The sequence below is a fragment of the Variovorax sp. GW821-FHT06D12 genome (assembly GCF_059419205.1).
The window spans coordinates 588,893-646,184 of the sequence record NZ_JBWKRI010000002.1 but is presented as its reverse complement, the minus strand read 5'-3'; the positions used below and the strand labels follow the sequence as shown (position 1 = coordinate 646,184).

The window sequence follows — 57,292 nt, the reverse complement described above, 5'->3', positions numbered from 1 at the left end:
GGTGAAGCGACCGGGCCGCTGCACGGCGTGCCCGTCACCATCAAGGTCAATGTGGACCAGCGCGGCCACGCCACCACCAACGGCGTGGAGGCTTACCGCAGCGTCGTGGCGAAGGACGACAGCCCCGTGGTGGCGAACCTGCAGCGCGCCGGCGCGATCATGGTCGGCCGCACCAACACGCCCGCGTTCTCGATGCGCTGGTTCACCGACAACGCAGCGCACGGGCGCACGCTGAATCCACACGACGCTGCGGTCACGCCGGGCGGTTCGAGCGGTGGCGCGGCGGCGGCGGTCGCGGTCGGCATCGGCGCCATCGCGCACGGCAACGACCAGGGCGGATCGATCCGCTACCCGGCCTACGCCTGCGGCGTGTACGGCCTGCGCCCGAGCTTCGGGCGCGTGCCGGCCTTCAATCCGTCAGGTGCGGGCGAGCGGCCGATGGTGGTCCAGCTCACATCGGTGCAAGGGCCGCTGGCGCGCAGCGTGCGCGACCTGCGGCTGGCCTTCGCCGCGATGGCGCAGCGCGATGTGCGCGACCCGTGGTGGGCGCCCGCGCCGCTGGAATCGGCCACGTCGGGCAGCCCCGTCAGCGTGGCGCTGTGCACCGAGCTGCCCGGCTACGCCTGCGACCCCGAGGTGGCCGATGCGTTGCAGCGCGCCGCGCGCCGGCTGGAGCGCGCCGGCTACCGCGTCGAGCCCGCGCAGCCGCCGCGCCTGCGCGAGACGGCCGACCTCTGGTTGTCATTGACGATGGCTGACAGCCGGCTGCTGGTGGAAGAGGCGCTGATGCGCGATGGCGACGACACCATCCGCCAGGCCTACCGCGCCATGGATGCGCACGCGCCGCAGTTCGACACAGCAAGCTATATGCGCGCCCTGGCTGCGCGCACGGGCCTGATGCGTGAATGGGCGCTGTTCCTTCAACGACATCCGCTGCTGCTGATGCCCGTGTCGTGGCGCCATCCGTTCCCGGTCGACGCCGACCAGCGCGGCAGCGCCGCGATGCGGGAGATCCTGGATGCGCAGAGCCCGCTGCTGTCCACCGCGATCCTGGGCTTGCCGGGGCTGTCGGTGCCGATGGGGCTGCGCCACGGGCTGCCCACGGGCGTGCAGCTCGTGAGCGACCGCTTCCGCGAAGACCTGTGCCTGGCCGCGGCCGAGGTGCTCGAAGCCGAGGCCGGGCCGGTGGCGGCGGTCGACCCCGCCTGAGCGGGGAAGGCGCGCGTCAGCGCTTACTGAAGATGTCGCGCGCCGCGGCGATGGTGGCCGTGATGTCGTCCTCGCTGTGCGCGGCGCTCACGAAGCCGGCTTCGTAGAGTGCCGGCGCGATGTACACGCCGCGATCGAGCAGGCCGTGGAACAGCGCATTGAACTGGGCGTTGTCGGTGGTCATCACCGTCGCGTAGTTCTGCGGCAGTTCGTTCATCAGGAAGAAGCCGAACATGCCGCCTTCGCTGTCGGCGTTGAAGGGCTGGCCTTCGGCGGCCGCGGCGGCCTTCAGGCCGTCGACCAGCGTGCGCGTCTTCTGGGCCAGCGCTTCGTAGAAGCCGGGCTTCGAGATTTCCTTCAGCGTGGCCAGGCCGCAGGCGGTGGCCACCGGGTTGCCCGACAGCGTGCCGGCCTGGTAGACCGGGCCCAGCGGCGCGAGCTGTTCCATGATGGCGCGCGGGCCGCCGAAGGCCGCCAGCGGCATGCCGCCGCCGATCACCTTGCCGAGCACCGTGAGGTCGGGCGTGATGCCCAGCACGCCTTGCGCGCCGTGCAGGCCGACACGGAAGCCCGTCATCACCTCGTCGAAGATCAGCAGCGCGCCGTGCTGCGTGCACAGCTCGCGGCAGCGCTTGGCGAATTCGGGCGTGGCGCGCACGAAGTTCATGTTGCCGGCGATCGCCTCGATCATCAGGCAGGCGATGTCCTTGCCGTGCAGCGCGAAGGCTTCCTCGAGCTGCCGCAGGTTGTTGTACTCGAGCACCAGCGTGTGCTGCACCACCTCGGGCGGCACGCCGGCCGAGGTCGGGTTGCCGAAGGTGGCGAGGCCGGAACCGGCCTTCACCAGCAGCGCGTCGGCATGGCCGTGGTAGCAGCCTTCGAACTTGACGATGGTCTTGCGGCCGGTGGCGCCGCGCGCCAGGCGCAGCGCGCTCATGGCGGCTTCGGTGCCCGAGCTCACGAGGCGCACCATCTCCATCGACGGCACCAGGGCCAGGATGGCTTCGGCCAACTCGATCTCGCGCTCGGTCGGCGCGCCGTACGAGAAGCCTTCGAGCACGGCCTTCTGTACCGCTTCGACCACGGCGGGGTGGCCGTGGCCCAGGATCATCGGACCCCAGGAGCCGATGTAGTCGATGTAGCGCTTGTCGTTGGCGTCCCAGAAATAGGCGCCTTGCGCGCGCTGGATGAAGCGGGGCGTGCCGCCGACGGCCTTGAAGGCGCGCACGGGCGAGTTCACGCCGCCGGGGATCACGGCGCGGGCGCGCTCGAAAAGAATGTCGTTCTGGTCAGTCATCAGTGTCGCGTGTCGTGCGGGGGTAAAGCGAAATCGGGAGGGGTGTCGGGCGCGTCGTCATCGTCTTCGTCGTCCTCGGGCTCGGCCCAGAACAGGCGGTCGGGCAGCACGTGGCCCATGCCGGGGCGAAAGCCCGCGTCGAGGCAGCGGTCCATGTAAGCGAGCGCTTCGGTCGTGGCGGCGACCAGGTCGGTGCCGCTGGCCAGCAGGGCGGCGAGCGCGGCCGAGAGCGTGTCGCCCGCGCCGGCGAAGACGGCTTCGAGCCGTTCGTACTTCTCGCTGGCCAGCACCGACTGCGGCGAGGCCAGCACGTTGTCGATGAACTGGTCGGGCAAGACCATGCCGGTGACCAGGGTGTAGGGCACGCCGAACTCGCCGGCGGCCTTGGCGATGTCGCGCGCGCCGGGCGGGCGCTCGCCACTCCAGTCGGGCAGCAGCCAGCGCCACAGGGTGCTGTGGTTTCCAACCAACACCGTGGTCTGGGGCAGCACGAGGTCGCGGAAAGCGTCGAGATAGGCCTCGATGAGGTTCTCGTCCCACCACGACAGGTTGGGCATGTAGGCCACCACGGGCACGTCCGGGTAGTCGGCGGCGGTCTCGGCGATGGTGCTCAGCGCCTCGGGGGTGCCGGCAAAGCCGACCTTGATCAGCTGGACCTCGACGTCTTCCAGGATGGCGCGCGCCTGCTCGGCCACGGCCTCTTCCTCGAAGGCGAAGTGGTCGAAGATCTCGGCCGTGTCGCGCGCATAGGCGCCCGTCACCACCGGCAGGATGTGAGCGCCCACCGATCCCATGGCCAACGCGTCCGCGCCCAGGCCGCCCGCGCCGCTCGGATCGCTGGCATTGAACACCAGCACGCAGGGGGGATTCAGGTCGCGTTCGCTCAGCGCCTCGTCGTCCTGCGGGGGGTCGTTAAGATTGCCCGGGTTACGGGCGTTCTCGTCTGGATGTAAGTAGATGGTCATACGCCTAGCGAAATCCCCTGGATGGTGGCATAGGCGCGACGTTTACGGTCTGCCAGTGAGATACGCATAGATACACTCGTTGCATTTAATGAACAAGGACTTTAAGCTCCGATGAACACGAAAACTTGGATGTGCCTGATTTGTGGGTGGATCTATGACGAAGCGGTTGGTGTACCGGAAGACGGCATCGCGGCAGGCACGGCCTGGGCCGATGTGCCGATGAACTGGACCTGTCCTGAGTGCGGTGCGCGCAAGGAAGACTTCGAAATGGTTGAGATCTGACAAGCATGGCATAGGGCTACGCGATCTGCGTCGATGTTCGGCGCGGCGGGCATCCAAGTCTCATGAGCAGGAGCGTTTGCAATGGGCCCGAATGGATCTGGTTACAAGGTGCTGGTCATCGATGACAGCAACACCATCCGGCGCAGTGCCGAGATTTTTCTGAAGCAGGGTGGGCACGAGGTTCTTCTCGCGGAAGACGGCTTCGACGCGCTCTCCAAGGTTAACGACCACAAGCCTCACCTGATTTTCTGCGACATCCTGATGCCTCGCCTCGACGGCTATCAGACCTGCGCCATCATCAAGCGCAACGCGCATTTCTCCAATGTCCCGGTCGTCATGCTGTCTTCGAAAGATGGCGTATTCGACAAGGCCCGCGGCCGCATGGTCGGGTCCCAGGACTATCTCACCAAGCCATTCACCAAAGACCAGCTGCTGCAGGCCGTGCAGCAGTTTGGCATTGTTCAACAGGAAGTGCAGTAATGCCCATTCGAAAAATCCTCGTCGTCGACGACTCCAAGACGGAACTGGTGTTCCTGACCGACCTCCTCCAGAAGAACGGTTTCTCCGTGAAGACGGCCGAAAACGCCGACGACGCGATGCGCCGTCTCGAGGAAGACCACCCCGACCTGATCCTCATGGACGTGGTCATGCCCGGCCAGAACGGCTTCCAGCTCACGCGCGCCATCGCCCGCGACCCGAAGTACGCCGCCATTCCGATCATCCTGTGCACCAGCAAGAACCAGGAAACCGATCGTGTCTGGGGCATGCGCCAGGGCGCACGCGACTACATCGTGAAGCCGGTCAACGCGGCCGATCTGATGTCCAAGATCAGCGCGCTCGCCTGAGCGGCAACCTGCGCACTCCATGGCGAATCGCGACGCGCTGCGCGCCTTCCAGTCCCGGCTTGCGAGCCGCCTCCAGGCCGCGCGCACCACGGGCGTGGCCGCGAGCTGGCTGGCGGTCGAGGCGGGTGAGGGCAAGTACCTCTTTCCGCTGGCGCACGCCGGCGAAATCTTTCCCTGGACGCCGCCCCAGCCCGTGCCCTACACGGAGCCCTGGTTCCTCGGCGTCGCCAACCTGCGCGGCGGCCTGTACGGCGTCGTGCAGTTGTCGGCGTTTGCGTCCGGTGCGCCGGGCGCCCCCGCCGCCACCGAGGCGGCACGCATCCAATCGCGGCTCGTGGCATTCAACGAGCTGCTCGAAGTCAACTGCGCTTTGCTGGTCGATCGACTGGCGGGGTTGCGGGGTGCGGAGGCCTTCACGGCCGCCGACGCTCCGGGCGCAGAGGCCCCGGCCTGGCACGGGCATCTGTACACCGACGCAGCAGGAGAGCGCTGGCAGGAAGTCAACCTGCAGGCGCTTTCGCAGCAACCCCAGTTTTTGAGTATTGGTGCGTAGTGCTTCGGCACATGGCACTGGCAACCACCTGAAGGACCGACCGTGAGCTCGATCGCCGACAAGTTCAAGAAATTACTCCCCGCGACCAACGGGAACGACAAGGCCCGCGTCGACGGCTCCGGTTCGATATCGCTCGACGATGTCGACACGGTTCAGGTTCCGGACGAAAAAACGATCCGCCTCGCCAAGAAGGGCGAGGGTGCATCCGCCGCCACAGCCGACACCGGCTTCGGCGGCATCGACGCGCTGGGCGACCCGGCGTCCGTCGAAGCCGCCAACGCGGCCACGCTCGAAGCGGTGCCGCTGGCTCCCGCCGCGGGCGGCGGCATGGGGGCCAACCCCGCCAAGCAGCAGCGCGTGCTGGCGATCATGCTGGCCATCGTGGTGCTGGCGCTGTTGCTGGTGGCCGGCTCCGCCATCCTTCGCGCGGAACGCCTCGCGCAGCAGGTGGCGGCCACCGGCCAGTCGCTGATGCAGTCGCAGCGCCTGGCCAAGTCGATCTCGCAGGCCCTCGTCGGCAGCGCCTCGGCGTTCGTCGAAGTGAAGGACAGCGCCGACGACCTCTCGCGCCGCGTGCAGGGCCTGACCAACGGCGACGACGCCTTGCGCCTGGAAGCCGTCGGCAACCAGTACGACGAGGAGATGAACAAGATCAACCCGCTGGTCGCCCGCGCCGACACCAGTGCCAAGGCCGTGCTGGCCCAGCGCCAGATCCTGACGCAGGTGGGCGCCGCCTTGCGCGACATCAATCAGCAGTCGTCCACGCTGCTCGAAATGACGGAAACCGTCGCGTCGCTGAAGATGCAGCAGAACGCCACGCTGCCCGAGATCTCGGCCGCCGGCCAGCTCGTGATGCTGACGCAGCGCATCGGCAAGTCGACCAACGAGTTCTTCACGGTCGAAGGCGTGAACCCCGACGCCGTGTTCCTGCTGGGCAAGGACCTGAACACCTTCCAGGAAACCACCCGCGGCCTGCTCGACGGCAACGCACAGCAGCGCTTCCCCGGCTCGAAAGACCCGCAGACGCGCCAGCAGCTCGAAGCCATCCTGAAGACCTACGAGCAGATGCGCACGCAGGCCTCGGCCATTCTGGGCAACCTGCAAGGCCTGGTGGCCGCGCGCGAAGCACAGGCGTCCATCCTGACCGACAGCGAGCCGCTGCGTAAGTCGCTGGGCGAACTGCAAGAGAAGCTCTCGGCACGCACCGGCCTGGGCGCCGGCACCATCGTGCTGCTGTTCGTGCTGTCGCTGGCCGCCCTGGCGCTCGCCGGCGCCATCGGTTTCGTGCAGGTGCGCGAAGGCCGCGAACGTGCCGCCGTCGCCGAACGCGAGCGTCTGGCTGCCGAGCAAGCGTCCGAAGAAGCCGGCCGCGTGAACAACGCCAACCAGGCCGCCATTCTTCGCCTGATGAACGAACTGCAAACGGTGGCCGAAGGCGACCTGACGCAGGAAGCGACCGTGACCGAGGACATCACCGGCGCCATCGCCGACTCGGTGAACTACACGGTGGAAGAACTGCGTTTGCTGGTGGGCAACGTGCAGAACACGGCGACCCGCGTGGCGCAGACGACGTCGCAGGTGGAAAACACCTCGACCGAACTGCTCGCCGCCTCAACCGAGCAGCTGCGCGAAATTCGCGAAACCGGCCAGTCGGTGCTGACCATGGCCGAGCGAATCAACGGCGTGTCCTCGCAAGCGCAAGAGTCCGCCACGGTGGCGCGCCAGTCGCTGCAAGCCGCATCGTCGGGCCTGCAGGCCGTGCAGAACGCCATCGGCGGTATGAACTCCATCCGCGACCAGATCCAGGAAACCTCCAAGCGGATCAAGCGCCTGGGCGAATCGTCGCAAGAGATTGGCGAAATCACCGAGCTGATCTCGGACATTACCGAACAGACGAACGTGCTGGCCCTGAACGCCGCCATTCAGGCGGCATCCGCCGGTGAAGCCGGCCGGGGCTTCTCGGTGGTGGCGGAAGAAGTTCAGCGACTGGCCGAACGCTCCGCAGACGCCACGCGCCAGATCTCGGCGCTGGTGAAGGCGATTCAGACCGACACGCAGGATGCGGTGGGCGCCATGGAGCGTTCCACGCAGGGTGTGGTCGAAGGGGCCAAGCTGTCCGACAACGCGGGTACCGCGCTGTCCGAGATCGACCGCGTGTCGCGCCGACTCGCTGACCTCATCGAGCAGATTTCGCAGTCCGCCTCCCGCGAGGCCGATTCGGCCAACGTGGTGGCCGCCAACATCCAGCACATTTTTGCGGTGACGGAACAGACCGGAGAAGGCACGCGGACCACGGCCCAGCAGGTGCGCGAGCTCTCGCAGATGGCCGAAGAACTGCGTCGCTCGGTGGCTCGTTTCAAGATCGCGTGATGAAGCTCTCCCCCAGCCTTCGCGCACTTCGTGTCGCTTCGGCAACCCCCTTCCGGGGGCGACACCAGCGGCCCGGCAAAGCCGGTTCCGCGGTGTCCCTTGAAGTGACCGCGATGGTTGGATGCATTGAGGGCGCGTGGCGCCCAGTGAAAAACTGACAGATAAAGAACGGCGAGCAATCAACGTGTCGATTCAAACCCCTGCCACGGCCCCCCTTGCCGGCAACATGCCGGCCACCGAAGACCTCGGGCCGCTGGCCTGGGTGCTGGGAGAAATCCAGAAGTCCCTCGACGGTGTCGGCAAGTCGCTGCGGCGTTTCGTGCGCGACGTGGGCAGTGCCACGGAGCCCGAGAGCGGTCCGCTGCAGATGGCCCGCCAGCAACTGCACCAGGCCGTCGGCGCGCTGCAGATGGTGGGCCACAGCTCGCCTGCGCTGGTGCTGGGCACCATCGAATTCGCGGTGCAGGGCTTCATCGCCGAACCGCAGCGCTGCACCGAGAGTGCCGTGCACAAGATCGAGCGTGCCGGCTTTGCCGTCACCGATTTCCTCAGCGCACTGCTGGCCGGCAAGGCCGTGTCGTCGGTGGCGCTGTTTCCGCAGTACCGCGACGTGCTGGAGCTGGGCGGCAATGAGCGCGTCCATCCGGCGGACCTGTGGAGCACCGCGTGGCGCTGGGTCGAGGTCAAGCCGGCCCTCACGCAGGCGGCCCTGGCCTACGACCCGGCCGTGCGTTCGCGGCTCGACCGCGAGGTGCTGCAGCTGGTCAAGAGCGGCGACGCGCAGGCCGCGCGACGACTGCATGCGCTGTGCCTGGGACTCGGGCGCGGTGCGCTGCTGCCGCGCGTCGCGAGCTTCTGGACGCTGGCCGCGGGCTTCTTCGAAGCCCTCGCACTGGGCCTGATTCCCGCCGACACCTACGTCAAGCGCGCCGCCTCGCGCGTGCTGCTGCAGTACGCCACGCTGGCGCGCGGCGACAGCGTGGTGTCCGACCGCCTCGGCCAGGACCTGCTCTTCTTCTGCGCCCAGGCCGTGCCCGGCGCGCAGGACGACGCCGCCACGCTGCGCACCGTGCGCAGCGCCTGGGGCGTGACGCAGGAGCCGCGCGTCGACTACACCGTGGTGCAGTTCGGCCGCTTCGACCCGCTGGTACTCTCGCAGGCGCGCAAGCGCATCGAGACCGCCAAGGAAATGTGGTCGGCGCTCTCAGGCGGCGACATCACGCGCACGCGGCAGGTGGCCGACACCTTCGCGCAGCTCGGCGAATCGCTGCTGAAGCTGCACCCGCCGAGCCAGCCGATGGTGCAGGCGCTGACCCATGCCGTGGACGCCTCGGTGCGTTCCGGCCAGCCGCCCGACACCGAACTGGCGATGGAAGTCGCCACCTCGGTGCTGTACCTCGAAGCCGCGCTCGAAGACCTCGACCCCAGCGACCCGCAGCTCACGGCCCGCACGCTGCAGCTGGCCGGCCGCATCGAACGCGTGCGCGACGGCGGCCGTTCCGAGCCGCTCGAGCCGTGGATGGAGGACCTGTACCGCCGCGTCAGCGACCGCCAGACCATGGGCACCGTGGTCGACGAACTGCGCAGCCACCTGAGCGAACTCGAGAAGTCGCTCGACCAGTATTTCCGCCGCCCGGCCGAAAAGCCGCTGCTGCGCACCGTGCCCACCCAGCTCATGCAGATGCGCGGCGTGTTCTCGGTGCTGGGGCTCGAGCAGGCCGCGCACACCGTGCAACGCATGCGCGACGACGTCGAGCAGATGCTGCAGGTCAACCGCTCGCCCGTCGAGGAAATGGCCACCTTCGACGCGCTCGGCAACAACCTGGGCGCGCTCGGTTTCCTCATCGACATGCTGGGCTACCAGCCCGCACTGGCCAAGCGCCTGTTCGTGTTCGACGCCGAGGCCGGCGAACTCAAGCCGCTGATGGGCCGCCAGGCCATCGATGCCGCGGCCCCGGCCGAAGGCGCTGCCGCGCCGGCCGCCGAGCCCGTGCTCAGCATCGAGGAGGTCGACGCGCAGATCGCCTCCAAGCTCGCCGCGCTGGCCACGCCCAACCGCAAGACCAAGCCGTCGCCGCTGGAGGAGTTCAGCCGCAAGGCCGAGAGCTGGACCACCAAGATCACGGGCCCGTCGGCGCTGCCCGACACCGAGGTCACCGAGCTCGAAGAAGACGACCTGCAGAACATCTTCCTGGACGAAGCCCGCGAAGTGGTGGGCAACGGCCTGGCCGCCATCGCCGCGCTCGGCAACCGTCCCGGCGACACCGAAGAACTCACCATCCTGCGCCGTGCGTTCCACACGCTCAAGGGCAGCTCGCGCATGGTCGGCCTCACCGACTTCGGCGACGCCGCCTGGTCGCTCGAACAGGTGCTCAACACCTGGCTGGCCGATCAGCGCGATGCCACGCCCGAGCTGCTGTCGAGCACCGAGCGCATGCTGCGCGATTTCAGCCAGTGGGTCGAAGCCATCGCTGCCGGCGATGCAGGCACCTGGCACTCGGCACCGTTCAGCCGCGTGGCCAATGCGCTGCTGGCCGGCGAGCCCGTGCCCGCACCGGTGCGCGTGGCCGATGCCGAAGCGCTCGCGGTGGCCGCGCGCCACATCGCCGCCGAGCCGGCGCCGCTCGCAATGCCGGAGCTGCCTGAGCTCCCCGACCTTTCGCTGACGCCGCAAGATGTCGCAGCCCCTGACGCCACGTTGGACTTCTCCGATTGGCAGCAGGCGCAAGAAGCGCCACACGCACCGACCAAGCCTGTCACACCCGAGCCCGACGACGATTTCGCCTCCACCGACTTCCTCGACTTCGAAGGCAAGCAGAGCACAGCGCCCGCGCCGCTCGACGTGCTGCCCAGCGGCGACGATTTCGATTTCCTCGCGCCCCCGAAGACGCATGCACCGGCCGAGCCCGCCGTGTCGCACGCCGAGCCCGAGCCCGCCCCGGAAATCGCAGCGACGGTGCCGACCGCGTCGGGCCTGCCCGATCTCGAATGGGCGCCGGAGCCGCTGCCGCTGGCTGCTGCTGAGCCTGTCGCCGAGACGGTGGCACCTGTCGAGGTCATCGAAGCGGCCGAAGAACTGCCGGCGCTGGAAGTGTCGGTCGAAGAACTGCAGCCGGAGCCGGAGCCTGTGTCGGCGACTGTCGAAGTCGCCCCCGAAGCCCCAGCCCCCGTTGTCGTCGAAGAGCTGCCAGCAGCCGTCGTGGCCGAGCCGGAACCCGTGTCCGAGCCCGAGCCCGTGCTGGCCGAGGCGGTCCTTGAGCCCGAGTCTTCCATCGCGCCGAGCGCCGAAGACCAGGTCAAGGTGATCGGCCCGCTGCGCATCGGCATCGCGCTGTACAACGTCTACCTCAACGAAGCCGACGAGTGGTCCCGCCAGCTGGCGACCGATGTCGGCGAATGGGCGCTCGAAACCCACGAGCGCCTGCCCGACTCGACCATCGCGCTGGCGCATTCGCTGGCCGGCAGCTCGGCCACCGTCGGCTTCCACAGCCTCTCGGGCATGGCCCGCCTGCTCGAATCGGCGCTGCAGCACCTGCAGATGCAGGGCAGCGGCACGCGCGAACAGGGCGTCGTGCTGGTCGCCGCGGCCGATGAACTGCGTCGCCTGTTGCACCAGTTCGCCGTCGGCTTCCTGCGCGATCCGTCCGAAGCCACGCTGCAGGCGCTGCGCGAAATCGCCGCCGCACCGATGCCGCCGGAGATCGCCGCGGCCCGTTTCGAGACGCTGCTGCCCAAGCAGGTCGTCGCCAACGACGCCTTTGCCGACGTGGTACTGGACGACAACGAAGACGCCATCGACCTGGCCGACGCGGTGGACGTCGACCTGTTCCCGATCTTCGAGGAAGAGGCTGCCGAACTGATGCCCCAGCTGGGCGAGGCGCTGCGCCAGTGGTCGCACCACCCCGACGACGCCGCGCCGCGCGCCTCGGTGCTGCGCACGCTGCACACGCTCAAGGGCAGTGCCCGGCTGGCCGGCGCCATGCGCCTGGGCGAGCGCGCGCACCGCATGGAGTCCGAGATCGAACTGCTGGGCTCCCAGGGGGCCGAGCGGGCCGACATCGAGAAGCTGCTCACGCGCCTGGACACGCTGCAACACACCTTCGACGCCCTGCGCGCGGCCGACGACGCCGCCCAGGTCGAAGTGGCCCAGCTGATCGCCACCGCCAGCCCGACCGCACCCGCCATCCAGCGCGTGCAGGCGGCGCCCGAGGTGCGCGAGTCGGCGAACGACGACCAGGCCGAAGCGGCTTCCGCCGGATCCGCCGTTGACGCTCCGTCGTCCCTGCTGCCGCGCCCCGCGCCGGCCCTGCTCGCGCCGCTGCGCGCGGCCTCGGGCCAGGCGGTGCGCATCCGCACCCAGCTGCTCGACCGCCTGGTCGCACAGACCGGCGAGGTCATCATCACGCGTTCGCGCCTCGAGGCCGAACTCGGCCAGCTGCGCGGCTCGCTCGCCGACCTCACGGGCAACCTCGACCGCCTGCGCCAGCAGCTGCGCGACATCGAGGTGCAGGCCGAAAGCCAGATGCAGTCGCGCCTGGCACAGGCCAAGGATTCGCAGCAGAGCTTCGACCCGCTCGAGTTCGACCGCTTCACCCGCGTGCAGGAACTCACGCGCATGATGGCCGAGTCGGTGAACGACGTGGCCACCGTGCAGCGCACGCTGCAAAAGACCGTGCAGGCCACGGAAGACGACCTGAGCGTGCAGGCGCGCCAGACGCGCGAACTGCAGCGCGGCCTGTTGCGCACGCGCATGGTGGAGTTCGAAGGCATCTCCGACCGCCTGTACCGCGTGGTGCGCCAGGCCTCGAAGGACACCGGCAAGCAGGTGCGCCTGGACATCGTCGGTGGCTCCATCGAAATGGACCGCGGCGTGCTCGACCGCATGACGCCCGCCTTCGAACACCTGCTGCGCAACTGCGTGGCGCACGGCATCGAGGATGTGGTGGCGCGCGAGAAGGCCGGCAAGGACGCCAGCGGCCTCATCGTCATCGACCTGCACCACGAAGGCAACGACGTGTCGGTGAGCTTCCGCGACGACGGCGCCGGCCTCGACCAGAAGCGCATCGCCGAACGCGCCCGCGCCCTCGGCCTGCTCGGCCCCGACCAGGACCTGTCGCCCGAAGAAGCCACCGAGCTGATCTTCAAGCCCGGCTTCTCCACCGCCGGACAGGTGTCCGAACTGGCCGGCCGCGGCATCGGCATGGACGTGGTGCGCGCGCAGATCGCCGCGCTCGGCGGCCGCATCGAAACGCACAGCACGCCGGGCCAGGGCACCACCTTCAAGCTGGTGCTGCCGCTGACCACCGCCGTGACGCACGTGGTGATGCTGCGCGCCGGCGAGGTGTCGATCGGCGTGCCGTCGAACCTCGTGGAACTCGTGCAGCGCGTGAGCGGCGCCGACCTCGAGGCCGCCTACCTGAACCACAGCTTCGCCTTCGGCAGCGAGCAGGTGCCGTTCTACTGGGCCGGTGCGTTGCTGCAGCATTCCATCCGCAGCGAGCACGCCGCCACCAAGAACAACACGCTGGTGATCGTGCGAAGCGCGGCGCAGCGCGTGGCCCTGCACGTGGACGAAGTGCTGGGCAACCAGGAAGTCGTGGTGAAGAACCTCGGCCCGCAGCTCGCGCGGCTGCCCGGCCTGGCCGGCATCTCGGTGCTGGCTTCGGGCGCGGTGGCACTCATCTACAACCCGGTGGCGTTGGCCGCGGTGCACGGCGACCAGGCGCGTGCGCGCCAGACCGCCGCGCTGGCCGCGCCGACGCATGCCGCTTCGGTGGACACCGGCGCGCCGCAGACGCCGGCCGCCTTTGCCCCGGTGGTGCCGCAGATCCCGCTCGTGCTGGTGGTGGACGACTCCATCACCGTGCGCCGCGTCACGCAGCGCCTGCTGCAGCGCGAAGGCTATCGCGTGTCGCTTGCGGCCGACGGCCTGCAGGCGCTGGAGCGGCTGCAGCAGGAGCGCCCGGCCGTGGTGCTGTCGGACATCGAGATGCCGCGCATGGACGGCTTCGACCTGGCCCGCAACATCCGCGCCGACGTGGCCCTGGCCGAGCTGCCGATCATCATGATCACCTCGCGCATCGCCGAGAAGCACCGCGAGTACGCGCGCGACCTGGGCGTGAACCACTACCTGGGCAAGCCGTACTCGGAAGAGGAACTGCTGCGCCTGGTGCGTGCCTACACGAGCGAGCCGGCCGCGCTGGCGGTGGCCTGACCGGCCTCGGCAGCGCCGGCAATCGGCGCGCAAAAGAAAAAGGGCCCTTCGGGGCCCTTTTCTCTTGGGTTACGGCTTTTGCAGGGCCTTGGCCCGCGCCGCCGCATAGCGCTGCATCGTCTTCTCCCGCGCCTCGGCGTGGTCCACCACCGGCTTCGGGTAGTTCTCGCCCAGCCTGACGCCCGCTGCCTCCAGCTCGACTGGCGAGGCCATCCACGGCGCATGGATCGCCACGTTCGACAGGCCCGCGAGCTGCGGCAGGTAGCGGCGGATGAACTTGCCCTCGGGGTCGAAGCGTTCGCTCTGCGTCACCGGGTTGAAGATGCGGAAGTAGGGCTGGGCGTCGCAGCCGGTCGAGCTGGCCCATTGCCAGCCGCCGTTGTTCGAGGCCAGCTCGAAGTCGTTCAGGTGCAGCGCGAAGTAGCGCTCGCCGCGCCGCCAGTCCAGCCCCAGGTCCTTGCACAGGAAGCTCGCCACCACCATGCGCAGCCGGTTGTGCATGTAGCCGCTCTGGCGGATCTGCAGCATTGCGGCATCGACCAGCGGGTAGCCGGTGCGGCCCTCGCACCAGGCGTCGAACAGCTGGTCGGCGTGCTTGCCGTGGTGCCATTGGATCTTGTCGTACTCGGGGCGGAAACTCTTCGATTCGCCGTTCGCATGCACGTGCGGAAAGTGCGCCAGGATCTGGAAGTAGAAGTCGCGCCAGACCAGCTCGCTGAGCCAGGTCGCGGCGCCGGTGTTGCCCTGCAGCGCCAGCTGGTGCGCCACGCTGGCCAGCTGGCGGATCGACACCGTGCCGAAGCGCAGGTGCACGCCCATGTAGCTGGGGCCGCGCACGGCCGGGAAGTTGCGCGCCTCGTCGTAGCGGTCGATGCGCTCGAAGAAATCCTCGAACAGCGCGCCCGCGCCGCGCGTGCCGGTGGGGATCTCCAGCGTCTGGAGGTTGGTGCTTTCGAAGCCGATCTCGCCCAGCGTGGGCACCGGCCCGTCCAGGGCCGGGGGCGGCGGGGCGAGCGCGTCGGCGTGGCTGCGCACCGGGTACGACTTCAGGAAGAACGAATCCACCTTCGCCAGCCAGGCCCGCTTGTACGGCGTGAACACCGTGTAGGGCAGGCCGGCCTTGGTCATGACCTCGTCGCGGTCGAAGACGGTGCTGTCCTTGAAGGTGTGAAAGCTGATGCCCGTGTTGGCCAGCGCGCCGAGCACGCGGGCGTCGCGCGCCAGGGCGTCGGGCTCGTCGTCGCGGTTGGCGAACACCGCCTGCACGTCGAGCGTGTGGGCCAGCGCCGGGATCTCCTCGGCGGCCACCGCGTGCCGCACGATGAGCCCGCTGCCCAGGCCGCGCAGCTCGGCTTCGAGCTCCACCAGCGATTCGCGGATGAATTCGACCCGCCGGTCCGCGCGGGGCAGGGCGTCCAGGATCGCCCGGTCGAACACGAAAACGCACACCACCTGCCGGCAGGCCCGCAGCGCCCGGTACAGCGCCGCGTTGTCGTCTACCCGCAGGTCCCGGCGAAACCACATGAGCCCTTTGGGATAGGTCTTGTCGACGGCCAGTAAAATCGGGGGCATATGGCTGCCGATTCTGCCCCGATGAACCTGACGCATCACTTTCTGATCGCGATGCCGGGGATGGAAGACAAAACTTTCAACCGCAGCGTCGTTTACCTCTGCGAACACAGCGAGCGCGGTGCGCTCGGGCTGGTGATCAACAAACCCAGCGACATCAACCTCAAGGTGCTGTTCGAGAAGATCGAGCTGCACCTGGCCCGCCCCGAGCTGGGCGAGGCCCCCGTTTTCCAGGGCGGCCCGGTGCAGACCGAGCGCGGCTTCGTGCTGCACGAGCCGGTGTTCACCCAGGCCGAGAAGCCCGAGGAATCGGTCTACGCCTCGACCATGACCATCCCCGGCGGGCTCGAAATGACCACCTCCAAGGACGTGCTTGAGGCCCTGGCCACCGGCGCCGGCCCGCGCAAGGTGCTGGTCTCGCTGGGCTATTCGGCCTGGGGCGAGGGCCAGCTGGAGTCCGAACTGGCCGAGAACAGCTGGCTCACCGTGCTGGCCGACCCGGCGGTGATCTTCGATACGCCGGTGGAAAAGCGCTACGACAAGGCGTTGATGCTGCTGGGGCTCGAAGCGTGGACCTTGTCCCCCGACGCGGGTCACGCATGAGCGACGTCATGTCCGACGCGCCTGCATCCGCCCCTGCTTCCGTTCCCGCTCCCGCCGCCGTTCCCGCGCATTTCCAGAGCTTCCTGGCCTTCGACTTCGGCGCCAAGCGCACCGGCGTGGCCAGCGGCAACCGGCTGCTGCGCACGGCGACCCCGCAGGCCACGATCAAGGCCGAGGGCGCCGACGCCCGCTTTGCCCAGGTCGAGGCGCGCATCAAGGAATGGCAGCCCGACGCCCTGGTGGTCGGCGTGCCCTACCACCCCGACGGCGCCCCGCACGAGAACACCCGCCGCGCACAGAAGTTCGCGCGCCAGCTGCGCGGCCGTTTCAATCTCCAGGTGTTCGAGGTGGACGAGCGCTACAGCACCACCGAGGCCTTGTCGTCCGGCGCCCGCGATGCCGACGCCGCCTCTGCCTGCATCATCCTGGAACAGTTTTTGAGGAGTCTCCCGTGAGTTCAATCCCCGATGCCGAAGCGCTCTACACGACGCTGCTGTCCGGCGTGAAGGCGCTGATGCGCCCCGAGACGAAACTGGTGGGCATCACCTCCGGCGGCGCCTGGCTGGTCGAGCGCCTGCAAAAAGACCTGGGCCTGGCCGGTGCCCCCGGCGTCATCTCGTCGGCCATGCACCGCGACGACTTCGCGCGCCGCGGCCTCTCGGCCAGCGCGCAGACCGCGCTGCCCTTCGACGTGAACGGTGCCGACGTGCTGCTGCTCGACGACGTGCTCTACACCGGCCGCACCATCCGCGCCGTGCTCAACGAGCTGTTCGACTTCGGCCGCCCCGCCTGTGTGCGGCTCGCCGTGCTGGTCGACCGTGGTGGCCGCGAACTGCCCGTCGCCGCCGACTTCGCGGCAACGACGCTCAAGCTGCCCGACACCCAATTGCTAGCCCTCGCACGCGCCGACGACGGCGCCTTCAGCCTCAAGGTGGAGGACAACAAGTAATGCTCTACAAGCGAAACCCGCAGCTCAACAAGAACGGCGAGCTGATCCACCTGCTGTCGATCGAGGGCCTGCCCAAGGACATCGTCACGCACATCCTCGACACGGCCGCCAACTTCACGAGCGTGAGCGACCGCGAGGTGAAGAAGGTGCCGCTGCTGCGCGGCAAGAGCGTGTTCAACCTGTTCTTCGAGAACAGCACGCGCACGCGCACCACCTTCGAGATCGCGGCCAAGCGCCTGTCGGCCGACGTCATCAACCTGGACATCGCGCGCTCCTCGGCCACCAAGGGCGAGTCGCTGCTGGACACCATCGCCAACCTGAGCGCCATGGCCGCCGACCTGTTCGTGGTGCGCCACAGCGAGTCGGGCGCGCCCTACCTGATCGCGCAGCACGTCGCGCCGCACGTGCACGTGGTGAACGCCGGCGACGGCCGCCACGCGCACCCGACGCAGGGGCTGCTCGACATGTACACGATCCGCCACTACAAGAAAGACTTCTCGAACCTCACGGTCGCGATCGTCGGCGACGTGCTGCACTCGCGCGTGGCGCGCTCCGACATCCACGCGCTCACCACGCTGGGCTGCGCCGAAGTGCGCGTGGTCGGCCCGAAGACGCTGGTGCCCGCCGACATGGCCGGCATGGGCGTGCGCGTGTGCCACACGCTCGAAGAGGGCATCAAGGACTGCGACGTCGTCATCATGCTGCGCCTGCAGAACGAGCGCATGAGCGGCGCGCTGCTGCCATCGTCGCAGGAGTTCTTCAAGACCTTCGGCCTCACGCAGGAAAAGCTGCAGCTGGCCAAGCCCGATGCCATCGTGATGCACCCGGGCCCGATCAACCGCGGCGTGGAGATCGACTCCGCCGTGGTCGATGGCAAGCAGAGTGTGATCCTTCCGCAGGTCACTTTCGGCATCGCCGTTCGCATGGCCGTCATGAGCATCGTGGCAGGGAACGAAGCATGAACATCCTCATCACCAACGGCCGCGTGGTCGACCCCGCCTCGGGCACCGACAAGCCCACCGACATCGCCATCGCCGACGGCAAGATCGCCGGCATCGGACGCGCACCGGCGGGCTTCAAGCCCGAGCGCACCCTCGACGCCACGGGCTGCATCGTCACCCCCGGCCTGGTCGACCTCGCCGCGCGCCTGCGCGAGCCGGGCTACGAGCACGAAGGCATGCTCGAAAGCGAAATGGCCGCGGCCATCGCGGGCGGCGTGACCAGCCTCGTGTGCCCGCCCGACACCGACCCCGTGCTCGACGAGCCCGGCCTGGTCGAGATGCTCAAGTTCCGCGCCGAAAAGCTGCAGTGCGCGCGCCTGTTCCCGCTGGGTGCGCTCACGCGCAACCTCGCCGGCGGCGTGCTCACCGAGATGGCCGAGCTCACCGAGGCCGGCTGCATCGGCTTCGGCCAGGCCGACGTGCCGCTGGCCGACACCCAGGTGCTGCAGCGCGCGCTGTCGTACGCCAGCACCTTCGGCTACACCGTGTGGCTGCGCCCGCAGGACCGCGACCTGGGCAAGGGCGTGGCCGCCAGCGGCGCGCTCGCCACGCGCCTGGGCCTGGGCGGCGTGCCGGTGGCGGCCGAGACGATTGCCATCTTCACCATCATCGAGCTCATGAAGAGCACCGGCGCGCGCGTGCACCTGTGCCGCATCTCCAGCGCCCGCGGCGTGGCGCTGGTGCGCGAGGCCAAGGCGCAGGGCCTGCCGATCACGTGCGACGTCAGCATCAACTCGCTGCACCTGGCCGACACCGACATCGGCTTCTTCGACAGCCGCGCGCGCCTGAACCCGCCGCTGCGCCAGCAGGGCGACCGCGACGCGCTCTCGGCCGCGCTGGCCGACGGCACCATCGACGCGCTGGTGTCCGACCACACGCCGGTCGAGGCCGACGCCAAGACGCTGCCTTTTGCCGAAGCCGAGCCCGGCGCCACCGGCCTCGAACTGCTGCTGCCGCTCGCGCTGCAATGGGGCGAGCGCAGCGGCGCGGGCCTGTCGCGCGCCATCGAGGTGGTCACCTCGGCGCCGGCGCGCCTGCTGAACGCGGCCGACGCGGCCAGCGGCATCGGCCGCATCGCCGAGGGCGGCGTGGCCGACCTGTGCATCGCCGATCCGTCGCTCGAATGGCAGGTGGTGCCCGAGGCGCTGCGCAGCCAGGGCAAGCACACGCCGTTCTCCAGCTACCCGATGCAAGGGCGCGCGCGCCACACGCTGGTGGCCGGTCGCGTCGTGCACGGCTGAGCGACAGCCGCCCGCCACACGGCACGCCATCAAAAAGAAGAAGAGGGCCCGCGTCCAGATGCTGCACTCGTTGAAGGCCGGCTGGCGCCTGCTGCATGCGGCCTCGCATGCGCTGTCGGGCTGGTGGACGATCCGCTTCACCTTCCCCCGCCTGCCGCAGGACGAGCGCAACGCGCGCGTGCAGGCCTGGTCGGCGCGCATGCTGCAGATCATGGGCGTCACGCTGCGCGTGCAGGGCGAGCCGCCCGCGCACGGGCCGGCGCTGCTCATCTGCAACCACCTGTCGTGGCTCGACATCACCGCCATCCATGCGGCGCGCCATGTGCGCTTCGTGTCGAAGTCGGACGTCAAGCAGTGGCCGGTGATCGGCACGCTCTCCACGGGCTCGGGCACGCTCTACATCGAGCGCGAGCGCCGGCGCGACGCCATGCGCGTGGTGCACCACATGACCGAGGCGCTGCGCGGCGGCGACCTGATCGGCGTGTTCCCCGAAGGCACCACGAGCGACGGGCGCGGGCTGCTGCCGTTCCATGCCAACCTGCTGCAGGCCGCGATTTCTTCGGGCGCGCCGGTGATTCCGGCCGCGCTGCGCTTTGCCGACGCCGCCACCGGCGAGACCAGTCAGGCGCCGCGCTACATCGACGACGACAACCTGCTGGCCTCGGTGTGGAACACGCTGCGCGCGCCGCCGCTCTTGGCCATCGTGCGCTTCGGCGAGCCGCAGCCTTCGTACAGCCGCGAACGCCGCAGCTGGGCGCATTCGCTGCATGAAGACGTGCAGCAGCTGCGGCGCAATACCCACTGAGCGGCACTGACCGGATCGATCCGCAAAAAAAGCGCCCCGGGAGGGGCGCTGTAACGACGCAAGAAGCGCCGTGAGGAGGAAGCGGGATCGTTCGTCGTGGCTCGTGGCCGGTCAGAGAATGCCGAACACCTTCAGCCCGATGATCACGATCAGCGGGACGCCGCAGAGCCAAAGGATGATGCTTTTCATGACCGGTCTCCGTGAGGTAGGTAGGCCTCTACGGTGGCCGCGTCTGCGGCCCGCGCGTGCGGGATAAGGCAAACCAAGCGCGTGAGCGCCTGCCTACACGGCACGGGCCGGCGGTTCAGCCCGCTTCGTCGGTGGGCACGAAGCCCAGGCGGCGCGAGATTTCGAGTGCGCAGGCCTTCAGCGGCACGGCCACGCGGCCGTTCCAGTCGCTGTCGAAGGTGGCCTCGGGGCCCATGGCCGTGATGCCCAGCACCAGGTTGTTGGTCGAGTCGAACACCGGCGCGCAGAAGGCGTCGATGCCCGGAATCGGCTGGCCCAGCGTGCGCGAGATGCCGTGCAGCCGCGTCTCGACCAGCAGCGCCTCGATCTGCGACTTCGACAGCTCTTCGCTGGCGCCGCGCCCGTCGGCCGGACGCGTGCGCGCCAGGTCTTCGAACATCATCTTTTCCACCACCTTCGGCGGCAGGTAGGCCGCGAACAGCCGGCCCGTGGCCGTGTAGGCCAGCGACATCACGGTGCCGGTGCGCAGGTTCACGTGCAGGGGGTGGATCGGTTCTTCCAGCCGCACCACGGTCGGTCCGAAGTTGCCCCAGACCGCGACCGCGATGCTCTGCTCGGTCTCGGACGCGAGCGCCTCGATGAGGGGCGAGGCTTCCTTGATCGGGTCGAGCCGCTGCAGCTTGGCCAGGCCCAGCTGCAGGGCCAGCGGGCCCAGCTCGTAGCGGCCGGTGCCGTCCTGCACCACGAAGCCGACCTTCAGAAAACTCACCAGGTAGGGGTGCGCCTTGCCGACCGGCACGCCGGCGGCCTTGCCGAGATCGCGCAGCGCCATGGGCGCCACGTGCCGGCCGAGCGCGACCAGCAATTGCGTTCCGATTTCGACGGATTGAATGCCACGTCTTGGCTTTTCCATGGGGCGCCCGGCGTGGGGGTTGAGAGTGGGAGCGAGTATAGCCATCAGGGTTTCTACTGATATTGTCGTGTTCAATCGACGATGACTGATCATCTGATAGTAACTAAACGACTTGACCATATCAACATCGCTGCCTACACTCCGCCGCAACTTAAGTCGTACACACAACACGAGAGCGAACAGAGGCAGAGATGGAACAGAACACGTGGGAATGCGATGTCCTCGTCGTCGGCAGCGGCGCATCGGGCATGGCCACCGCCGTCACGGCGGCGTCGCAGGGTTTGAAGGTGCTGGTGGTCGAGAAAGAGCCGCGCTTCGGCGGCACCACCGCGCGCTCGGGCGGCTGGCTGTGGATTCCGGGCACGCGCCTGGCCACGGAGCAGGGCATCCATGAGCCGCCCGGCGCGGCGCTCGACTACATGAAGCACGAGACCACGACGCACTTCGACGCCGCGCGCGTGGGCGCCTTCCTCGACATGGGTCCCAAGGCCATCGACTTCTTCACGCGCCAGACCTGCGTGCAGTTCGACATGCCGGCCGTCTTCCCCGACTACCACGCCGAAGCGCCCGGCGGCCAGCCCGGCGGCCGCTCGATGGTCACGCGCCCGTTCGACGGCCGCGAGCTCGGTGCGCGCATCAAGCACCTGGCGCCGCCGCTGCCCGAGCTCACGGTGTTCGGGATGATGTTGGGCTCGGGCCCCGAGATCAAACACTTCATGCGGGCCTTCAAGTCGCCGACCTCGTTCTGGTACGTGACCAAGCGCCTGACCCGGCACTTCCTGGACGTGGTGCGCCACGGCCGCGGCATGACGCTGACCAACGGCAACGCGCTGGCCGGCCGCCTGGCCAAGGCCGCGATGGACCTGGACATTCCCGTGTGGCTCTCGTCGCCCGTGAAGAAGCTCGTGGTCGAGTACGACGGCGTCTCGGGCGCCGTGGTGCAGCACGAAGGCAAGACGGTGCGCATCACCGCCAGGCGCGGCGTGGTGCTGGCCTGTGGCGGTTTCCCCTACGACGTGGAGCGCCGCAAGCAGCTGTTCCCGCACGCACCCACCGGCAAGGAGCACTACTCGCCGTCGCCTTCCACGAACACCGGCGACGGCCTGCGCCTGGCCGAGGCCGTGGGCGGCCGCGTCGACGGCACCATCCCGCACGCCGCGGCCTGGGTGCCGGCTTCGGTCACCACGCGACCCGACGGCAGCAAGGGCGTCATGCCGCACTTCATCGACCGCGCCAAACCCGGCGTGATCGCGGTCACGCCCAAGGGCAAGCGCTTTGCCAACGAAGGCAACTCGTACCACGACTTCGTGCAGGCGATGGTCAAGGCCTGCGAGGGCGAGCCCGAGGTCACGGCCTGGCTGCTGTGCGACCACAAGGCGCTGCGCGACTACGGCCTGGGCTGCGTCGCGCCCGCGCCGCTGCCCATCGGCCGCCACCTGAAGACCGGCTATCTGAAGCGCGGCGCCACCATCGGTGAGCTGGCGAAGGAAATCGGCATCGCCCCGGCCGCGCTCGAAGCCACCGTGCAGGAGTTCAACCAGGGCGCGCGCACCGGCGACGACCCCGCCTTCGGCAAGGGCAGCAAGGCCTACAACCGCTACCAGGGCGACGCCAACGTCACGCCGAACCCCTGCGTGGCGCCGCTGGACAACGGCCCGTACTACGCGATCAAGCTGGTCATCGGCGACATCGGCACCTTCGCCGGCCTCGTCACCGACGAGAAGACGCGCGTGCTCGACGCCGACCGCCAGCCGATCAAGGGCCTGTACGCCGTCGGCAACGATGCGGCCAGCGTGATGGGCGGCAACTACCCCGGCGCGGGCATCACGCTCGGCCCGGCGCTCACCTTCGGCTATGTCGCGGGCCTGCAGGTCGCGCAGGCCGAGGCCGCCGTGCCCCTGCACGTCGAACAGCGCGAAGCTGTGGCCGTGCCGCGCGGCGCCTGACCCCGTTCCGATAGTCAACCCAAGGAGCCGACCATGCCCTTTCCTCCTCACGTCGCACCGCGCCTGCTCGAAGGCCGCCTCGCGCTGATCACCGGCGCCGGCCAGGGCAACGGCCGTGCGCTCGCGCTCGGCCTGGCCCAGGCGGGCGCGCGCGTCGTCGTCACCGACATGAACGAAGCCACCGTGGCCGAGACTGCGCAGCTGGTGCGCAGCGAAGGCGGCGAGGCCTGGTCGTTCGTGCTCGACGTCACCGCGCCCGAGGCCTGCCATGCACTGGCCGCGCGCGTGGCGCAAGAGGTCGGCCACGTCGACCTGCTGGTGAACAACGCCGGCATCATCATCCGCGAGACCACCAGCAGCCCGAACGCCGCGGCCAACTGGAAGAAGACCATCGACGTGAACGTGCACGGCACCTTCAACACCACGCTGGCCTTCATTCCCGTGCTCAAGCAGACGAAGGGCTCGATCATCAACATCGCCTCCATCGCCGCCTATGCAGGGCAGGCCGCGAGCCTGGGCTACTCGCCTTCGAAGGGCGCCATCAAGATGCTCACGCAGTCGCTGGCGCAGGAACTCGCGCCGGCCGGCGTGCGCGTGAACGCACTGGCACCCGGCGTGATCGAGACGCCCATGACCGCCGCCACGCGCGAGAACCCGCAGCGCCTCGAGTCGTTCATGACGCGCATCCCGCTGGGCCGCGTCGGCCAGACCGAAGACCTGGTGGGCCCGGTGATCTTCCTGGCGAGCGACATGTCGCGCTACGTCACCGGCATCACGCTGCCGGTGGACGGCGGCTTCCTCGCCGTCTGAGCCACGCCTCTTCCTTTTCGATTTCCCGTTCCCCGTCCGTCAACCCTTAGGAGACAAAGAATGAAAACGATCCGTCTGTACAAGACCCTGCTCGCGACCGCCGCCTTCGCTGCGTTCTCGGCAGGCGCCTACGCGCAAGACATCAAGCTCGGCTACAACGGCGACCTCTCGGCCTCGCCTTCGGCGCAGAGCGGCCAGGCCGCGGTGCTGGGCATGGAAGCGGCCATTGCCGACCTGAACGCCGCCGGCGGCGCGCTCGGACGGAAGTTCACGCTGGTCACGCGCGACGACGTCTCGGCGCCGCCGAAGTCGATCCAGAACATGAGCGACCTGGTCGACAACGAGAAGGTCGTCGCCGTGTTCGGCCCGACCAACTCGGGCAACGCCATGGCCTGGAAGCACATCGCCAACCAGAAGAAGATCCCCGTGCTGGGCAACGTGGGCTCGGGCACCGACATCACCAAGCCGATGAGCGCCGGCGCCGACAACTACATGTTCCGCGTCTCGATGGTCGACCGCGAGCAGGTCGCCGCGCTCATGGCCTACGTGAAGCGCAATACGGCCGGCTCCAAGGTCGTGGGCCTCATGGCCGAGACCACCGGCTACGGCCAGGGCGGCCTGAAGGACATGGAAGAAATCGCCAAGCTGCAGGACATCAAGATCGCGGCCACCGAGCGCTTCGGCGTCGGCGACACCGACATGACCTCGCAGCTGTCCAAGATGAAGGCCGCCAACGTCGACACCGTCGTGGTGTGGGCGCAGGGCACGCCCATCGCGCAGCTGGTGCGCAGCATGGAGAAGATCAACTACTTCCCGCTGACGCTCACCTCGTGGGCGGCCGACAACATCACCTTCTACGACGCGGCCGGCAAGGCGCTGGCCGAGAAGCCGATCTTCATGCGCACCGTGAGCGAAACGCGCACGCCCGTGCAGCAGAAGCTGTTCGACCGCATCGGCAGCAAGCTGAAGGCACCGGGCTCGTTCTCGTTCGCGCTGCACGGCTACGACTCGGTGCTGCTGCTGGCCCAGGCCATGAAGCAGGCCAACAGCACCGACGGCGCCGCCGTGCGTGCCGCGCTCGAAGACCTGAAGACGCCGGTGCAGGGCGTGCTCAAGACCTACGAGAAGCCCTTCAGCAAGACCAACCACGAAGCCTTGACGGCCAAGGACCTGGTCTGGATCCGCTGGAAGGACGGCAAGCTGCTGCCCTACAGCGACGCGCTGATCGGTGCGCTCAAGCCGGCCGACTTCAAGCAATAAACGTCTGAGACAAAGGAGCGGGGCAGGGCCTCGTTCCGCAACGGAGATACACACCATGGTTGAAGCGCTCCTGCAGGCGCTCATCAGCGGGCTCGCCGTCGGCGGTGCCTATGCGCTGGTGGCCCTCGGATTCAGCATCACGTTCACGACGACCAAGACGCTGAACTTCTCGCACGGCGAGTTCGTCTCGGCCGGCGCGTTCATCGGCATGAGCGCGCTGTTCCTCGTGCTGGGCAAGCCGCTCAGTTCCACCACCTTCGGCGACGCCGTGCCCGGCGCGGGCGCACAGCTGTTTGCGCTGGTCGCCGCGCTCGGCGTGATGGGCCTGCTGGGCTGGCTGCTCTACGTGCTCGGCGTGCGTCCCTTCGCGGGCCGCCCGGGCATGGCCTGGGTCATGAGCACGCTGGGCTTCGGCGTCATCCTGCAGAGCGTGGGCCTGGCCATCTGGGGCCCGAAGCCCGTGGTGGTGCCCGCGCCCGTGGGCGACACCGTGATCCGCATGTTCGGCGTGGGCGTGCGCCCGCAGGAACTGCTCACGCTGGGCGTGGCCGTGGTCGTGATGATCGGCTTCGACCGCGTGATGAACCGCACCATGATCGGCAAGGCCATGCGCGCCGTCGCGCAGAACGGCAACGTCGCCAGCCTCATGGGCATCAACACCAACGCCATGATGATCGGCGCCTTCGTCGTCAGCTCGGCGCTGGCGGGGCTGTCGGGCTTTCTGCTCGCGCCCATCGCGCAGGCCTCGCTCTTCATGGGGCTGACCGTGGGGCTCAAGGGTTTTTCGGGCGCCATGATCGGCGGGCTGAGCAACCCGCGCGGCTGCGTCATCGGCGGCTTCCTGCTGGGCGTGCTCGAGTCGATGGTGAACCTCTGGCAGGCGCAGTGGCGCGAGGTCGCGGTGTTCGCGCTCGTGATCCTGGTGCTGGCGTTCCGGCCCACGGGCCTGTTCGGCCGCTCGACGGTGGAGAAGGTATGAAGCGCTTCGCCCATCCCGCCGCCGTGGTGCTGGTGGCGGCCGTGCTGTGCGGCCTGGTCTCGCTGTCCGGCAACGACTACTACCTGCGCATCGCTTTCATGATGTGCGTCTACTACCTGTGCGCGGCCGGCATGAACGTGCTGGTCGGCTACGCAGGCCAGAAATCGCTGGGCCAGGCCGGCCTGTTCGCGGCCGGCGCCTACGCGGTCGCGCTCATCACCTCGCGCACCGAGCTGAGCCCGTGGCTCGCGCTGGTGATCGCGGCGGTTGTCTCTGGCGTTTGCGGCGTGCTCATCGCGCTGCCCTCGCTGCGCGTGAAGGGCCCGTACCTCGCAATGGTCACGCTGGCCTTCGGCATCGTGGTCGAGAAGCTCGTGGGCGAATGGACCGACGTGTTCGGCGGCGCGCAGGGCATCTACGGCATCCGCCCGCTGACCTGGAACGGCCAGCCCCTGAGCAGCGTGCAATGGGTGATCCTGGGCATCGTGCTCAGCGCCGCGCTGCACCTGCTGCTGCGCAACCTGCTGCAGGGCCGCTTCGGCCGCGCGCTGCTGTCGCTGCAGGCGGACGAGATCGCCTCGTCGTCGGTGGGCGTGCGCGTGTACCGCGCCAAGGTCATGGCCTTCGTGGTCGCGGCCGTCACCTGCGGCATCGCGGGCGCGCTCGTGGCGCAGCAGAACCAGTACATCAACTCCGACTTCATCACCTTCCACCTGTCGATCTTCATCCTGCTCCTGGTGCTGTTCGGCGGCGCAGGCTCGATGTACGGCCCCACCGTGGGCGCGGTGCTGCTCACGGCGACCGACGCGCTGCTCGCGCGCTGGCCCTCGGCGCAGCACTTCCTGTACGGTTTCCTGTTGCTGTTCGCGCTGTACGTGATGCCGGGCGGCGTGGTGGGCCTGTTCAACAAGTGGTTCTTGAAGTCGCGCCATCGCGGCGAAGGGGCGGCTGGCAACGGCGTGCCGGGCCAGATCGGTCCCGGCGGCGAAGGCGAGCTGCTGGTGGTGCAGGGCGTGACCAAGTCGTACGGCGGCGTGAAGCCGGCGCAGGACGTGTCGTTTCGCCTGCAGCGCGGCCACATCCACGCGCTCATCGGCCCGAACGGCGCCGGCAAGAGCACCATGATCAACATGCTCACCGGCGTGGTCGAACCCGACGCGGGCGTGATCCGCTTCCTGGGCCGCAACATCGTGGGCCAGCCGGCGCACACCATCTGCTGCCTGGGCATGGGCCGCACCTTCCAGAACCTGCGCCTGTTCGCCGACCTCTCGGTGCTCGACAACGTGATGCTGGGCCGGCACAGCCGCATGAGCAACGGCTTCCTGTCGTCGCTCGTGGCCTGGCCCACGGCCGGCAAGCAGGAGCGCGCCACGCGCGAGCGCGCGCTGCAGCTGCTCGACCTCGTGGGCCTGGGCCACCTGGCGCACTGGCCCGCCGGCAGCCTGCCCTACGGCCTGCAGCGCCGCGTGGAACTGGCGCGCGCGCTGGCCACCGAGCCGCAGCTGCTGCTGCTCGACGAGCCCGCCGCCGGCCTCAACCCGCAGGAGACCGCCGAGCTCGGCGAACTGCTGGTGCGCATCGGCAAGTGCGGCGTGTCCATCCTGATGGTGGAGCACCACATGGACCTGGTGATGTCGATCTCCGACCACGTGATCGTGCTCGACTACGGCGTGAAGATCGCCGAAGGCAAGCCCGCCGAGGTGCAGTCGAATCCGCGCGTGGTCGAGGCCTACCTGGGCGTGGACGACGAAGAAGACATGGCCGCCGTGCCCGCCTGAGCCAGAGGACCGAAACCATCATGTTGAAAATCGAATCGGTGAAGGTCTCGTACGGCGCCATCGAGGCCGTCAAGGGCGTGAGCCTGGAAGTGCGCGCGGGCGAGGTCGTCACCATCATCGGCGCCAACGGCGCCGGCAAGAGCACGCTGCTCAAGAGCATCGTCGGGCTGGAGCCCGTGACCGAAGGCCGCGTGCTCATCGACGGCAAGGACTGCACGCACGTGCCCGCGCACCAGCGCGTGGGCCTGGGCGTGGCGCTGTCGCCCGAGGGGCGCGGCGTGTTCCCCGACCAGACCGTGCGCGAGAACCTGATGCTGGGCGCCTACTCGCGCCGCAGCGACAAGGCCTTCGTGGAGCGCGCCATCGAACGCGAGTTCGCGCGCTTCCCACGCTTGAAAGAACGCGAGCGTCAACTGTCCGGCACGCTGTCGGGCGGCGAGCAGCAGATGCTCGCGATTGCCCGCGCGCTCATGAGCGAGCCGCGCCTGCTGCTGCTCGACGAGCCCTCGCTGGGCCTGGCGCCGCTCATCATCAAGGACATCTTCGATGCCATCCGCCAGCTGCGCAGCTCGGGTCTCACGATCCTGCTGGTGGAACAGATGGCCAAGCAGGCGCTGGGCGTGGCCGACCGCGCCTACGTGCTCGAAACCGGCTGCATCACGCTCGAAGGCTCCGGCCGCGAGTTGCTCGACAACCCCAAGGTGAAGTCCGCCTATCTCGGCACGCACTGACTTTCCCTCTCACTTCAAAGGACCACCCATGACCACCAAGAAATTCGCCAGCCAGGCCGACCTCGAAGAAAAGAAGGTCTCGTTCACCCGTCTCTCGGAGAACGCCTACGCCTACACCGCCGAGGGCGACCCCAACACCGGCGTCTTCATCGGCGACGAGGCCGTGATGGTGGTCGACACCCAGGCCACGCCCGCGATGGCGCAGGACGTGATCCGCCGCATCCGCGAAGTCACGCCGCTGCCCATCAAGTACGTGCTGCTGAGCCACTACCACGCGGTGCGCGTGCTGGGCGCGTCGGCGTACTTCAGGGAAGGCGCCGAGCAGATCCTGGCCAGCCGCGACACCTACGACCTGATCGTCGAGCGCGGCGAGCAGGACAAGGCCAGCGAGATCGGCCGCTTCCCGCGCCTGTTCCGCAACGTCGAGTCGGTGCCCGCTGGCCTCACCTGGCCCACCATGACCTTCGACGGCACGATGAGCGTGTGGCTGGGCAAGAAGCTCGAAGTGAAGATCGCGCAGGTCGGCCGCGGCCACACCAAGGGCGACACCATCGCCTACCTCGAAGACCAGAAGATCTGCTTCGCGGGCGACCTCGTCGAGTACCAGAGCACCGCCTACGCGGGCGACTGCTACTTCCGCGACTGGCCCACCACGCTCGACCGCCTGGCCGGCTTCGGCTTCGAGAAGCTGGTGCCCGGCCGCGGCGCCGCACTGGAAAACGCCGCCGACGTGCGCAAGGCGATTGCCTCCACGCGCGCCTTCATCTCCGACGTCTACACGCTGGTGAACAACGGCGTGGCCGAGGGCAAGTCGCTCAACGTGATCTACAAGGAAACCGTGGCCGCGCTGCGCCCGACCTACGGCCACTGGGTCATCTTCGACCACTGCATGCCCTTCGACGTGACCCGTGCCTACGACGAGGCGACGGGCCACGTGCACCCGCGCATCTGGACCGCGGAGCGCGACATCGAAATGTGGAACGCGCTCGAAAGCTGAGGTGAACCAAGCCGCGCCCTCGCACGGCGCCACGCCCGCGTCCGTGCAGGGCTGGATGCTGCTCGCGATGCTGGTGTGGGGCGTGAACGTCTCGGCCGTGAAGGCGCTCACCGCCTCCTTCGAGACGCTGCCGCTGGCGGCGCTGCGCATGGGCGTGGCGTGCATCGCGCTCAGCGCCATCGTGCTGTGGCGGCGCGGCGGCGTGCCCCGGCTCACGGCGCGGCAGCTCGCGGTGATGGCGGGCTGCGCCTTCCTCATGGTCTACGGCAACCAGATCCTGTTCGCGCAGGGGCTGCTGCGCTCCACCGCCACCAACGGCGCGCTCATCATGGCGCTGAGCCCGCTGGTGTCGGCGCTGATGGCCGCGCTGGTCTTCGGCGAGCGCTTCACGGCGCGCCGCATGGTGGGCGTGGCGCTGGGCTTCGCGGGCGTGGCGGCGGTGGTGCTGAGCCACCCGGGCGCGGGGCTGTCGAGCGCCGGCATCGGCGACCTGATGCTCGCGCTGTCGGTGGTGAGCTTCGCGGTCGGCGGCGTGGGCGTGCAGCGGCTGGCGCGGCAGGTCGATCCGCTGTCGATCAGCTGGGTCATCTACCTCATCGGCACGTTCATGCTCGTGGTGCACACGCTGCTCGGGCCGTCGCGGCTCGGCGCGGCGCAGCTCTTTCCCGGCCTGTGGCCGTGGGCGCTGGTGCTGTTCTCGGGCATCGCGGCCACCGCCGCGGGCAACCTCATCTGGAACCGTGCGATCTCCGTCATCGGCGTGGCGCGCACGGCCGTCTTTCTCTACTGGGTGCCGGTGTTCGGCGTGCTGTTCGCGGCGCTGCTGCTGGGCGAAGTGCTCACGTGGTGGCACCTGTTCGGCTTTGCGGCGGTGATGAGCGGCACCTGGCTCGGCACGCGGCCGGTGGCTGCGCCGGCCCCTTGATTCCTTCACATGCCTGATTCTTCTCTTCCCCTGCTGCTCCAGCCCTTGCAGCTGCGCGAGCTCACGCTGGCCAACCGCATCGTCATCTCGCCCATGTGCCAGCACGCCGCCGAGCGCGGCCATGCCACGCCGTGGCACCTGGTGCACCTGGGCAAGTTCGCGCTCGGCGGCGCGGGCCTGATCCTCACCGAGAGCACCGCCGTCGATCCGCGCGGGCGCATCGGCACCGCCGACCTCGGCCTGTGGAACGACAGCCAGATCGCGCCGCTGAAGGCCGTGGTCGACTTCGTCCACGCGCAAGGCAGCGCCATCGGCGTGCAGCTCGCGCACGCGGGCCGCAAGGCCGGCAGCGAGCCGCTGTGGGAGGGCGGGGCGGCCATCGACCCGGCGCGCATGGCGGCCGATGAAGAACCTTGGGAGCGCCTGGGCCCCAGCGCGCTCGCGGCCGGCCCCGGCTGGTCGGCCCCGCGCGCGCTCGATGCCGCCGACATGGCCGAGGTTGTGCAGCGTTTTGTCGATGCTACCGTGCGCGCCGACCAGGCCGGCTTCGACGTCGTCGAGCTGCACTTCGGCCACGGCTACCTGGTGGCGAGCTTCCTGTCGCCCAACGCCAACCACCGCGACGACGCGCTCGGCGGCAGCCGCGAGAACCGCATGTCGCTCGCACTGGAAATCGCGCAGCGCGTGCGCGCCGCATGGCCCGCCGGCAAGCCGCTGTTCTGCCGCCTTTCGGCCGTGGACGGCACGCTCGATGGCTGGAACCTCGACGACTCGGTGGTGCTCGCGCGCGAGCTGAAGCGCTGCGGCGTCGACGTGATCGACTGCTCGTCGGGTGGCCTCACCGAAGAGACGCGCGCGCTGCCCGTGCCGCGCGGCTTGGGCTTCCAGGTGCCTTTCTCTGAGCGCATCCGGCGCGAGGCCGGCGTGGTCACGCAGGCCGTCGGGATGATCGTCGACGCGCAACAGGCCGAGGCCGTGCTCGCCGCCGGGCAGGCCGACCTCGTCGCGCTCGGCCGCGAAGCCCTGTTCGACCCCTACTGGCCGCACCACGCGGCCGCCGCGCTCGGCGCCGACCCGCAGTACCAGCGCTGGCCCGTGCGCCACGGCGTGTGGCTCGCCAAGCGTGCGCCCGGCCTGGCGCGTGCGCGCGCCGAAGCGCAGAACGCGCCACCCCACAAGGAGACCGACCGATGACCGACCCCACGACGACGACCCTGCGCATGGGCCTGATCCGCAAGCAGTCCGGCTGGACCGACGAGGCCTTCAGCCGCCACTGGCGCGAACGCCACGGCCCGCTCGTCGCGCGCCTGCCCACGCTGCGCGCCTACCGCCAGAACCGCGTGACCGACCGGCTGCAGCGCGGCATCGACTTCGCACGCGGACCGTGGGACTTCGATGGTTTCTCGCAGCTGCAGTTCGATGCGGCGGCGCAGGCCGATGCGGCCTTCAACACGGGTGAGCTGGCGGCGGAGATCCGCGCCGACGAGCGGCACTTCCTGGGTGGGCTGCACATCGTGACGGTCGAGCAGACCGAGGTCATTGCGCCGCCATCGCCCGCGTCGTCGGCGGGGCCGGCGATGCTCAAGCGCATCTCGACCCTGCGCCGCCCGGTCGCGCAGTCGGAAGAAGACTTCCGCCGCGAATGGAAGGTGCACGCCGACCACGTGCGCCGCATGCCCGGCGTGGCCGGCTACCGACAGAACGTCGTGGTCGCGCGCGAGTTCGAGAAGGGCACGCCCTGCGGTTACGCCGAGCTGCCGATCGACGGCATCGTGGAACTGTGGTTCGAGAACACCGACACGCTGAACGCCGCCTTTGCTTCGCCCGAAGGCCAGCGCACCATGGCGCACGCCAAGACCTTCCTGGCGGAGATCACGGCCTTTGTGGTGGAGGAGTTTCGGGTGGTGTGAAGGCCGACGCGAGCCCGTAGTGCACCGACGTGCTCAGGGCCGGGATCACCGGGTGGTGCGAGACAGGGTGCGATGCGCGCGCGGGCACCGTGCCGATGGGCGCGATCTCGCGGGGTCGCTGCACCGGCGGGGCTTCCGGTTCGTCGCTGCGCCCGGGCGGCTCGGGCAGGAACACCCCGCGCCGCAATGACCAGATGCAGGCGCCGAGGCGCAGCAGCTTCTCGACCTTCACGTCATGCGCCGGATCGTCCGGCGACTCCTGCGCGATCAGCTCGCCCAGCTGCGTGAGTGCATCGGCGGGCGTCATGCCGCGCCCGATCCGTGCCACTTCCACCATGGCCGCCAAGGCCTCGGTCTTGTTCATCGCTTGCCCCCTGTTGCTTGTCTCTTGCTACGAAGGACAGCATGCCGTTACGCGGTGCATCCAAAAGTAGTCCGGCGCGCCGTCGGGTCGTCGATTGAAATCTCGTCGCTGCGCGGGGCGGGGCGTACGCCTGGCACCGGGAGGATTCGTGCGCGCAGGGTCGCCTGAGGTAAACCCTGATGACTGGCAAGTTCGCGCTCGATACGATTTCCTGCAATTGCACAATCGATTGTGCAAAACACCCACTCCAACCCTTTTGCCGTCGCAGGCCTCGCGCCCTGTGCCACCGCCAGATCATGAAGTTCGGCCTGCCTCGCGACCCGCAGCTGTCGTTCCTGCTGCTTGTGAACCTCCTGGTGATCGCGGGCGCGACCGTCTGGTCCGGCGGGCAGTTCGCCAGCACGGACAACCTCCAGTCGATGGCCAGCCAGCTGCCCGAGATCGGCCTGCTGGCCATCGGCGTCATGCTCACGATGATTTCCGGCAACGGGGGCATCGACCTGTCGGGCGCCGCGATGGCCAATCTCGCCGGCGTGGTCGGGGCGCTGGTGGCGCCGCAGTTCGTATCGCCCGACGACGCGCCGGTCCTGTTCACCGTGCTCTTCGCCGCCGTGGCCCTGGTCACGGGTGTCGTCGGCGGGGCGTTCAACGGACTGCTCATTGCCCGCCTGGGCCTCACGCCGATCCTGGCCACGCTGGGCACCCAGCTGCTGTTCACGGGCATCGCCGTGGTCCTGACCAACGGCTCCGCCATGCGGCTCGGCTACGTGGAGCCGCTGTCAGCCATCGGCAACGACACGGTGCTCGGCATTCCCATCGGCTTCGTCCTCTTTTTCGCGGCCACGCTGCTGCTGGGACTGGTCCTCGGCCGCAGCGCCTACGGCGTCCGGCTGTACCTGATGGGCACGAACCCGAAGGCGGCGCGCTATGCCGGCATCTCTCCCACGCGGGTCCTCCTGAGCACCTACATCCTCAGCAGCGTGCTGGCCGCGCTGGCGGGCGTGCTCATCGCATCGCGCACCGCGAGCGTGAAGTGGGACTACGGTGGGTCGTACCTGCTCATCACCATCCTGATCGCCGTGATGGCCGGCGTGAGGCCTTCCGGCGGGTACGGCCGCATGACCTGCCTCTTCTTTTCCGCCACGGCGCTGCAGGTCCTGTCGAGCGCATTCAACCTGGTGGGGATCTCCAGCTTTTTCCGCGACTGCGCCTGGGGACTGATGCTGCTGCTCTTCCTGGCGTCGTCGCGTTTCGAAATCAGGCACTGGCTGCGGCCCCGGGGCTGACCCCGGGGGCGTTCATTCACTGAAGGCTTTGGCGCAATCCCCTCTTGTGCCGGGCACGTGTATCGACAGGGGGGCATTCAAGGAGACATCAACGATGAAGAGCACGAAGAAACTGATCCGATGCACGCTGGGAGTGGGCGTGGTGGCCATGGCCGCGGGAGCGGCGCAGGCGCAAGCCCAGGAGCAGACCATCGCCACCGTGGTGAAGATCACCGGCATCAGCTGGTTCAACCGCATGGAAGAAGGGGTGAAGGCGTTCGGCTCCGCCAATGCCGGCGTCAAGACGCTGCAGGCAGGGCCCGGCCAGGCCGACGCCGCGCAGCAGTTGCGCGTGATCGAGGACCTCGTGGCCAAGAACGTCAGTGCGATCGCGGTCGTGCCCTTCGACCCCCCGACGCTCGAGCCGGTGCTCAAGCGCGCCATGGACAAGGGCATCAAGGTGGTCACGCACGAAGCCGACAACCAGAAGAACACGCAGATCGACATCGAGGCCTTCGACAACGCCGACTACGGCGCGCGCCTGAACGACCGCATGGCCGAATGCATGAAGAAAAGCGGCAAGTGGACTTCCTTCGTCGGCTCGCTGGGCAGCCAGTCGCACGTGCAGTGGGCCAATGCCGGTGCCGCGAACGCATCGAAGAAATACGCGGGCCTGCAACTCGTCGCCGCCAAGAACGAATCGTTCAACGACGCGACCAAGGCCTACGAGAAGACCAAGGAGCTGTTGCGCAAGTACCCCGACCTCAAAGGCTTCCAGGGTTCGTCGTCGCTCGACGTCCTGGGCATCGGCCGCGCGGTGGAAGAGGCGGGGCTGCAGGGCAAGGTGTGCGTCTACGGCACCGGCTTGCCCGGGGAGGCCGCCAAGCTCCTGGAGTCCGGCGCCATCACGGGCATTTCCTTCTGGGACCCGAAGGACGCCGGCATCGTCATGAACAAGATGGCCAAGCTGCTGCTCGACGGCAAGAGCCCTGAAACCGGCATGGACCTGGGCGTCAAGGGCTACGAGAAGGTCCAGGTGACCAAGGGTCCGGGGCGCGGCGTCATTGTCCGCGGCCAGGCCTGGGTCGACGTCGACAAGAGCAACTACAAGCAATACCCGTTCTGAGGCCCCTGGCTCCGAGCGCATTCGAGCGAGAACTGAAGCATGGCGTCCACCGGGGTTGTCCAAGAGGCGCGCGCGTCCGCGCGCGAACACGAAGCCGCAGGCACGGCAACCGCGGCCGCCGCCGACCCGGCGTTCCTGGAGGTGGTGGGCGTCCACAAGCGCTTTGCAGGGGTGCATGCGCTGCGGGGCGTCTCGCTGACCGTCCGGGCCGGCGAGGTCTATCACCTGCTGGGAGAGAACGGGTGCGGCAAGAGCACCCTGATCAAGATCATCTCAGGCGTGCAACCGCCCGATGAAGGCGAGCTGCGCATCCAGGGCGTGCGCTTCAGCGCGCTGTCGTCGCTGGATTCGCTCACGGCCGGCATCGAGACGGTCTACCAGGACCTCTCGCTGCTGCCCAACCTGAGCGTCGCCGAGAACATCGGGCTGACCGAGCAGCTCGTCGCGAACCGGGGACGTTTGTCTCGCCTGCTGGACCGCCGGAAGCTGGCGCAGACCGCCTGCCGCGCGCTGGCGACGGTGGGCCTGCCCGACACGGCGGACTTCCAGGCCACGCAGGTGGAGTCGCTGCCCATCGCGACCCGGCAACTGGTCGCCATCGCACGCGCCATTGCCACGAACGCGCGCATGGTGATCATGGACGAGCCGACCACCGCGCTCACCCGGCGCGAAGTGGAGAACCTCATCGCCGTGGTGCGAAGGCTGCAGTCGCGCGGTGTCGCGGTGCTCTTCGTGAGCCACAAGCTGGACGAGTGCTACGCCATCGGCGGCGAGGTCATCGTGATCCGCGACGGCCAGAAGGTGGCGCAAGGGCCCATCGCCGATTTCGACAAGGCGGAACTGGCGCGCCTCATGACGGGGCGCGACATCGCCACCCGGCGATACCGAACCACGCCGACCGGCGGCCCGGTGCTCCTGGCGGTTCGGGGCCTGGGCCGGCGCGGCGCGTTTGCCGACGTCGGATTCGAGCTGCGCGGCGGCGAGATCCTCGGTGTGACGGGCCTGCTCGACTCGGGGCGCAACGAACTCGCACATGCACTCGCCGGCGTGGCGCCGGCAGACAGCGGCTCGATCGAACTCGACGGCCAGGCCATCGCCCTGCGCCAGCCCGCGGACGCGATCGCGCGGGGCATCGGCTACGTACCGGAAGACCGGCTCGGCGAAGGCCTGTTTCTCGACAAGCCCATCCAGGACAACATCGTCTCGGTCGTGATCTCGAAACTGAGGGGTCGCCTGGGGCTGCTGGAGCCGCGGCGCGGCCAGGCCATGGCCGAAACCATCGTGCGCGACCTGCAGATCGCGACGCCCGACGTGCGGCGTGCGGTGCAGTCCTTGTCGGGCGGTAACCAGCAGCGCGTGCTGATCGGTCGCTGGCTGACCATCCAGCCGCGCCTGCTGATCCTGCATGGCCCGACCGTCGGCGTGGACGTGGGGTCGAAGGACATCATCTATCGCCTCGTCCAGCGCCTGGCCGACGCCGGGATGTCCGTGATCCTGGTCAGCGACGACCTGCCCGAACTGCTGCAGAACTGCGACCGCATCCTGTTGATGAAGAAGGGGCGGCTGGTCTCGCAGTTCGATGCGCAGCAACTGGACGAAAGCGCGCTGTATCGGGCGCTGCTGTCCGACACCCTTCCGAAGAGCACCCCATGACGGCCACGACATCGACAGAGACCCGCAGCGTGACGGCCGTTGCGGCGCCCGCGCACCCACGTCGTCTTTCGACGGCGCGCCCCGAGTTCTTCACCGCGTCGATGATCGCGCTGGTCGCGATCGCGGTCGCCATCATCAACCCCGACTTCCTGCAGGTCGGGACGCTCTTCGACATCCTGCGTTCCTGCACGGTGGTCGGCATCTTTGCCCTGGGCGTGCTCGTCGTGCTGGCTGCGGGTGGCATCGACGTCTCTTTCACCGCGATCGCTGCGCTCACCATGTATGCGATCACCAAGGTGGTCACGCTATGGTGGCCCCATGCGCCGATGCCGCTCATCCTGTTGGCGGGCGCCCTCGGCGGCGTGCTCCTGGGCATGCTGAACGGCTGCCTCGTCGATTGGCTGAAGGCGCCGTCGCTCATCGTCACCATCGGCACCCAGTACCTGTTCCGGGGCTTCCTCCTGACGTTCATCGGAACGGTGTTCTTCATGGAGATCCCCGATCCGATGGACAGCTTCGGCCGCGCGGCGCTGCTGCGCCATGCCACCGATCGAGGCGCCATGTCCGTGCTGCCCGCATCGGTCCTCGTTCTCGCGGCGGCCGCGATGCTCACCTGGTTCATCCTCAATCGCACGCTCATGGGACGCGCGGTGTATGCCATCGGCGGCAATCTCGGCATTGCCGAGCGCCTGGGGTTCCGGCTGCGCGTGGTGCACATGTTCGTGTTCGGCTACGCGGGCCTGCTCGCCGGCATTGCCGGCATCGTCCATGTCTCGAGCAACCGGCTGGCCAACCCTTTCGATCTCGTCGGCACGGAGCTCGACGTGATCGCGGCCGTGGTGCTCGGCGGTGCCCGCGTGACGGGAGGCAACGGCACGGTCTTCGGCACGCTGCTGGGCGTGCTGCTGGTCACGTTGATCAACAACGTGCTCATCCTGGCGGGGGTGCCCAGCACGTGGCAGAAAGTCATCGTGGGCGCGTTCATCCTCGTCGCCGGCACGCTGTTCTCGATTCGGCGAACGCGCTGATCCCGGGGTCGCACCCTTGTCCTCCTGATCGCACCCGCACCCATGAAGCACGCATTGCTCGGCATCGACGTCGGCACCTACAGCAGCAAGGCCACCCTCACGACCTTCGAGGGACGGATCCTCAACACCGTCACCATCCCGCATGACATCAGCCTGCCGCGCCCCGGCCATGTCGAGCAGGACGCCGACAAGGTCTGGTGGCATGACGTGTGCACGCTGTGCAAGATGGTGGTGGACGGCACCGGCCTGAGCGGCAGCGACATCGCCGCCGTCGCGGTCAGTGCCATCGGCCCCTGCGTGGTGCCGCTCGATGCCAGCATGCGTCCGCTGCGGCCCGCCATCCTGTACGGCGTGGATGTGCGGGCAGAGAAAGAAATCGCGGAGATCGAGGCGGAGCTCGGTGCCGCCGCCATTCGCGCGTTCTCGCTGATGGACCTCACCAGCCAGGCCATCGGGCCGAAGATCCGCTGGATTCGCAAGCACGAGCCCGAGGTCTGGGCGGCGACCCGGTACCTGGCCACGGCCAGTTCCTACCTCGGCTACCGCCTGACGGGCCGGCACTGCATCGACCGGCACACGGCCAGCCACTACATGCCGCTGTACAACCCCGCGACCGGCACGTGGGACGCACGCTTCCATCATTCGTTCGTGCCACTGGACGCGCTGCCGCGCCCGGCCTGGTCGGACGAGATCGCCGGCGAGATCAGCACGCAGGCCGCGGCAGCCACCGGCCTGTCGGTGGGGACGCCGGTGGCCGTGGGGGCCGTCGATGCGCTGAGCGAAGCGATCAGCGTGGGCGCGGTCGCACCGGGCGACCTGATGGTGATGTACGGAAGCACCACCTTCTTCGTCCTGGTGCAGGACCAGCCAACACCCGATCCGCGGGTGTGGACCGTGGCGGGCGCGTACGAGGGGCAGTTCAACCTGGCCGCGGGCATGAGCACCACCGGCAGCCTCACACGCTGGTTCAAGGACGAGCTGGCACGCGACCTGGAAGAGCCCGGCGGCTATGCCACGCTCTTCGAAGGCGCCGCCCGCGTCGCGCCGGGTGCGGGCGGCCTGCTGGTGCTGCCGTACTTCAGCGGGGAACGAACGCCCATCAACGACACGCGTGCCAGCGGGGTCATCGCGGGGCTGAGCCTGTCTCACTCGAGGGAGCAGCTCTTCCGGGCGGTTCTGGAAGGCGTGGGCTTCGGCGTGCGCCACAACCTCGAAGCCTTTGCCGACATCGGCGCGAAGGTCAACCGGGTGGTCGCCGTGGGCGGCGGCGCGCAGGGCAACACCTGGCTGCAGATCGTCTCCGACATCACGCAGGTCGAACAGGAAGTGCCGGCCGTGACCGTGGGCGCGAGCTTCGGCGACGCATTCCTGGCCGGCTGCGCCGCCGGCCTGATCCGCCGCAGCGACATCGCGCAGTGGGTCCGGCCCGGGCGCCGCATCGTTCCCGATCCGTCGCGCCGCGCGGTGTACGACCGCATGTACGCGCAGTACCGCAAGCTCTACGACGGCACCCGCGACGTGATGCACGCGTTGAAGGCGATGGCGTCGGACGAGGCGGGGTCAGGGCCGGCCTAGCCCGGCCGCGGGGCCGACAGCCCGGCTCAGGTTTCAATCAGCTCGGGCCGGATCTGAATGAGCTCGCCGGGGTCGAAGTGCCCCGAGTCGATGATCTCGAAGGCCTTTCCGAGCAGGCCGGGAATGTCCTGCCGGACCATGAGCAGGGGAAAGCTCAGGCAGATCGCGAACGGATCCCAGTCGTAGCTGCCGATGGCGCACTGGTGGACTTCGTCGAGCGGCAAGGTCTTGAGGAACCGCACCACGCCCTCCAGAGCGATGGTCGAGTTGACGAACAGCCCGCGCGGCAAGCCCCCCAGGCGCGCGTACAGCGCCCGCATCGACACTTCCGCCTGGTCCGCTTCGTAGCCGCAGGCGTCGATGTCCGCGCTGTCCAGGCTGCCGAACGCGTCGGTGATGGCGTCCGAGAAACCTTCGATGCGTCGCGCCGTGTTGTGGTCGCCCGGAATGCCGCCGACGAAACAGAACCGGTTGCGCCGGGACGCCCGCGGCACCTTGGACCGTGCGACGAGCCGCGCCGTGAGTTCACGCGCGCCCCAGCGGTTGTCGGAGACGACAGAGGGCGCGAGCTTGCCCGGCAGGTCGACGTTGAGGTGCGCGATGCCGTGGTGCGAGCAGATCCGGCTCACCGCATCCGGCGCGGTGGCACCGGTCACCAGCAGGTACTCGATCTGGTAGGAGATCAGCGTGCGCGCCGTCTCTGCCTCGAGCTTCGGGTCGCGCAGCGTGCTGACCACGATGGGATAGAGATGCCGCTCGCGCGCCAGACGTTCGAAGGTTTGCGACATGGCGCTGAAGAAGCGGTTGTCGTGCATCGGAATGACCATGCCGATCAAGCCGGAGCGCTTGCGCCGCAAGCCGCTGGCCTGGCGGTTGAGCGTGTACTTCAGGTCCTTGGCGAGCGCCAGCACGCGCATGGCCGTTTCCTCGCCGATGCGGCGACTCTTCCAGGTGCCGTTCAGGATCGCGCTGACCGTCGACGCGGAGGTTTCGGCGATGCGCGCCAGATCGTAGATGGTCGGTTCGCGTCGGGTCATCGGTCTTGCCCGGCGGCGCGGCCACCAGGTCCTTGCGTGGCAGGGGGGCAAGAGCGGTCGGCGTCGAACTTCCGGTTCATCGAAATCAACGGTCTCATGGTGCCTTCGACAGGAATCGAACCTGTATCTGAGTCTTAGGAGGACCCCGTTCTATCCATTGAACTACGAAGACGGTGTGCGCTGTTGCAGCGCGGCCCGCACTTTACCAGCTTGGGGTGTCCCGGCCGCCCTCAGTCGTACTTCACCGTATAGATCAGGTCCACCCCGCTCGTCTGCCCCGCCTGGCCCCGCAGCGTGAGGCGCTTGGTCAGGTCGTAGAAGATGAAGAGGGTGCCGAAGGTGCCGCCCAGACTGCGTTCGTAGGTGATGTAGAAGTCTTTGGACAACCGCTTGCCCAGCGTGACGGCCGACTCGCGCAGGTCGCCGCCGTTGCCGGGGCCCTTGAAGCCGAGTTCGTCCAGGCCGAAACGGCTGGCCAGGCTGCCGCCGGTGGTGGTGCCGCCGATCTTGCCGAGCAGCGACAGGGCGGCCTGCTGCAAGAGGGCCGACTCGCCGCCGCTGGTGGCCGAGGCGCGGCCCAGGATGACCCATGACAGCGTCTCGGCGTCGGACAGCGCGGGCTCGGCATAGAGCTTCACGCGCGGCGACTGCGCGGAGCCGGTGATCTGCACGCCGGCGCGCTGCGCGATGTTCGGGCGGATGGCCAGGATGTCGAGCGCGGGGTTGTCGAAGGGGCCGTTGAAGCGCGCGATGCCGGTCTCGACGTCGAGCTGCTGGCCGTAGGCGCGGTACTGGCCCTTGACGGTCTTCACCTCGCCGGTGATGCGCGGCGGGGCATCGAGGCGGGTGCTGCGGATTTCCAGTTCGCCCTCGAGCCGGGTGGTGATGCCGCGGCCCTGCACGGCGAAGTCGTCGCCGAGGTCGAAGGTGACGACGATGTCGGGCGGCTTGGCGGTCTGGGGCTTGGCGGCCTTGGCCGCCTGGGCGTCGGCCTTGGCGGATTCGCGCTGCGCGGCCTCGGCGGCGGCCTTGTCCTTGGCGGCCGAGCGCACGACGACATCGCTGCCCAGGCTGGGCGCGGTCTCGTCGGGCAGGATGATGACGGCGCGGTCGGTCTTGAGCTTGCCGCGCACGTTGAACTGGCCGTCGTCCAGCCGTGCCTGCAGGTTGCCCGACAGCGACACCTGGCGGTCGGTGCGCACCAGCACGCGCAGGGCGCGCAGCTCGGCCTGCAGCGCCATGCGGATGCCGGTGCTGGTCGCGCTGTTGTTGCTGCCCCAGCTGATGTCGCCGCGCGCGGTGAGCGAGCCGCCGTCGGTGCGCGCTTCGCTGGCGGCGGTGCTGCGGTTGCCGCTCTGGCCGCCGATGCGCGCGTTGCTGCCGGCGCCGCCCTTGAGCGTGAACTCGGTGATCTCCAGGCGGTCGCCGGTGAGCGAGGCGCGCAGGCGGCCGTCGCGCAGGTCGAGGCCTTCGACCGGTGCGCGCAGCGCGAGCTGGTCGGCGCCGAGCGTGCCGTTCCAGCGCGGCGCGGTGCGGTTGCCCGACAGGGTGGCGTTGGCGTCGAGCGTGCCGGCGATGCGCCAGCCAGGCGGCGCGAGCATGGACCACACGCCCAGGTTGGGCAGCGCGGCGCGCAGGGTGCCGTTGAGCGGCGCGTCGGGCGCCCACTGCCAGCCGCCGCTGCGCTGCTGCATGCGGGTGCCGAGTTCGGCGTCGAGGCGGCCGGCGCGTTCGCTGTCCCAGGCCAGGGTGGCGCGCACGGCGTCGCCCTGCGCGTCGAGCTGCAGTTCGGCGCGGCGCAGGCCGGCCGGGGTGGCGGTGACGTCGACGCCGTTGACCTCGTTCTTGCCGCTGGCCGAGCTCATGGTGCGTTCGCTCGCGGTGCCGGTTCCGGTGCTGGTGATGCGGGTGACGAGCGCGGCTTCGCCGGCCTGCACGCGGATGTCGCCGCTCTGGCGCGCGAGCCGGGCCTTGGCGCGCAGGGTGTCGCCGGCGTCGATGTCCCAGTCGCCGTTGAACAGCAGGTCGCCGCTGATGCCGAGTTCGCTCAGCGTGGCGTTGGCGCCGAACGCGCCGGCCCAGGCCATCGGCAGGCCCTGCATCTGGCCCTTGGACTGCAGGCGGAACACGCGGTTGGGCGCGGCGCCGCTCTGGTTGAAGCGCAGCGGCTGCCAGTCGATGCGCACGGTGCCGGGCAGCGGGCCGCGCAGGGTGGCGTCGGCGCCGGAGGCTTCGACGTCGAGGCGGTTGTCGGCGGCGCGCACGGTGGCCGTGACTTCGCGGCCCAGCTCCAGCACCCAGGGGCCCTGGCCGGGGCGCGCGGTGGCGGTGTCTTGCGCCTGCAGGCGCAGGCTGGCGAGGGTGGCGCGCCACTGGTTGGCGCTGGCGAGGCCGCCGCTGGCACGGGTGTCGAGCGCCAGCTTCTGCGTGCCGGTGGTGGCTTCGCCCTTGAGCGTCAGCGTGGCCTGGGCGATGCTGCCGGCGAGGTCGGCTTGCAGCGCGCGCAATTGCACGCTGGTGGCCGCGCCGCCGGGTTGGGCGGCGGGCAGATTCAGGTCGAGGCGCGGCACGGCGAGCGCGGCCTTGAGGCTGGGTTCGGCGCTGCCGCGCGCGGTGGCGGCGCCGGGGTTCTCGATGCGGCGCTGCACGGTCTGCCAGCCGCCTTGCCAGCTGGCGTCGAGCCGGGCGCTGCCCTTGGCGCTGGCGTTCGCGAACACGGCTGACAGGCCCGGCAGGCCTTGCACCCAGCGCTGCATCGCTTCGGCGTCGTCGATGCGCGCCTGGAGGTCGCCGCCGCCGGTGGTGGGCGCGATGCGGCCGTCGAGCTGCGCGCCGCCGCCCGGCAGCGAGAGGGCGAGCTTGCCGCTGGCGGCCTGCTCGGCCACGCGCACCTGCAGCTTGCCGTCGATGCTGGCGCGCATCGCTTCGACGCGCAGTGTGCGCAGGTCGAGCACCTGGTCTTTCCACTGGCCCTGCGCCAGCGCGCGGTCCAGGCCGAAGCCGGGCAGCGCCTTGCTGCCGGCACCGCCGTTGCCTTCGGCGCGGAGGGCCACGTCGAAGACGAGGGTGTCGGAATCTTCGGCCTGCCGCGCGCTGACCTGTCCGCCGACGGGCGCGCCCGACAGCTCGCTGTACAGCGCGCCGGGCCGCACGCCGCGCACGGTGGCGCGCACCTGCCAGGGCGAGGGCGCGGGGCTCCAGCTGCCTTCGGCGTCGATGCGGCCGCCGCCCGCGCGCACGGTGGCTTCGGGCACGGTCCAGGTCGTGCCGTCGAAGCCGACCTGCGCCTCGACCTGCTCGACCGGCAGCTTCTGCTCGTCCCACGGGCCGGCGACGGCGTTGCGGATGTCGGCCGAGGCCTTCCACGCGGCGGGGCCCGTGGCGGCGTCGGGCGCGAGCTCGACGGTGCCGGTGAGCCGGGTTCGGGGCGCGCCGGGCCAGAGGCTGGCGGCGTCGACGTTGCGCAGGTCGGCCTTGGCGTCGATCACGGGCTGCGGCAGCCAGGGCGCGATCTGCGCGCGCAGCTGGGCGGCCATGGGCGCCTCGGCGTCGGGCTCGGTGGGCTGCAGGTCGGCGGCGACCTGCAGGCGCGCCTCGGGGCCGGCCAGCGTGCCTTTCACGGAGGCCTTGGCCTGCACCTCGATGTGGCGGTCTTCGGCGAGCGGGGCCTTCACGCGGCCGTCGAGCGTGGCGTCGAGCGCCATCGGCGCCGGGCCCTGCAGCCGCACGCGGGCGCTGTAGTGGCCGTCGGCGATGTCGACGCCATCGATGTCCAGCGCGTGCTGCGCGCCGAGGTAGCTGTAGCGGCCGGCGAGGCCTTTGGCTTCCAGCGCGGGCGGTCCGGCCCAGCGCACCTCGTCGATGCGGAAGGGCACCTCGGCCACTTCAACGGGCAGCGCGACCTGCGTGAGCGGCTCGGTCGGCGCGTCGCTGGGCGGGCCGCGGCGTTCGATCGACAGGCTCGCCGCGTGGATCTCGCCGAGCTGCACCTTGCGCTGGAACAGCGGGGCGAGCTGCCAGCCGAGCGTGGCGTCGTTCACCTCGACCGCGAGGCTCTCGCTTTGCCACTTGAGCCAGCCGATGCGCCCGCCGGTGCGCAGCGAGCCCGTCACGTCGCGGCTCTCGAGCGTCTGGCCCGCGGGCAAGCGCTGCGCGGCCTGCGCGAGCGCGAAGGCCAGCGATGTGTTCGAACCGAGCCACCACCAGGTGCCCGCGGCGAGCAGCAGCACGACGAGCAGCAGGCCCGTCAGCGTCCAGCCCAGCACGCGCAGCACGCGGCGGGTGCGCGAGCGGGGACGGGGCGTGGCTGTGGTGGGCGTGGACGGCATGAAGCGGGTCAGAAGGTGAAGCCGAGACGGAAGTGCAGGCGGAATTTCTTCGAGTCGACGCCGTAGGCCAGGTCGGCCTGCACCGGGCCGACCGGGCTGCGCCAGCGCGCGCCGACGCCCACGCCGACCTTGGGCTTGAGCTCGCCGGGCTTGTCGGCCACGGCGCCGGCATCCACGAACACCACGCTCTCCCATTCGGTGAGCTTGTCCTTGTAGACGAAGGGGCGCTGCCATTCGAGGCTGGCCACGCCCAGGTAGCGGCCCGCCACGGTCTTGCCGTCGGCGCGCACGGTGCCGATCTGCTTGTAGCTGTAGCCGCGCACGGTGGTGTCGCCGCCGGTGAGGAACATCAGCGTGGACGGGATCTGCGCGCTGTCCTTGGCCGCGACGGCGCCGGCCTCCAGGCGCATCTGCAGCCGGCTGCGGCGCGCGCGGGCGTTCCTGTCCTCGGCCGCGCCCAGCGGCAGCACGCCGAGAAAGCGCGCGTAGGTGCGCGTGAAGGGCACCTGCTGGCCGGTGAGTGTGTAGCCCGCGGCCATTTCGAGCGCCAGGCCGTAGCCGCGCGAGGGCGCCGCGTTGTCGTCGAAATAGCGCCCGGTCCAGCCCCAGTTGGCGGTGACGGCCGAGGCCGAGGGCGGCGCGTCGGTGCCGCGGTTGTGGGCGTAGTCGTACTGCAGGAAGTAGCTGCGGTCGATGTGGTCGCTCGACTTGTTGCGCCCGCCGCGCAGCCGGCCGCTGTCGACCACGTAGCTGCCCGACTGCTCGCTCTTGAGTTCGCCGCCGGCGAACCAGCGCCAGCCGCGGTCGTCGGGCACGGCGTTCCACTCGGTGCCCAGCGACTGGATGTCGTTGTCCAGCGAGAGCCGCGACACCGCGCGCCAGCCGAGCAGCGGCATGCGGTTGTGCGTGTGGTCGATCGACAGGCGCGGGCCGTTGTCGGTGGTGAAGCCCACGCCCATCACCACCTTCTGCAGCGGCGCCTCGCGCAGCTGGGCGATCACGGGGGCGGCCAGCGGCGTGTTGCTGTCGGTGTCGAGCGTGAGGAACACGGAGTCGTAGTAGCCGCTGCTGGCCAGGCGCTGCTGGGCATCGAGCAGCTTCTGCTGGTCGTAGTCGGTGCCGGTGGGCAGGCGCGCGATGCGGCGCGCGGCGTCGGCGTCGTAGCGCTCCACGCCGCGCAGCACCAGCGGGCCGAACTTGTAGGCGGGGCCCGACTGGTAGGTCACGCCGAGCCGGGCCTCGTGGCGGTCGGCGTCGATCTCGGCGCGGCTGATCTCCACGCTGCCGGTGGGAAAGCGCTTGGCCGTGAGGCTGCGCAGCGCGGTGGTCTTGGCGTCGTCCCACGCGCCTTGCGTGAAGGGCTCGCCCGCGCGCAGCGCCCAGCCGGTGCGGATGGCGTCGCGCTGCGCTTCGGCGGTGGGGTCGTTGGCGATCTGGCCGGCGTAGCGGATCTGCACGGTCGACACTTTCGTTCGCTCGCCGGGGGCCACGGTGATGACGACCTCGCGCGGGGCCTCGGTGCTGTCGGGCGTTTCGTTGAGTTCGAGCATGAGCGTGGGCGTGAAGTAGCCCAGCGTGCCCAGCAGCTCGCGCGCATTGGCCTCGGCCGCGACCATGAGGCGCGAGACCTCGGTCACGCCCAGGTCGTCGAGCTCGCGGTAGCGCTGGATTTCGAGGTGGCGCGCGAGGTAGTCGCGCTCGGTTTCGGGGCCGCGCACGTCGACGGTGAAGGCGTTGCGCCGGCCGTCGGCCTTGGCCTTGTCGTCGTCCTTGGCGGTGTCTCCGTTGCTGTCGCCGCTGCGCACCACGCCCGCGGTGGACGCACCCGTGTCCGCCGCCTCTTTTTTAGGCAGCAGGCTGCAGCCTTGCAAAAGCAGGACGCCGGAAAAAAGCAAAGCCGGCCACAACGCCGGCGAAAGAACGGATGCCACCCTGACCATGGGGGCATTCTGACAGCACCCGTGTGGCGGCTGCCCCCCACTTGTGCGGGGCCGCGGGTTACTTGGACAGCATGCGCATCGCCTCTTCGAGGCCGCGCAGCGTGAGCGGGTACATGCGGTTGGACATGAGCTGCTGCATCACCGCGATGCTCTGGCGGTACTGCCACACGCCCTGGGGCTCGGGGTTGATCCAGGCGAACTTGGGGAAGGTGTGCGTGAGGCGCTGGATCCACTCGGCGCCGGCCTCTTCGTTGTTGTATTCGACGCTGCCGCCAGGTTGCAAGATTTCGTAAGGGCTCATCGTGGCGTCGCCCACGAAGATCAGTTTGTAGTCTTTGTTGTACTTGCGCAGGATGTCCCAGGTCGCGAACTTCTCGGAGAAGCGGCGCTTGTTGTTCTTCCACATGAAGTCGTAGACGCAGTTGTGGAAGTAGTAGAACTCCAGGTGCTTGAACTCGGTCTTCACGGCCGAGAACAGTTCTTCGACGCGCTGGATGTGTTCGTCCATCGTGCCGCCCACGTCCATCAGCAGCAGCACCTTGACGTTGTTGTGGCGCTCGGGCCGCATCTTGATGTCGAGGTAGCCGGCGTTGGCGGCGGTCGAGTGGATGGTGTTGTCCAGGTCCAGCTCTTCCTCGTGGCCTTCGCGCGCGAACTTGCGCAGGCGCCGCAGCGCGACCTTGATGTTGCGCGTGCCCAGCTCCTGCGTGTCGTCGTAGTCCTTGTAGGCACGCTGGTCCCACACCTTCACGGCACTGCGGTTCTTGCCGGCGCCGCCGATGCGGATGCCCTGCGGGTTGTAGCCGCCGTTGCCGAAGGGCGAGGTGCCGCCGGTGCCGATCCACTTGCTGCCGCCTTCGTGGCGTTCCTTCTGCTCTTCGAAGCGCTTCTTGAGCGTTTCCATGAGCTCGTCCCAGCCCATCTTCTCGATCTTGGCCTTTTCTTCGGCCGTGAACTCGCGCTCCAGCGTCTTCTTGAGCCAGTCGAGCGGCACTTCCTTGGTGAAGTCGGTGAGCATCTCGACGCCCTTGAAGTAGGCGGCGAAGGCACGGTCGAACTTGTCGTAGTGCTTCTCGTCCTTCACGAGCGCGGTGCGCGAGAGGTAGTAGAAGTCGTCGATGCCGTAGGCACCGTCGGAGTTCGGGCCCACCACGTCGGACTTGAGCGCCTCGAGCAGCGTGAGGTATTCCTTGACCGACACCGGCAGCTTGGCCGAACGCAGCGTGTAGAAGAAGTCGATGAGCATGGGGTGCGCTCCTTGTGTGTCGTCGTCAGTCGCGCGGCTTGTCGAGCAGGTACTGCAGCTGGGCCTTCACCTCGGGCCATTCGCCCGCGCGCAGGCTGTACATGACGGTGTCGCGGATGGTGCCGTCGCGGCGCATCACGTGGCCGCGGATCACGCCGTCTTTCTTGGCGCCCAGGCGCTCGATGGCGCGCTGCGAGGCGAAGTTGAAGTTGTCGGTGCGCCAGCCCACCACGTTGCAGCCCAGCGTGTCGAACGCGTGCGTGAGCATCAGCAGCTTGCAGGTGGTGTTGACGTGGGTGCGCTGGCAGCGCTCGGCGTACCAGGTGTAGCCGATCTCGACGCGCTTCACGCCCGGCAGGATGTCGTGAAAGCTCGTGCTGCCCAGCACGGTGCCGGTGGCTTCGTCGGTGACGGCGAAGGCGAAGCGGTCGGCCGTCTTCAGGGCGGTCTCGATGTAGGCGCGCGTGTCCTGCGGCTCGGGCACGGAGGTGACGCGCAGCTTCCACAGCGCGCCATCGGCGGCCGCGGCGCGCAGGCCGTCTTCGTGGGTGAGTGCCAGCGGCACGAGCGCGAGGCCGCGGGCCTTCAGCGTGACGGGTTCGACGAACGCCATGTGCAAACTCTCCGTGTCTCCGTGCGGGTCTCGGTGGATCTGGGGCTCAGCCGCGCGGGTCGCCGTACTTGTGCACGTACCACGCGCGCGCGGCCTGCGCACCGGCGCCGCCGCCCAGGCCGATCAGCGCAATGCCGACGATCTCGCGCGTGCCGTACTTGCTGTCGGTGCCGAAGGCGTCGAGCCCGAGCAAGAGCCCGATCCCGCGCCCGATCAGCGCGCCCACCACGAACAGCACCGCCTGGGCGATGCCCAGCTTCATCAGCTGTCTGGTGGAATGCGGTTGCCGGCTCATGGCCTAGCGGTTGTTGCGTTGCATGAAGACGAGCTTCTCGAACAGGGTCACGTCCTGCTCGTTCTTGAGCAGCGCGCCCACCAGCGGCGGCACGGCGACCTTGTCGTCCTTGCTTTGCAGGGCTTCGAGCGGAATGTCCTCGGCCACCAGCAGCTTGAGCCAGTCGAGCAGCTCGGAGGTCGAGGGCTTCTTCTTCAGGCCGGGCAGGTTGCGCACGTCGTAGAAGGTCTTCATCGCGGACGTGAGCAGCTCCTGCTTCAGGCCCGGGAAGTGCACGGCGACGATGTGCTTCATCGTCTCGGCATCGGGGAACTTGATGTAGTGGAAGAAGCAGCGGCGCAGGAAGGCGTCGGGCAGTTCCTTCTCGTTGTTCGAGGTGATGAACACCAGCGGACGGTGCTTGGCGCGGATGAGTTCGCGCGTCTCGTAGCAGTAGAACTCCATGCGGTCGATTTCGCGCAGCAGGTCGTTCGGGAATTCGATGTCGGCCTTGTCGATCTCGTCGATCAGCAGCGCGACCGGCTTGTCGGCCGTGAAAGCCTGCCAGAGCACGCCCTTGACGATGTAGTTCTGGATGTCCTTGACGCGCTGGCCGCCGTCCACGTCGGCCAGTTGCGAGTCACGCAGGCGGCTCACGGCGTCGTATTCATACAGGCCCTGTTGCGCCTTGGTGGTCGACTTGATGTGCCACTGCAGCAGCGGCATGTCGAGCGCTTGCGCCACTTCCTCGGCCAGCATGGTCTTGCCGGTGCCGGGCTCGCCCTTGACGAGCAGGGGGCGCTGGAGTGTGATGGCCGCATTGACCGCCAGCATCAGGTCCTGAGTGGCGACGTAGTTGTCTGAGCCCTTGAATTTCATGAGTGGAGCGGAGGCAGGGTGGAGAAAAGAACACACTCGATCTGCATTGCGCAGTCTCTTGTGCAGCCCGCGCGAGGTTCCCGTGGGACCCTTGCATATAATCGAATGTTGATTCGAAAAACTGTATCTCCACGAGATTGTGCGCGCAAAATGAACAAGTTGTTGACCACGATGTTTGCCCTTGCTGTCGCTTGCGTGACGGTCTCGGCCCAAGCCCAACAAGTCACTGGCAAGGCCCAGGACGGAGCCAAGAAGGTCCAGATGTGCGTGGGTTGCCACGGCATCATCGGCTACCAGGCGAGCTTCCCCGAGATCCACAAGGTGCCGATGATCGCGGGCCAGAGCGCCACCTACATCTCGGCCGCGCTCACCGCGTACAAGGGCGGTGACCGCAAGCACCCGACGATGCGTGCCATCGCCGACAGCCTCACCGAACAGGACATCGCCGACCTCTCGGCCTACTACAGCCAGCTGGGCGTGAAGGAAGGCGACGCGCCTGCGGCCACACCGGCCAAGGCCGCGTCCGAGAACGTCCAGGCGCTCATCGCGCGCGACAAGGACAACAGCTGCACCAAGTGCCACGGCGCCAACTTCAACACGCCGAACGACGGCACCGTGCCCAAGCTGGCCGGCCAGCACGCCGACTACCTGTTCGTGGCGCTGAAGTCGTACCGCGTGAAGAACAACCCCCACCTGGGCCGTTCGAACGCCGTGATGGCCGCGCAGGTCGAACCCAAGAAGTTCACCAACGCCGAGCTGAAGACGCTGACCACCTACATCAGCTCGCTGCCTGGCGAACTGAAGGTCGTGCCTGAATCGCGCCTGCATCACGCGCCTCAGTAAGCCAGGCCAGTCCGCAAGACTGGTGCTCCAAAGAAAAAGCCCGCTCATGCGGGCTTTTTTTCGTCCGGATTTTCCCGGGGGTCAGACGTCGAAGAAGGCCGTCTCGTCCGTGCCCTGCATGCGGATGTCGAAGCGGTACGTCACCGCGCCGCCTTGCTCCACGCGCTCGGCGATCAGCGTGTGGCGGCGATCGGCCGGCACGCTCTGCAGCACGGCGTCCTTCGCGTTGGCCTCGGCCTCGTCGCTGAAATATACGCGCGTGAAGGCATGCAGCAGCAGGCCGCGCATCAGCACGATCACGTTGATGTGCGGGGCTTCGCCGGGCGTTTCGGCGCCGGGCTTGACGGTGTGGAACACGAAGCGGTTCTGCGCGTCGGTGCCCGTGCCGACACGGCCGAAGGCGCGAAAGCCCAGGGCGCGCGCCTCGTCGGGCGTCTGCGGGTAGCGGCCTTCGCCGTCGGGCTGGCTGATCTCGACCAGCGCGTCGTTGATCGGGTTGCCGTCGCCGTCGATCACGCGGCCTTCGAGGCGGATGCGCTGGCCGCTGGCGGTGTCCAGCGCCAGCACGGCGTCGAAGGGCTGGTTGAAGTTGTAGCCGTACTGCGTGGCGGTGAGGCCGTAGGCGAAGTAGGGGCCCACGGTCTGCGAGGGCGTCTGGCCGAAGTCGGCTTCCTGTGCGGTCATCAATGGCATGGGGAATTCCTTTCAGCGGTTCTCGAACGGCGTTTCATCGGCGCCGCGCAGCACCATGTCGAACTGGTAGCCCAGGGCGTAGCCTTCCTCGGTGATGTCGAGGCTGAAGTCGGCAATGAGGCGGTTGCGGTAGCGCTCGGGCGTGCCGGTGACCATCGGGTCGTACTGCAGCAGCGGGTCGCCGGGGAAGTACATCTGCGTCACGAGGCGGCTGGCGAAGCTCTGGCCGAACAGCGACAGGTGGATGTGCTGCGGGCGCCAGGCGTTCGGGTGGTTGCCCCAGGGATACGCGCCGGGCTTGATGGTGAGGAAGCGGTAGCGGCCTTCGCTGTCGGTCAGGCAGCGGCCTGCGCCCAGGAAGTTGGGGTCCAGCGGGGCGTCGTGCTGGTCGACCTTGTGCACGTAGCGGCCCGAGGCGTTGGCCTGCCACAGCTCGACCAGCGTGTTGGCCACCGGACGGCGGCGCTCGTCGAGCACCTGGCCGGTGAGGATCATGCGTTCGCCCAGCGGCTCGCCGTTGACGCGCGCGTTGCGCGTGAGGTCGTGGTCGAACTCGCCGATGCTGTCGTGGCCGTACACCGGCTGCTGCAGCTCGCCGAGCGAGGCTTTCAGCGGAATGAGCGGCTTCTGCGGGCCGCGCTTGCCGGTCGACTTGTAGCCGGGGTAGATGTAGCTGGGATGGGCGTCCCAGTCGCGCGGGGTGAGGGTGGGCTGAACGCCGCTGGTCTTGGTCATGTACGTTGTCTCCTGTCGTGGGACGAATCCGAAGCCCGCACTGTAGAAGTGGCAATCAATGATGTAAATTGAAGATTGTTCCAGTTTCAATAACCAGAAGGCATTGAAAAAGTCTCCCGCCGAGCTTCGCCAGGATTTCGTGCGCAACGTGCAGCTGCGGCACCTGCGCGCCTTCGTCGCGGTCGCGCAGGAGCGCCACCTGGCGCGCGCGGCCGAGCGGCTGGCGCTGAGTCAGCCGGCGGTGTCCAAGACGCTGTCGGAGCTCGAGGCCGTGGTCGGCACCCGCCTGGTGGAACGCAGCCAGGCCGGTCGCCGCGGCGTGCAGGGCCTCACGCCGGCCGGCGAACAGCTGCTGGCCCACGCCCTGCGCGTGCTCGAAGCGATGGATGCCAGCGCCCAGGCCGTGGCGCCGGCGGCGGGCGGGCGCATCGAACGCCTGCGCATCGGCGCCTTGCCCAGCGTGGCGCCCGCGCTGCTGCCGGTGGCGCTGGCGCGGCTGCGCGAGGGCTGGCCGGCGGTGCAGATCCTGGTGAAGAGCGCGGCCAACGCCGTGCTGCTCGACGAGTTGCGCGCCGGCGAGCTCGACCTCGTGGTCGGCCGCATGAGCGACCCGCGCCTCATGGGCGGCCTGAGCTTCGAGCTGCTGCACACCGAGCCGCTGGTGTTCGCCGTGCGCGCCGGCCATCCGCTCGCGCTCAAGCCGGCGCCGGTGCAGGCGGTGCTCGACTATCCGCTGGTCGTGTACGGCGAGGGCACGATCCCGCGCCACAACACCGAGAGCTTTTTGTCGGCGCGCGGCCTGGCGCTGCCGCGCAATGCCCTGCAGACGCTCGACGTGGCGGTGGCGCACGCGCTGGTGGGGGTGTCGGACGCGGTGTGGATCACGCCGCTGGGCGCCGCGCGCAGCGAGCTGGCTGACGGCCGCCTGGTGCGGCTACCGATCGACACCACCGGCACCGAGGAGCCGGTCGGCCTCCTGCAGCGCAGCGAGGCCGAGCCGTCGCCGCTGCGCGCCGCGATGGCGGGGCTGCTGCGCGAAGCGGCGAAGGCGCAAGGGGCCTTGCCGTCGCGAAAGGGAACGCCGCGCGCCGCCGGCTGATCGCTCAGTCCTTGGTTGCCCGGCGCTGCACGCACGCCACATAACCATCGCCATCGGGCGGACGCCCCGCGCGCTGGCTCTCCCACATCATCTGGCCCAGGCAATCCATCGCCTCGTGGTGCGCATGCAGCAGCGAGCCGCGGCGCGCGGCCAGCAGCTCGACGGCCTGGCGGATGCCGCGCGGCTGGTCGATGGAGCACTGCTCGCTGATCGACAGGTGCATCGACAGATGCAGGAACGGGTTCTCGCGGCCGTTCGATCCGTCGTAGACCCGCGCCACCGCCGCGTCGGCGTCGACCAGGTCCTCGTGGTACTCGGGGTGCTCGTCGATCCAGCCGGCCGCGATGGTCTCCAGCGGCTCCATCGGCAGGCCCTGCCGGTGCTTGGCGTACACGTCGCAGAAGAAGCGGCGCACGTCTTCCTGGGAGGGATTGAACATATATAGAAGAGAGAAGAAGGAAAGAGAAAAAGCGGGTGGCGCGGCGCGGGCGCCAGGGCTGTGGAAAGTGCGCGCGACACGCCCGGCGTTCCGGGTACGAGGCGTTACATCGTTACGTAACGAATCGCGAATTGACCTCCTTACGGGCTGTTTCGGAGGCCGGTGCGTTGCGCGGTTTTCAGAAAAATATCCATACAAATCAATCACTTGAGGCGCCGATGGCGCGGCGTTGGCACGGCGGCGGAAAAGCGGCACGCAAGTTGCCCCTGTAGATGCATCTTTTGTCACAGAGGCTGCCATGACCGCTCCACAAGCATCGACCGTTTCGACCGAAGGGCTCGCCGCCACTGGCGCGCCCGTGGTTCTCGCCCAAGCCACCGTCACGCCGCTCGGCACGCCGGGTATCAGCGCCGGCGCCTCCGCCGCGCCTGCGGCCGTGGCGTCGCCCAGCGTGGGCACATTGTCCAATGCTACGCCCGGCGTTGCAGTGATGCGCGAGGGTGTCCGCATTCCGGTGGACGGCAATCAGACCCTGATGGCCGGCGACCGCGTGATCGTGCCGGACGGCGGCCAGGCCAACGTGCTGTTCCCCGGATCGGCCTCCAACAAGGCGCCGCTGGCCGGCGTCTTCACCGGCGGCACCGATGCGACCATCGGCTCGACCAAGCTGCCCGGCGGCCTCGAACAAGTGAATGTGGACGTCGCCTCGGGCGACCTGCAGGTGACCCCGCCGGACAGCGACGCCGATGCGGCCGCCCTGGCAGTGACCAAGAAGACCGCGGCCGGCAGCGGCATCGGCCTCGGTGAATTCGCCCTGGGCGCCCTGGGCGCCGCGGCGCTGGGTGCTGCACTGAGCGGCGGTGGCGGCGACGGTGGCACCACCGGCTTCCCGCTGTTCGTGGGCGGCCCGGGCGGTGAGTCCGACGCGGACGCTGATTCGGACTCGGACTCGGATTCCGACTCGGACTCTGACAGCGACTCGGATTCGGACAGCGACTCGGATTCGGACAGCGACTCTGACTCGGATTCGGATTCGGACTCGGATAGCGACTCGGATTCCGACTCGGACTCGGACAGCGATTCGGACTCTGACTCCGACTCGGACAGCGACTCCGACAGCGATAGCGACTCGGATTCGGACAGCGACTCTGATTCGGACTCTGACTCGGATTCGGATTCGGATTCGGATTCGGACAGCGACTCCGACTCGGATAGCGACTCTGATTCCGACTCGGACAGTGACTCGGATTCAGACTCTGACTCGGACAGCGACTCTGATTCGGACTCGGATAGCGACTCCGACTCTGACTCCGACTCGGACAGCGATTCCGACTCCGACGCAGACGCCGACCACCTCCTCGACCCAGCCGACGGCATCGTGGGTGGCGTGGTCGACGGCCTGGATGACGCGCTCGGCCTTGGTGGTTCGCTGACCCCGGTGGCGGGGGTGGTGGATGACCTGACCGACGTCGTCGACGACGTGCTCGCTCCGCTGCTCGGCGAAGAGTTCCAGGCCAACAACCCGAACCAGCTCGACCCGATCGACGACACCGTCGGCAGCATCACCGACCCGCTCGGCGAAGCGCTCAGCCCGGTGCTCGATCCGCTGCTCGGTGCCGGCGCCGCCGGTGCCATCCTGGACGGCCTGCTCGGCCAGGTCGACTACGTGACCGACGCGCTCAACAACGGGCTCGAGAACCTCGTCGGCGACAACGGCATCGTCAGCGGCCTCACCGACGCCCTCGGCCTGGGCGGCGTCACCGACCAGCTGCTGGGCGACGACGGCGCGCTCGGCGGCCTGCTCGAGAACGTGCTCGGCGAAGGCAGCCTCGTGGCCGGCGTGCTGGCCGAAGACGGCCTGGTCGGTGGCCTGCTGGCACCGGACGGCCTGGTCGGCGGCCTGCTGGGTGAAGACACCGCCGTCGGCGGCCTGCTCGACACCGTGCTCGGCGAAGACGGCCTGGTCGGCGGCCTGCTCGGCGACGGCGCCGTCGGCAACCTGACCGGCGGCCTGCTCGGCGCGGACGGCCTGCTGGGCGGTCTGCTCGGCGACGACGGCGCAATCGGCGGCCTGCTGGGCGACAACGGCCTTGTGGGCGGCCTGCTCGGCGGCGACGGCGCACTGGCCGGCCTGGCCGGCTCGGAAGGCCTCACCGGCGAACTGCTCGGCCAGGGTGGCCTCATCGACAACCTGCTCGGCCAGGACGGCGCGATCTCCGGCCTGCTCGCCGACAGCCCGCTGGGCGGCCTGCTCGGCGGCGACGACGGTCTGCTGGGCGGCCTGCTCGGCGGTGTCATCGGCGAAGGCGGCCCCATCGGCGGCCTGCTCGGCAATGACGGCCTGGTCGGCGGCCTGCTGAGCGACGACGGCCTGCTGGGCGGTGTGCTCGGCAGCGACGGCCCGTTGGGCGGCCTGCTGGGTGACGACGGCCTGGTCGGTGGCCTGCTCGGCGATGCCGGCCCCATCGGCGGCCTGCTCGGCGGCGACGGCGTGCTGGGCGGCGTGCTCGGCGACAACGGCCTGGTCGGCGGTCTGCTCGGCGGCACCGGCCCCATCGGTGGCCTGCTCGGCGACGACGGCCTGCTCGGCGGCCTGCTGGGCGACAACGGCCCGCTGGGTGGCTTGCTCGGCGGCGACGGCGTCGGCGGCCTGCTCGGACCGGACGGCGTGGTCGGTGGCCTGCTGGGCGAAGACGGCCCCGTGGGCGGCCTGCTCGGTGAAGAAGGCCTTGTCGGCGGTCTGCTGGGCGGCGTGCTCGGCGGCATCGGCGGTGGCGGCGCCCCCGGCACCGGCGCGGCCCTGCTCGATCCGGCCGACAGCGTGGTCGCCGGCCTGGTGAACGGCCTGAACAACGGCGTGCTCGGCGACCTCGGCCTGGGCGACGTGCTGGCCCCGGTCTCGCAACTGACCGACAGCCTGACCGACACGGTCGACGGCCTGCTGGCCCCGGTGCTCGGTTCCAGCTTCACGCCGAATGACCCGAACGTGCTCGACCCGGCCGACAGCCTCGTCGACGACGTGACGGACGGCGTGGGCGGCCTGGTCAGCCCGGTGGTCGACCAGCTGCTCGGCGCTGGCGCGACGAACGGCCTGCTGAACGCGGTGGACACGCAGGTCGACTTCGTGACCGACGGCGTGGCCAACCTGATCGGTGGCGACGGCCTGCTGGGTGGCGTGCTGGGTGGCGACGGCGGCTTGCTGGGCGGCGTCCTCGGCGGCGACGGTGGTCTGCTCGGCGGCGTGCTGGGTGATGACGGCCTGCTGGGCGGCTTGCTCGGCGGCGAGGGCGGCCTCCTGGGTGGTGTCCTCGGCGGCGAAGGTGGCCTGCTCGGTGGCGTGCTGGGCGACGACGGCCTGCTGGGCGGCTTGCTCGGCGGCGAAGGCGGTCTGCTTGGTGGCGTGCTGGGTGACGACGGCCTCCTGGGTGGTGTCCTCGGCGGCGAAGGTGGTCTGCTCGGCGGCGTGCTGGGTGACGACGGTTTGCTGGGCGGCTTGCTCGGCGGCGTGTTGGGTGACGACGGCCTCCTGGGCGGCGTCCTCGGCGGTGACGGTGGTCTGCTCGGTGGCGTGCTGGGTGACGACGGCCTTCTGGGTGGCGTCCTCGGTGGCGACGGCGGCCTGCTCGGCGGCATCCTCGGCGACGACGGCCTTCTGGGTGGTGTCCTCGGCGGCGACGGTGGTCTGCTCGGCGGTGTGCTGGGTGATGACGGCCTCCTGGGTGGCGTCCTCGGCGGTGACGGCGGCCTGCTCGGCGGCATCCTCGGCGACGACGGCCTTCTGGGTGGTGTCCTCGGCGGCGACGGTGGTCTGCTC

Annotated in this window: 46 protein-coding genes and 1 tRNA gene (1 of these 47 only partly in view); 31 read left to right on the top strand and 16 right to left on the bottom strand. The window is 69.0% G+C overall.

Features of this window, described 5'->3' with window-relative positions:
* Positions 1–1,209, top strand: partial view of an amidase family protein gene (locus tag AC07SQ_RS09465; protein ID WP_495272039.1) — the 3' portion only. It extends 192 nt beyond the left edge of the window; the window shows 1,209 of its 1,401 coding nt (coding positions 193–1,401); its start codon lies beyond the left edge, outside the window; it ends in the stop codon at positions 1,207–1,209.
* 16 nt (positions 1,210–1,225) lie between these two features.
* Here AC07SQ_RS09465 and hemL read toward each other — a convergent pair whose 3' ends face one another.
* The gene (hemL, locus tag AC07SQ_RS09460; protein ID WP_495272040.1) at positions 1,226–2,506 is read right to left on the bottom strand and encodes a glutamate-1-semialdehyde 2,1-aminomutase; all 1,281 of its coding nucleotides are present in this window, start codon (positions 2,504–2,506) and stop codon (positions 1,226–1,228) included.
* A complete protein-coding gene (gene thiD / locus AC07SQ_RS09455; RefSeq protein WP_159272902.1) occupies positions 2,506–3,471 on the bottom strand; it encodes a bifunctional hydroxymethylpyrimidine kinase/phosphomethylpyrimidine kinase in 966 nt (321 codons plus the stop codon). The genes hemL and thiD overlap by 1 nt, the downstream gene beginning before the upstream one ends.
* 111 nt (positions 3,472–3,582) lie before the next feature.
* On the opposite strand from thiD, the gene AC07SQ_RS09450 reads away from it, so the two are divergent.
* From AC07SQ_RS09450 to AC07SQ_RS09425, 6 genes are all read left to right on the top strand, one after another.
* On the top strand, positions 3,583–3,753 hold the full coding sequence (locus tag AC07SQ_RS09450) for a rubredoxin (protein WP_007838397.1): 171 nt from the start codon (positions 3,583–3,585) through the stop codon (positions 3,751–3,753).
* Positions 3,754–3,834: 81 nt separating this feature from the next.
* Positions 3,835–4,233: a response regulator gene (locus AC07SQ_RS09445; RefSeq protein WP_021012487.1), complete on the top strand. Its 399-nt coding sequence runs from the start codon at positions 3,835–3,837 to the stop codon at positions 4,231–4,233.
* Positions 4,233–4,598, top strand: a complete 366-nt coding sequence (locus tag AC07SQ_RS09440) for a response regulator (RefSeq protein ID WP_062479114.1) — start codon at positions 4,233–4,235, stop codon at positions 4,596–4,598. The genes AC07SQ_RS09445 and AC07SQ_RS09440 overlap by 1 nt, the downstream gene beginning before the upstream one ends.
* Before the next feature lie 19 nt (positions 4,599–4,617).
* Positions 4,618–5,151, top strand: a complete 534-nt coding sequence (locus tag AC07SQ_RS09435) for a chemotaxis protein CheW (protein ID WP_062479111.1) — start codon at positions 4,618–4,620, stop codon at positions 5,149–5,151.
* Positions 5,152–5,193: 42 nt separating this feature from the next.
* Positions 5,194–7,521 (top strand): methyl-accepting chemotaxis protein, encoded by a 2,328-nt coding sequence (locus tag AC07SQ_RS09430; RefSeq protein WP_095948039.1) that lies wholly within the window; start codon positions 5,194–5,196, stop codon positions 7,519–7,521.
* 184 nt (positions 7,522–7,705) lie between these two features.
* Positions 7,706–13,735, top strand: coding sequence for a hybrid sensor histidine kinase/response regulator (locus tag AC07SQ_RS09425; protein WP_495272041.1), 6,030 nt, complete (start codon positions 7,706–7,708; stop codon positions 13,733–13,735).
* A 69-nt stretch (positions 13,736–13,804) separates the two neighbouring features.
* Here the strand turns inward: AC07SQ_RS09425 and AC07SQ_RS09420 are convergent, their stop codons facing one another.
* A complete protein-coding gene (locus AC07SQ_RS09420; RefSeq protein WP_495272042.1) occupies positions 13,805–15,307 on the bottom strand; it encodes a cryptochrome/photolyase family protein in 1,503 nt (500 codons plus the stop codon).
* On the opposite strand from AC07SQ_RS09420, the gene AC07SQ_RS09415 reads away from it, so the two are divergent.
* From AC07SQ_RS09415 to AC07SQ_RS09390, 6 genes are read left to right on the top strand one after another with little or no spacing between them, the layout of a single operon-like run.
* Positions 15,308–15,907, top strand: a complete 600-nt coding sequence (locus AC07SQ_RS09415; RefSeq protein WP_062479100.1) for a YqgE/AlgH family protein — start codon at positions 15,308–15,310, stop codon at positions 15,905–15,907.
* A complete protein-coding gene (ruvX, locus tag AC07SQ_RS09410) occupies positions 15,904–16,362 on the top strand; it encodes a Holliday junction resolvase RuvX (RefSeq protein ID WP_159272906.1) in 459 nt (152 codons plus the stop codon). The genes AC07SQ_RS09415 and ruvX overlap by 4 nt, the downstream gene beginning before the upstream one ends.
* On the top strand, positions 16,359–16,856 hold the full coding sequence (gene pyrR, locus AC07SQ_RS09405) for a bifunctional pyr operon transcriptional regulator/uracil phosphoribosyltransferase PyrR (protein ID WP_056577781.1): 498 nt from the start codon (positions 16,359–16,361) through the stop codon (positions 16,854–16,856). The genes ruvX and pyrR overlap by 4 nt, the downstream gene beginning before the upstream one ends.
* A complete protein-coding gene (locus tag AC07SQ_RS09400) occupies positions 16,856–17,818 on the top strand; it encodes an aspartate carbamoyltransferase catalytic subunit (RefSeq protein ID WP_056577783.1) in 963 nt (320 codons plus the stop codon). The genes pyrR and AC07SQ_RS09400 overlap by 1 nt, the downstream gene beginning before the upstream one ends.
* The gene (locus AC07SQ_RS09395) at positions 17,815–19,098 is read left to right on the top strand and encodes a dihydroorotase (RefSeq protein WP_495262349.1); all 1,284 of its coding nucleotides are present in this window, start codon (positions 17,815–17,817) and stop codon (positions 19,096–19,098) included. The genes AC07SQ_RS09400 and AC07SQ_RS09395 overlap by 4 nt, the downstream gene beginning before the upstream one ends.
* 58 nt (positions 19,099–19,156) lie before the next feature.
* A complete protein-coding gene (locus tag AC07SQ_RS09390) occupies positions 19,157–19,903 on the top strand; it encodes a lysophospholipid acyltransferase family protein (RefSeq protein WP_070062753.1) in 747 nt (248 codons plus the stop codon).
* A gap of 304 nt (positions 19,904–20,207) precedes the next feature.
* Here the strand turns inward: AC07SQ_RS09390 and AC07SQ_RS09385 are convergent, their stop codons facing one another.
* Positions 20,208–21,005: an IclR family transcriptional regulator gene (locus tag AC07SQ_RS09385; RefSeq protein ID WP_495272043.1), complete on the bottom strand. Its 798-nt coding sequence runs from the start codon at positions 21,003–21,005 to the stop codon at positions 20,208–20,210.
* 191 nt (positions 21,006–21,196) lie between these two features.
* On the opposite strand from AC07SQ_RS09385, the gene AC07SQ_RS09380 reads away from it, so the two are divergent.
* Genes AC07SQ_RS09380 through AC07SQ_RS09335 form a run of 10 tightly spaced genes read left to right on the top strand, consistent with a single transcriptional unit; the run spans position 21,197 to position 32,341 of the window.
* Entirely contained in the window at positions 21,197–22,951 is a 1,755-nt protein-coding gene (locus AC07SQ_RS09380; RefSeq protein WP_495272044.1) for an FAD-dependent oxidoreductase, read from the top strand.
* Between the two features lie 33 nt (positions 22,952–22,984).
* Positions 22,985–23,761 carry an SDR family NAD(P)-dependent oxidoreductase gene (locus AC07SQ_RS09375; protein WP_495272045.1) on the top strand — a complete coding sequence of 259 codons (777 nt, stop codon included), beginning with the start codon at positions 22,985–22,987 and terminating at the stop codon, positions 23,759–23,761.
* A gap of 60 nt (positions 23,762–23,821) precedes the next feature.
* Positions 23,822–25,021 (top strand): ABC transporter substrate-binding protein, encoded by a 1,200-nt coding sequence (locus tag AC07SQ_RS09370; protein WP_062469728.1) that lies wholly within the window; start codon positions 23,822–23,824, stop codon positions 25,019–25,021.
* A gap of 55 nt (positions 25,022–25,076) precedes the next feature.
* A complete protein-coding gene (locus tag AC07SQ_RS09365) occupies positions 25,077–26,000 on the top strand; it encodes a branched-chain amino acid ABC transporter permease (RefSeq protein ID WP_062469725.1) in 924 nt (307 codons plus the stop codon).
* Positions 25,997–27,778 (top strand): branched-chain amino acid ABC transporter ATP-binding protein/permease, encoded by a 1,782-nt coding sequence (locus AC07SQ_RS09360; protein WP_495272046.1) that lies wholly within the window; start codon positions 25,997–25,999, stop codon positions 27,776–27,778. Before AC07SQ_RS09365 ends, AC07SQ_RS09360 begins: the two co-directional genes overlap by 4 nt.
* Before the next feature lie 20 nt (positions 27,779–27,798).
* Positions 27,799–28,509, top strand: coding sequence for an ABC transporter ATP-binding protein (locus AC07SQ_RS09355; RefSeq protein WP_495272047.1), 711 nt, complete (start codon positions 27,799–27,801; stop codon positions 28,507–28,509).
* A 28-nt stretch (positions 28,510–28,537) separates the two neighbouring features.
* Positions 28,538–29,506 carry an MBL fold metallo-hydrolase gene (locus AC07SQ_RS09350; protein WP_495272048.1) on the top strand — a complete coding sequence of 323 codons (969 nt, stop codon included), beginning with the start codon at positions 28,538–28,540 and terminating at the stop codon, positions 29,504–29,506.
* A 1-nt stretch (position 29,507) separates the two neighbouring features.
* A complete protein-coding gene (locus AC07SQ_RS09345; RefSeq protein WP_495272049.1) occupies positions 29,508–30,431 on the top strand; it encodes a DMT family transporter in 924 nt (307 codons plus the stop codon).
* A 9-nt stretch (positions 30,432–30,440) separates the two neighbouring features.
* Complete coding sequence (locus AC07SQ_RS09340; protein WP_495272050.1) at positions 30,441–31,625, top strand: NADH:flavin oxidoreductase/NADH oxidase; 1,185 nt, start codon at positions 30,441–30,443, stop codon at positions 31,623–31,625.
* The gene (locus tag AC07SQ_RS09335) at positions 31,622–32,341 is read left to right on the top strand and encodes an EthD domain-containing protein (RefSeq protein ID WP_495272051.1); all 720 of its coding nucleotides are present in this window, start codon (positions 31,622–31,624) and stop codon (positions 32,339–32,341) included. The genes AC07SQ_RS09340 and AC07SQ_RS09335 overlap by 4 nt, the downstream gene beginning before the upstream one ends.
* Here the strand turns inward: AC07SQ_RS09335 and AC07SQ_RS09330 are convergent.
* Positions 32,304–32,705, bottom strand: coding sequence for a hypothetical protein (locus AC07SQ_RS09330; RefSeq protein ID WP_070062744.1), 402 nt, complete (start codon positions 32,703–32,705; stop codon positions 32,304–32,306). The genes AC07SQ_RS09335 and AC07SQ_RS09330 overlap by 38 nt on opposite strands.
* Positions 32,706–33,001: 296 nt before the next feature.
* Between AC07SQ_RS09330 and AC07SQ_RS09325 the strand changes: the two genes are divergently transcribed.
* The 5 genes from AC07SQ_RS09325 to AC07SQ_RS09305 all read left to right on the top strand — a co-directional run bounded on the left by AC07SQ_RS09325 (position 33,002) and on the right by AC07SQ_RS09305 (position 39,352).
* A complete protein-coding gene (locus AC07SQ_RS09325; RefSeq protein ID WP_495272052.1) occupies positions 33,002–33,991 on the top strand; it encodes an ABC transporter permease in 990 nt (329 codons plus the stop codon).
* A gap of 94 nt (positions 33,992–34,085) precedes the next feature.
* Positions 34,086–35,096, top strand: a complete 1,011-nt coding sequence (locus tag AC07SQ_RS09320) for an autoinducer 2 ABC transporter substrate-binding protein (RefSeq protein WP_495272053.1) — start codon at positions 34,086–34,088, stop codon at positions 35,094–35,096.
* Positions 35,097–35,135: 39 nt separating this feature from the next.
* Positions 35,136–36,749 (top strand): sugar ABC transporter ATP-binding protein, encoded by a 1,614-nt coding sequence (locus AC07SQ_RS09315; RefSeq protein WP_495272054.1) that lies wholly within the window; start codon positions 35,136–35,138, stop codon positions 36,747–36,749.
* Positions 36,746–37,777 (top strand): ABC transporter permease, encoded by a 1,032-nt coding sequence (locus AC07SQ_RS09310; protein WP_495272055.1) that lies wholly within the window; start codon positions 36,746–36,748, stop codon positions 37,775–37,777. Before AC07SQ_RS09315 ends, AC07SQ_RS09310 begins: the two co-directional genes overlap by 4 nt.
* Before the next feature lie 42 nt (positions 37,778–37,819).
* Complete coding sequence (locus AC07SQ_RS09305; protein WP_495272056.1) at positions 37,820–39,352, top strand: FGGY-family carbohydrate kinase; 1,533 nt, start codon at positions 37,820–37,822, stop codon at positions 39,350–39,352.
* A gap of 26 nt (positions 39,353–39,378) precedes the next feature.
* Here the strand turns inward: AC07SQ_RS09305 and AC07SQ_RS09300 are convergent, their stop codons facing one another.
* From AC07SQ_RS09300 to AC07SQ_RS09265, 8 genes are all read right to left on the bottom strand, one after another.
* The gene (locus AC07SQ_RS09300) at positions 39,379–40,389 is read right to left on the bottom strand and encodes a LacI family DNA-binding transcriptional regulator (protein ID WP_495272057.1); all 1,011 of its coding nucleotides are present in this window, start codon (positions 40,387–40,389) and stop codon (positions 39,379–39,381) included.
* A 97-nt stretch (positions 40,390–40,486) separates the two neighbouring features.
* Positions 40,487–40,561 (bottom strand) — tRNA-Arg (locus AC07SQ_RS09295).
* Positions 40,562–40,619: 58 nt separating this feature from the next.
* Positions 40,620–44,717 (bottom strand): translocation/assembly module TamB domain-containing protein, encoded by a 4,098-nt coding sequence (locus AC07SQ_RS09290; protein WP_495272058.1) that lies wholly within the window; start codon positions 44,715–44,717, stop codon positions 40,620–40,622.
* Between the two features lie 8 nt (positions 44,718–44,725).
* Positions 44,726–46,657 carry an autotransporter assembly complex protein TamA gene (locus AC07SQ_RS09285; RefSeq protein WP_495272059.1) on the bottom strand — a complete coding sequence of 644 codons (1,932 nt, stop codon included), beginning with the start codon at positions 46,655–46,657 and terminating at the stop codon, positions 44,726–44,728.
* A gap of 58 nt (positions 46,658–46,715) precedes the next feature.
* Positions 46,716–47,903 carry a vWA domain-containing protein gene (locus AC07SQ_RS09280; protein WP_062482585.1) on the bottom strand — a complete coding sequence of 396 codons (1,188 nt, stop codon included), beginning with the start codon at positions 47,901–47,903 and terminating at the stop codon, positions 46,716–46,718.
* A 25-nt stretch (positions 47,904–47,928) separates the two neighbouring features.
* Complete coding sequence (locus AC07SQ_RS09275) at positions 47,929–48,516, bottom strand: GNAT family N-acetyltransferase (RefSeq protein WP_070062693.1); 588 nt, start codon at positions 48,514–48,516, stop codon at positions 47,929–47,931.
* 46 nt (positions 48,517–48,562) lie between these two features.
* Entirely contained in the window at positions 48,563–48,778 is a 216-nt protein-coding gene (locus AC07SQ_RS09270) for a hypothetical protein (protein ID WP_235926943.1), read from the bottom strand.
* A gap of 36 nt (positions 48,779–48,814) precedes the next feature.
* Complete coding sequence (locus tag AC07SQ_RS09265; RefSeq protein ID WP_095746764.1) at positions 48,815–49,669, bottom strand: AAA family ATPase; 855 nt, start codon at positions 49,667–49,669, stop codon at positions 48,815–48,817.
* A 150-nt stretch (positions 49,670–49,819) separates the two neighbouring features.
* Between AC07SQ_RS09265 and AC07SQ_RS09260 the strand changes: the two genes are divergently transcribed.
* Entirely contained in the window at positions 49,820–50,512 is a 693-nt protein-coding gene (locus AC07SQ_RS09260) for a c-type cytochrome (RefSeq protein ID WP_495272060.1), read from the top strand.
* Positions 50,513–50,593: 81 nt separating this feature from the next.
* Here AC07SQ_RS09260 and pcaG read toward each other — a convergent pair whose 3' ends face one another.
* On the bottom strand, positions 50,594–51,205 hold the full coding sequence (pcaG, locus tag AC07SQ_RS09255; protein ID WP_070062689.1) for a protocatechuate 3,4-dioxygenase subunit alpha: 612 nt from the start codon (positions 51,203–51,205) through the stop codon (positions 50,594–50,596).
* A 12-nt stretch (positions 51,206–51,217) separates the two neighbouring features.
* A complete protein-coding gene (pcaH, locus tag AC07SQ_RS09250; RefSeq protein WP_062482599.1) occupies positions 51,218–51,940 on the bottom strand; it encodes a protocatechuate 3,4-dioxygenase subunit beta in 723 nt (240 codons plus the stop codon).
* A gap of 103 nt (positions 51,941–52,043) precedes the next feature.
* On the opposite strand from pcaH, the gene AC07SQ_RS09245 reads away from it, so the two are divergent.
* Positions 52,044–53,039, top strand: coding sequence for a LysR substrate-binding domain-containing protein (locus tag AC07SQ_RS09245; protein WP_495272061.1), 996 nt, complete (start codon positions 52,044–52,046; stop codon positions 53,037–53,039).
* Positions 53,040–53,043: 4 nt separating this feature from the next.
* On the opposite strand, the gene AC07SQ_RS09240 is transcribed toward AC07SQ_RS09245, so the two are convergent.
* Positions 53,044–53,478, bottom strand: a complete 435-nt coding sequence (locus AC07SQ_RS09240; protein WP_492730930.1) for a DUF1841 family protein — start codon at positions 53,476–53,478, stop codon at positions 53,044–53,046.
* A 298-nt stretch (positions 53,479–53,776) separates the two neighbouring features.
* On the opposite strand from AC07SQ_RS09240, the gene AC07SQ_RS09235 reads away from it, so the two are divergent.
* On the top strand, positions 53,777–57,292 hold a 3,516-nt coding region (locus tag AC07SQ_RS09235), incomplete at its 3' end, for a hypothetical protein (protein ID WP_495272062.1).

Excerpts from the sequence above, each read along its gene's own strand:
- AC07SQ_RS09335 (WP_495272051.1), top strand. The coding sequence starts at position 31,622 with ATGACCGACCCCACGACGACGACCCTGCGCATGGGCCTGATCCGCAAG.
- AC07SQ_RS09375 (WP_495272045.1), top strand. The coding sequence starts at position 22,985 with ATGCCCTTTCCTCCTCACGTCGCACCGCGCCTGCTCGAAGGCCGCCTC.
- pcaH (WP_062482599.1), bottom strand. The coding sequence starts at position 51,940 with ATGACCAAGACCAGCGGCGTTCAGCCCACCCTCACCCCGCGCGACTGG.
- AC07SQ_RS09270 (WP_235926943.1), bottom strand. The coding sequence starts at position 48,778 with ATGAAGCTGGGCATCGCCCAGGCGGTGCTGTTCGTGGTGGGCGCGCTG.
- AC07SQ_RS09445 (WP_021012487.1), top strand. The coding sequence starts at position 3,835 with ATGGGCCCGAATGGATCTGGTTACAAGGTGCTGGTCATCGATGACAGC.
- AC07SQ_RS09395 (WP_495262349.1), top strand. The coding sequence starts at position 17,815 with ATGAACATCCTCATCACCAACGGCCGCGTGGTCGACCCCGCCTCGGGC.
- AC07SQ_RS09265 (WP_095746764.1), bottom strand. The coding sequence starts at position 49,669 with ATGAAATTCAAGGGCTCAGACAACTACGTCGCCACTCAGGACCTGATG.
- AC07SQ_RS09300 (WP_495272057.1), bottom strand. The coding sequence starts at position 40,389 with ATGACCCGACGCGAACCGACCATCTACGATCTGGCGCGCATCGCCGAA.
- AC07SQ_RS09385 (WP_495272043.1), bottom strand. The coding sequence starts at position 21,005 with ATGGAAAAGCCAAGACGTGGCATTCAATCCGTCGAAATCGGAACGCAA.
- AC07SQ_RS09415 (WP_062479100.1), top strand. The coding sequence starts at position 15,308 with ATGGCTGCCGATTCTGCCCCGATGAACCTGACGCATCACTTTCTGATC.
- AC07SQ_RS09275 (WP_070062693.1), bottom strand. The coding sequence starts at position 48,516 with ATGGCGTTCGTCGAACCCGTCACGCTGAAGGCCCGCGGCCTCGCGCTC.
- AC07SQ_RS09305 (WP_495272056.1), top strand. The coding sequence starts at position 37,820 with ATGAAGCACGCATTGCTCGGCATCGACGTCGGCACCTACAGCAGCAAG.
- hemL (WP_495272040.1), bottom strand. The coding sequence starts at position 2,506 with ATGACTGACCAGAACGACATTCTTTTCGAGCGCGCCCGCGCCGTGATC.
- AC07SQ_RS09435 (WP_062479111.1), top strand. The coding sequence starts at position 4,618 with ATGGCGAATCGCGACGCGCTGCGCGCCTTCCAGTCCCGGCTTGCGAGC.
- AC07SQ_RS09340 (WP_495272050.1), top strand. The coding sequence starts at position 30,441 with ATGCCTGATTCTTCTCTTCCCCTGCTGCTCCAGCCCTTGCAGCTGCGC.
- AC07SQ_RS09440 (WP_062479114.1), top strand. The coding sequence starts at position 4,233 with ATGCCCATTCGAAAAATCCTCGTCGTCGACGACTCCAAGACGGAACTG.
- AC07SQ_RS09390 (WP_070062753.1), top strand. The coding sequence starts at position 19,157 with ATGCTGCACTCGTTGAAGGCCGGCTGGCGCCTGCTGCATGCGGCCTCG.
- AC07SQ_RS09290 (WP_495272058.1), bottom strand. The coding sequence starts at position 44,717 with ATGCCGTCCACGCCCACCACAGCCACGCCCCGTCCCCGCTCGCGCACC.
- AC07SQ_RS09240 (WP_492730930.1), bottom strand. The coding sequence starts at position 53,478 with ATGTTCAATCCCTCCCAGGAAGACGTGCGCCGCTTCTTCTGCGACGTG.
- AC07SQ_RS09280 (WP_062482585.1), bottom strand. The coding sequence starts at position 47,903 with ATGCTCATCGACTTCTTCTACACGCTGCGTTCGGCCAAGCTGCCGGTG.
- AC07SQ_RS09365 (WP_062469725.1), top strand. The coding sequence starts at position 25,077 with ATGGTTGAAGCGCTCCTGCAGGCGCTCATCAGCGGGCTCGCCGTCGGC.
- AC07SQ_RS09420 (WP_495272042.1), bottom strand. The coding sequence starts at position 15,307 with ATGCCCCCGATTTTACTGGCCGTCGACAAGACCTATCCCAAAGGGCTC.
- AC07SQ_RS09370 (WP_062469728.1), top strand. The coding sequence starts at position 23,822 with ATGAAAACGATCCGTCTGTACAAGACCCTGCTCGCGACCGCCGCCTTC.
- AC07SQ_RS09325 (WP_495272052.1), top strand. The coding sequence starts at position 33,002 with ATGAAGTTCGGCCTGCCTCGCGACCCGCAGCTGTCGTTCCTGCTGCTT.
- AC07SQ_RS09310 (WP_495272055.1), top strand. The coding sequence starts at position 36,746 with ATGACGGCCACGACATCGACAGAGACCCGCAGCGTGACGGCCGTTGCG.
- AC07SQ_RS09450 (WP_007838397.1), top strand. The coding sequence starts at position 3,583 with ATGAACACGAAAACTTGGATGTGCCTGATTTGTGGGTGGATCTATGAC.
- AC07SQ_RS09260 (WP_495272060.1), top strand. The coding sequence starts at position 49,820 with ATGAACAAGTTGTTGACCACGATGTTTGCCCTTGCTGTCGCTTGCGTG.
- ruvX (WP_159272906.1), top strand. The coding sequence starts at position 15,904 with ATGAGCGACGTCATGTCCGACGCGCCTGCATCCGCCCCTGCTTCCGTT.
- AC07SQ_RS09330 (WP_070062744.1), bottom strand. The coding sequence starts at position 32,705 with ATGAACAAGACCGAGGCCTTGGCGGCCATGGTGGAAGTGGCACGGATC.
- AC07SQ_RS09355 (WP_495272047.1), top strand. The coding sequence starts at position 27,799 with ATGTTGAAAATCGAATCGGTGAAGGTCTCGTACGGCGCCATCGAGGCC.
- AC07SQ_RS09400 (WP_056577783.1), top strand. The coding sequence starts at position 16,856 with ATGCTCTACAAGCGAAACCCGCAGCTCAACAAGAACGGCGAGCTGATC.
- AC07SQ_RS09315 (WP_495272054.1), top strand. The coding sequence starts at position 35,136 with ATGGCGTCCACCGGGGTTGTCCAAGAGGCGCGCGCGTCCGCGCGCGAA.
- AC07SQ_RS09320 (WP_495272053.1), top strand. The coding sequence starts at position 34,086 with ATGAAGAGCACGAAGAAACTGATCCGATGCACGCTGGGAGTGGGCGTG.
- thiD (WP_159272902.1), bottom strand. The coding sequence starts at position 3,471 with ATGACCATCTACTTACATCCAGACGAGAACGCCCGTAACCCGGGCAAT.
- AC07SQ_RS09350 (WP_495272048.1), top strand. The coding sequence starts at position 28,538 with ATGACCACCAAGAAATTCGCCAGCCAGGCCGACCTCGAAGAAAAGAAG.
- AC07SQ_RS09360 (WP_495272046.1), top strand. The coding sequence starts at position 25,997 with ATGAAGCGCTTCGCCCATCCCGCCGCCGTGGTGCTGGTGGCGGCCGTG.
- AC07SQ_RS09285 (WP_495272059.1), bottom strand. The coding sequence starts at position 46,657 with ATGGTCAGGGTGGCATCCGTTCTTTCGCCGGCGTTGTGGCCGGCTTTG.
- pcaG (WP_070062689.1), bottom strand. The coding sequence starts at position 51,205 with ATGCCATTGATGACCGCACAGGAAGCCGACTTCGGCCAGACGCCCTCG.
- AC07SQ_RS09380 (WP_495272044.1), top strand. The coding sequence starts at position 21,197 with ATGGAACAGAACACGTGGGAATGCGATGTCCTCGTCGTCGGCAGCGGC.